The organism is Hymenobacter crusticola (assembly GCF_002154225.1).
Taxonomy (GTDB): Bacteria; Bacteroidota; Bacteroidia; order Cytophagales; family Hymenobacteraceae; genus Hymenobacter; species Hymenobacter crusticola.
Window position 1 is genome coordinate 1 of record NZ_MTSE01000006.1, and the last position, 57,671, is coordinate 57,671.

A 57,671-nucleotide genomic window follows, 5' to 3' on the forward strand; every position below is an offset into this window, starting at 1 on the left:
GCATCGACGTTATCCTGACCTACCGCAGCCAACAAGCCGAAGCCGCCGCCGTGGTGGCCGACATCGAAGGCCTAGGTCGCCGCGCCGCCGCCCTACCCCTGAACGCCGCCGACATCAGCACGTTTGACGCCTTCTTTGCCCAAGTCACCACAACCCTAGCCGGTACCTTCGGCACCGACCGGTTCGACTTCCTCATCAACAACGCCGGCACCAGCCTCACCGCCCCCATTGCCGAGACCACCGAGGCGCAGTTTGATGAGATGCTGAACATTCATTTCAAAGGCGTGTATTTCCTCACCCAAAAGGCGTTGCCCTTGCTACGCGACGGCGGCCGGATTATTAATATTTCCTCCGGTACCACGCGGGTGGCTTTCGCCGGGAGCTCAGCCTACGCCAGTATGAAAGGAGCAGTGGAAGTGTTCACGCGCTACTTGGCCTTGGAGCTAGGCAGCCGCGGCATTGCGGCCAACGTGGTAGCGCCTGGGGCCGTATTCGGGGGCGGCGCCATGACGGATACGCCTGAAATCCGCACCTACGTGGCCGGTATTACGGCTCTAGGCCGCGTGGCCGAGCCCGACGACATCGGCGGCATTGTCGCCTTCCTCTGCACGGATGCCGCCCGGTGGCTCAACGGCCAGCGCCTCGAAGCAACGGGCGGAATGATGCTATAGAGTAGAGTGGGCACTTATTCAGTCCACACCTTTCCCTACAACAGACAACAAAAAAGCCCCTCGCAATTGACGAAGGGCTTTTTTGTTGTCTAATAAATGTACTCAGCTACTCTTGCAATTAGTGAGCAGCGTTCAGGTCTACTTTCTCGCCGGGCTTGGCGCGCTTGATGAGCAACACCAGCGGTAGGCATAGCAGGAAGAAGCCACCAATCATCAAGAATATTTGGGCGTAGGTAATAATCGCCGTTTGCTTCATGAGGGTACCTTCCAAGGCAGCGTATGCTTGTTGCTGGGCTTTCACCAAATCGGAGCCTTGGGCCATGAAGTTGGCAATAAAGCCTTGCAGACGCTGCTGCGTTTCAGTGCTGTAGAGCGAGATATTAGGAAGCAAGGCCACGCGGTTGTGCATGGTAGCGCGCTCCAGGTAAGTACCCACTAGGGCTACCCCAAACGAACCACCTAGCTGACGAATCATACCCGTGAGACCAGCAGCCTGACCAGCATCTTTGCCGCTAATACCCGACAACGACATGGTCGTGATAGGCAAGAACAGCAGGCTCAACCCGAAACCACGGAGCATCAGCGGCCAGAAAAAGTCGCTTTGTCCAGCCAAGGGTGTGATTTGGGTGCTCATCCAGTAGGAGAAGATGAAGAACACGGTGAAACCAACGGGCAGCATGAATTTTTGCGAGACGCCCGACTGAATCATTTTCCCTACCACCGGCATCATAAAGCCTGAGAGCAACGCGCCCGGCAGCAACAGATACCCCGTTTGCTCAGCCGAGAAGCCAAGAATACGCTGGCAGAAAATAGGGAACACAAATACTGAGGCGAACAAACCAAACCCTAGGATAAAGGACAAGAATGCCCCAATAGCTAGGTTGCGGCTCTTGCTCAGCACTCGCAAATCCACGATGGGCTGCTTGGCTGTCAGTTCCCGCCAGATGAAGCCGACCATGCCAACAAAAGTTAGGATGGTGAACCATACGATGTAAGGCTCCTCAAACCAGTCTTCCCGCTCACCTTGCTCCAGCACCAGCTGCAATGAACCCACTCCTAGGATCAATAAGAACACGCCAGCCCAATCGATTTCCAGGAACGGCCTAGGTATGGCGTTTTTGATCCGATCAGGGTCGCGAATAAACAGCGCCGTGAAGATAGAAGCGAGGATGCCAACGGGCACGTTCACGTAGAAGATCCAGGGCCAGTCGTAGTTATCCACAATAAAGCCCCCAAGGGTTGGGCCAATAGTAGGACCAATGATGACACCCATACCGAACAACGCTTGCCCAAGGGCGAGCTGATTAGGCGGAAAGGTGTCAATGAGGATAGCCTGTGAGGTAGCCATTAGGGCCCCACCGCCTACGCCTTGAATGAAGCGGAAGGCTACCAGCTCCCAGATGTCAGTGCTCTGTCCGCAGGCCATAGAAGCCAGGGTGAAGAGAATAACCGAACCTAGGTAGTAGTTCTTACGGCCAAACTGCTCGCCTAGGAAGCCCGTCATCGGAATCACGATAACGTTGGCAATGGCGTACGAGGCCACTACCCAGCTTACTTCCTGCTGCGTAGCCGAAAGGTTACCCATCATCTGGGTGAGGGCTACGTTCACGATGCTGGTATCAATCAGCTCGAGCAAGCAGCACATCACCACCGTGATGACGATAATCCATTTGGTGAATCCAGTTTCCAATGTTTTTCAGCTTAAGGCTTAGTACACAAATGCCTAGTGTAGGTGCTATCATCCATCAACACGCACCCAACACTAAGCACCGTGCATTAAACTTATTTTACTTTCACCGTAGCCGTCACGCTCATACCAGCGCGCAGCGGATGCTCGGGGTCTACTTTGTCCAGCGCAATCTTCACGGGTACGCGCTGGGTTACTTTCACGAAGTTACCGGTCGAGTTGTCGGGGGGCAGCAGAGCGAAGCGGGCACCAGTAGCGGCCGATAGCGACTCGATGTGGCCTTGGAACTCCTCGTTCGGATAAGCATCAACCTCGATGCTCACGGGCTGACCTACTTTCATGTTTTCCAGCTGTGTCTCTTTGAAGTTGGCCACCACCCATGTGCGGTTGCTAGCTACTAGGCCCATCAGTTGCTGACCAGGTGCTACTACTTGGCCGGGCTGCACGTTCTTGCGGCTCACCACTCCGTCGCCAGGGGCCACGATGGTCGTGTAGCTGAGTTGTAGCTTAGCGTTGTTGAGATCGGTCTGGCGCTGCTTTACAATGGCTTGAGCCACTGCTACTTGCTGCTGAGCCGAGGCTACCTGCTGGCTAGCTACGCGCACTTGCTGTTCGGCTGTGGCGCGCTGGGCAGTAGTAGATTCCAAGTTGGCTTGCACCGCATCGTAGTCGCTTTGCGGAATGATATCTTCTTTGCGCAGGAAGGTGCTCCGCTGCAAGTCTTTTTGCAAACGAGCCCGGTTGGCAGCACTCACGCCAATGGTAGCGCGGGCGGCGCTCACTTGCGCCTGTGCCGTCCCGATAGAGGTGCGAGCTGCTACCACGTTTGCCTGTGCTGCCGCGAGGGCTGCTTGGGCCGCATCAACGCGCTGCTGGTAATCGGCTGCGTCGAGCGTTACAAGCACTTCACCTTTTTTCACGACTTGGTTGTCGTCGACTTTCACTTGCAGCACGGGGCCACCCACGCGCGGAATGATGGGGTACACGTCGCCTTCTACTTGGGCGTCGTCCGTGTCTTCGTGCGCTTGTCCGAACTGGTAGCGCTGCCACCCAAAGTAGCCCCCTACCAGCAGAATCAGCGCGAGGATAACAAGAATGATGGGGCGCTTAGAGCGACCTTCTGGTTGCTCATCCACTTCGACTACGGGAGGCTGAGCAGCGTTTTGATTTGGCGCTACGGCCGGATCGTGTTGAACAGAGGTTGCCATATGAAAAGCTTAGAGAAAATATTCAGAGAGAAAATGAGCGAAAACACGTTTCGATAACCAACTACCAGTGCGAAGAGCTGCTAGCCTAGCTTCGTACGCCTATTCTAAAGATGTTAATTATGCTGACTGACGATACGCAGTGTCAGCAGCACAGGGTTTTACGAGTAAAGTGGCACAAGGTGCAGCGCGCACAACGGCTTCGGCGGTGCTGCCCATCAGGAAGCGAGTAAGCCCCGTTTGCCCATGTGCTCCGATAACAACCAAATCGGCGGGATGGCGCTTGGCTTCATCCACAATTTCGGTGGCGGCATCGCCCTGCAACAGGACGGTGCTTACCCGGGCGCCGGCTTCTTCGGCCGTGGCCCGGTACGTAGCCAGCTGCCGAGCTACCTCTAGGTCGCGGGCGGCCGAAGCTGTTAGGGCTTTGGGCTGCGGCTCCAGCACATGCACGAGGCGCAGCTCAGCACCAGTTGCAGCGGCTAAGGCCGTAGCATACCGTATGAGTGGCTCCGAAGCGGCCGAAAAATCAAGCGGACAAAGAACTGTGGTCAATTTCATTGAGTGACTGCGTGATAGAGTGGCTGAGTGACCATTCAGTAGCTTGCTAAGCCGTTAGGACGACTTTACCTAGCTACCCGGTCACTCCACTACTCTCTACCAGATCTGCTCGCCGGTAGCGCGCTTCAACTGGTACTGACCAATAGTGTAGTTGTAGATAGATTGCAGCCGCGACAGCCGCGCCTGGGCGAGTTGAGTTTCAGCATCCAGCACGTCGAGGTTGGTACCCACACCGTAGCGGTAGCGCGACTTCGCCCGGTTCAGGGCGTCGGTGGCTTGGTTCACCTGCACAGTGGAGTTGTCGTAGCGGGCGCTGCTCGACTGCATGTTGTTCACGGCCTGCTGCACATCGGAGCGCACCCGATTTTGCGTGTCCTGAATGCGGGCTTGCGCGGCGCGAATGTTAGCGGCAGCTTCTACGCGCTGGTTTTTGTTGCGGTTACCGTCATAGATTGGCACTGCTAGCTGCAAAGCAACCACTGAGTTGGCGCGGAATCTATCTAGCTGGGGCACGTAGCCGTTTTTGCCACCAGCCTGCGCTTGCGCACCTAGGCTAGGCAAGTTGCTCTTTTCGATCAGGCGCAACTGAGCAGTAGCCGCGGCTTCCGCATCACGGGCGGCTTTCACTTCGGGCCGATTTTCAGCTGCTTGTGTAAACATGGTGTTTACGTCAACCTGCTGCGGGTTGTAGGTGAACGCGCCGCGTACGGGCACTTCAGTATACTCGGGGCGGTGTAGCAAACGAGCTAGCTCGGCCTGCTGGTTGTGCAGCTGGTTTTGCAGATCGATACGCGTGTCTTGTGCCTGCGCAATTCGCACTTGCGTGCTGGTCACGTCAAACTGCGTACTCACGCCGCCTTGCACGCGTTTTTCCATTTCGCGCTGGTGCTGCTGCAAAGAAGCAATCTGCGATTCTTGCACCCGAATACCCTGGCGCAGGAATAAAATGGAGTAATACACCTGCACGGCTTCGTAAGCGAGGTCACGCTGACCGGTTACGACGTTATCAGCAACGGTAGTGGCAGCGGCAGTAGCGGCGCTGACAGTAGCGGCATTTTTGCCGAAGTCCAGCAACATATACTGAGCCGTGATATGCGTATCGTAGTTGTTGTTGGGAGCCAACTGAAACACCTGATCACCAAGTGGCAATTTTACCACCGGGTCGACGCGCGTATAAGTAGCTGTGCCAGTTACGTAAGGCAGGTATCCCGTGCGGCTCTGCGCAACGCGACCCTGGGCCGCATTTACTTGCTCTTGCAAGCTCAGAATGCCGGGGTTGGCTTCCAACACGGCACGAATGGTAGCATCTAACGTAAGAGAATCGGCCGGAACGGCCGTTTGAGCATGCGCTGCACCCGCCGTCAGGAAACTGAGAGCGAGTAGTGGTGCAGCAAATTGAGGTCGGAAATGCATACGAGTGTACGACTTGTTGGTGCCGACCTATAACCTAACCTTATGCCAGCCCCTGGTTTATAATTTATTTTGCTTTCAACTTCTTGATTATCAATACTAAAAAAGATTAAAAAAGTTTTAATGTTAAATAAATCGGCTGCTTTCATACTCATTTATTTCCTGTTATTTAAGGATATCCTCAATATTATTCCTTAAATAACAGGAAATTAGACCTACCACGTAGTATCTTTACTAGATAAAAGAGCACTCTTTTGCTCGGCGCTTGTTTCGTTTTTATGTCAGATACTTCTTCCGCTCCTACTGTTATGCCTAATCAAGATGAGTCGCTATTGCTTTATCTAAATGAGGCTATTGCCACTACCCGGGATAAGAATTCGTTGTTTAAGATCGTAACTGAGAAACTGCGGCTGATCTTTCCCTTCGAAACGATTGTTATTGTCACGCTCGACCCAGAAGGCCGCCACAAGCGGTTGTTCTTCCGTGATTATTTAGCTATCAACAACCTAGCTCCTAAGCTTCACAACCCTAACAAGCTTAGTCCGGTAGCTGGCACCGCCACCGAGTATTTTCTTCGCAACCCGGAGGTACACACTGTTGCCATCCAAGATGTGTTAGAGCACTACCCGGACTCTCCTTTCTGCTTGATGGTTGAGCAAGGCATCCACTACATTACCATTGCCCCTATGCGCACGGGCGGCACCCTAGCCGGTTTGTTGTGCCTAGCTTCGCGCAAACACCCTAGCTTCGGAGAAGCTGATGTAACGCTGCTTGAAAAGATCAGTAGCCTAGTCGCCGTTGCGGTTAGCAATACCATTGCGTTTGAGGAAATGGCTCGCCGCGAGCGAGAGAAGACTATTCAGCTCGCGGTCAATAATGCGCTGCTGACCATCAAGGAGCGTGAACAACTTTTTCAACGAGTAGCTAGTGAGATAAACCGGGTAGTGCCCTACGACTACTTTGGCGTGCGCATTCAGCGCCAGGGTGGGGTCCGGGAGGCGTTTGTGGAGCTGCGCAAACAGGCGGAGGGCATCTTCGAGCCACTCGACCCAAACCGCTGGAACGCCGTGCCCGATTATGCCCAGATGGAAGCGGAAGCGTTTGAACTGTTCGTAAAACCTGCCTTGTACGCGGGGGCAGATTTTGCTAACCTAGCTCAACACTACCGCTTGCTTGAGCAAATTCGGCGTCATCATGGCACTTGCTCAATCCTGACGGCGCCCCTGTGGGTTCGCGACGATCAGGCTGCCGTCCTCATTTTGTCGAGTCAGCAGGAAAGCAACTTTAGCGACGAAGACCTGGAACTGATTCTGGGCCTGGTGCCGCAAATCACGTTGGCGCTCAAAAACCTGTTTGCCTTCGAGCAGATCGAGAGCTTGCGGGCGCAACTAGAACGGGAGCGCACCTACCTGATTGATGAAATCAACACCACGGCTAACTTCGGCGAGTTTATCGGTAGCAGCCCCGCGCTACAGCCAGCCTTAACGCGCATTCAGCAAGTAGCCTCCACCGACACCACCGTGCTGGTAACGGGCGAAACGGGCACCGGCAAGGAGCTGGCGGCCCGCGCCTTGCACAACCTTTCCCCGCGGAAAGATCGTGCTTTGATCAAGCTTAACTGCGCGGCCTTGCCGGCACAGCTTATTGAAAGTGAGTTATTTGGCCATGAGAAAGGCGCTTTCACAGGAGCGGTAGACCGGCGGATCGGCAAGTTTGAGCTAGCCGACGGCGGCACTATTTTCCTGGACGAGATTGGGGAGCTGCCGCTCGACTTGCAGGCCAAGTTGCTGCGCGTGTTGCAGGAAAAGGAATTTGAGCGCATCGGTGGCCGACGCGTAATCAAGACCAATGTTCGCGTCATTGCGGCTACCAACCGCGTGCTCGAAGACGAGGTAGCCGCTGGTCATTTCCGCGCCGACCTCTACTACCGGCTCAATGTATTCCCCATCAAGCTCCCTGCCCTACGCGAGCGGCCCGAGGACATTGAGCCGCTTATCCGTTACTTCCTTGAGCGCCTCACCAAGAAGATGGCTAAGCCCGTGCGCGGCCTGCGGGAACGGGACCTGCGCGCTATGCAGCAGTACAGCTGGCCTGGCAATATCCGCGAGCTAGAGCACGTGCTAGAGCAAGCCGTTATCATTTCAACCGGGCCATTTCTAGAATTCTCGGGCTTCTCTGCCGCCGCCGCGCAGGCCTCCCCGCCTATTCCGTTGCCCGATCATGCGCCCATCAAAACGCTACGCGACCAGGAGCGCGACCATATTTTGGCGGCGCTCAAGCGCACAGGCGGGCGGGTAAGTGGCCCTAATGGCGCGGCCGTATTACTCGACATCAATGCCAAGACGCTGGAGGCCCGCATGAAAAAGCTAGGTATCCGGCGAACGGTAGGTGTAGAATAGCGCTCCGGCAGCTTATTTACAATTGCCACGCCCTACGAAGTCCTTGCGCAAGCGAATCTTTTTCAAAATAAACCCCTCACGCTAGTTACTAACAGACTCCACAGGAGCAGTATACCATTCCTCATATACTCTTTGAAAGCTAGCTTGTAGAAAGCACTATTTAGTGAACAAGTGCCAACCACATGAGGCTAGGTTTTCATTAGCTCTCCCCGGGGTACCGCAGGCCGATCTTCTCCCGGATTTGATCGAGCAGTTGCATCAGCTCCAGACTAAAACCGAGGGGCAACAGCGGGCTTTCTAGCAGACCTTGTTCCAAGCATTCCTGCACGTGCTCGGCCTCGTAGTAGTAGCCGTAGCCCTTCTTTTCGCAGTTGACGACCCTAGGTTCTTCCCCCTCGCGATAAATCGTCAGACCATCCGACGCGTGAAAACGGCCGTTGAAGTGCAGGCTAGCTTCGGAGCCGTAAATGCGGCAGGCCGTGTCGGTTTGGGCGGCTACGGTGGAGAACAAGCTAGCGGTTGCGCCATTTGCGTAGGCCAAGGACATGGCGCAATTAGTATCGACACCCGTCGGGGCGAACGTAGCTACGGCTTGCACTTCCGTCGGATTACCTAGCATGAGCTTGCTGATAAACAGCGGATACACGCCAATATCGAGCAAGCTGCCGCCTGCCAGCGCCGGGTTGTAAAGGCGGCCCTCTGGGTCGTAAGACGCCTTGAAGCCAAAGTCAGCCACGATGTGCTTTATCTCCCCTAGCTCACCGGCTTGCACAATCTTCAGCGCCTCCTTCACGGCTGGGAAGAAGCGCGTCCAGAAGGCTTCCATGAGAAACACTTTCTGCTCGCGGGCCGCGGTAATCATTTCGGCAGCTTGCTGGGCATTGAGGGCAAAGGCTTTTTCGCACAGCACGGGCACCCCGGCGCGCAGGCACAGCAGCGTATGAGCGTGGTGCTCGGAGTGGGGCGTGGCAATGTACACGGCATCTAGGTCGGGCAGCTTCAGCAACTCTTCGTAGCTGCCGCAGGCGTGCGCAGCGCCGAATTTGGCGGCAAACTCCTGGGCTTTGGCTTCGCTTCGGGAGGCGACGCCGTAGAGCCGGGCATTGGGCAGCAGCGCTAGGCTGTCGGCAAATTTGTGGGCGATTTTGCCGAGTCCGATGATGCCCCAGTTGAAGGTGCGCATAGCAGTAGCACGTGTGATGAAGCGGCAAGAAAAGCAAAAGTTAGGGTTGACCTAGCATGTATTTAGCCTATGAGCTAGTCGGGATGGGCGCTACGCCGTACAAGCTGATCAATACCGTTGTCCGGTTGGGCAATGGGTTTCTTCCACTCACCTTTCGCCCACTACCATGGCTCAGACCAGCACCCCCACCACGCCGCAACACACAGATCCGGCTACTAAGAACAAAGAAAAAGACAACGAAACGACCGTGAAGGATAAGCCCGACGGCAAGAAGAAAACTACGCAGCAGAAGTAGACTGCCCGGCGCGTAGGCGCTGGCTAGGTTGGCATCCGCTGACTTAGCCAGCGCCTTTCTTTTTGACCTGCTATCGGGCATTTTCTGGCGGCTACCTGTGTTTTAGCCGTACTTTTACCTGTAATGCTTGCTCCTTCCGACCTCACCCGCGACCATGTGCTGCGTGCCATCCGCCACATCGAGCGCGAAGGCATTCAGCTGCGCCCGAGCACGGTGTACGACTTAGTGTACAAAGGCCGGCGCTACCCGCCGCGGCCGGTGGTGCAGCTCGCTTACCGCCTAGCTACCGACCAGCCTGAGGCCACTTGGCCCCTGCCCGCTGGCGCCCCAACCAACGGCCTGCTCGAACAGCTCGATTTTACGGTGGCCGCCAAACGCCCTACGCTCGCCAACTCGCCCCTCGATGGTGATGTGGCCGCGCAGGAAGCAATGCGCGACTTGTACACGGGTCCGGCCCCGGAATCTGCTGCTAACTCTGCCAAGCAGGCCACATCCTTTACCACGGATACCACGGAGGTAGAGGAGCCGGCGCCTAGCTATGGCACTCCGCCGTCAGCAGCGCCATACGACCGGGCTACCGCTTTAGCAGAGTTATTTATCAGCGAAGAAAAGCTAGATAGTGCCTTAGCTGCGCTGCAACGTCGGCGCAATTTAATCTTGCAAGGTCCGCCCGGCACGGGAAAGACGTTTTTAGCGCGCCGGCTGGCGTGGCTGGAGCTAGGTGCTACCGACTCGTACCGTGTTGAACTGGTGCAGTTTCACCCCAGCTATAGCTACGAAGACTTCGTACAAGGCTTCCGGCCCGATGGCAAAGGCACATTCCGCCTCACGCCCGGCGTGCTGCTCGACTTCTGCCGTAAAGCCACTGCTGACCCCGAGCGGCCGTACTTTTTACTCATCGATGAAATCAACCGTGGCAACCTGAGCCGAATCTTTGGCGAGTTGCTGCTGCTCCTAGAAGCCGACAAGCGCGGCCCAGCGCATGCTGTGCGCCTGCCGTACGCAGCAGCCACCGAACCTAGGTTTTTCGTGCCCGAGAACGTGTTTGTCATTGGCACCATGAACACTGCCGACCGGTCCCTGGCACCGCTAGATTATGCCCTGCGCCGACGCTTCGCCTTCGTGGGCTTAGAGCCAGAGTTTGGGGTGCGTTTGCAGGAAGCCTTAACCGCAACGGGCGTACCCGCTATGGTTATTCAACGCCTCCTGACGCGCCTAACGGAGCTGAACTGCGCCATTGCCGACGACCCAGAGCTAGGTCCCGATTTTCAGATTGGCCACAGCTATTTCTGCCAACCACCCGCCGACCCCAATGCCGCCGAGGCGTGGCTTACCTTGATTTTAGAACAAGAAATTGCGCCGCTGTTGGATGATTATTGGCTCGATCAACCGACCAAAGCCGCGGCGCACAAGAAGCGGCTGTTAGCTGGTGCCTAATGTAGCGCAGACTTGGTAGTCCGCGCTGGGGAGACTCACACTGCCTGATCTTCCAGCATTGCCCGTTCCGCGTAGACTACAAAGCCTTCGCTATAGTGTGTCGCTCATGATTCCGATTCAAAACCTGTACTACCTACTCTGCTACGCCTGGAACCGCCTGCCGGAGCGCGACGAACTGGTCACAACCTCGCCTACCGAGTTTCACCGGCCTTTGGAGCTGCTAGCGCAGGTGCTGCTCACGGGCACGCGCCGACTCTTGCGGCAAGGGCTTCAGAATGCGTACACCGAGCGCGAAGAGGAAGTACAGGCGTTGCGCGGCCGGCTGCTGCTCACCCCTACCCTACACCGCGACTTGCTGCGCCAAGGGCGCGCCGTGTGCGCCTACGATGAGCTAGGTTCGGATTCGGCGTTCAACCGTCTGCTCCTTGGCACTGTGGAGCAGCTGATGCGCAGCCACTTACTACCGCGCACGCAACGCCACGAGCTGCGCCTGTTGCGCAACCGTTTTCCGACTAGCTTGGTGCCGGCGCCGTTTACACGCCACACGCTCCGTCACGTACGCCGCCAGCGCCTGAGTGGTCCTGAGAGCTTTCTGCTCAACATCTGTGAGCTACTGTACTACAGCGCCTTACCTGAGCCCAACGCCGATGGCCGCACCCGCTTCCGCGACTTCCGCCGCGACGAGCGCCTGATGGCGCAGCTGTTCGAAGCTTTCGTGCGCAATTTCTACCGCCACGAGCAGCGGCAGTTTCGGGTGCTATCCGAAACCATTGCCTGGCAAGCCGACGCCGAGCAGCCCACCGACATGCATCTGCTCCCCAGCATGATTACGGACACGACGCTGGAATCCGCTTCACGCAAGATCATTCTGGACACGAAATATTACGCCACCGCCCTGCGGCAGCGTTACGACCGCCAGCGTCTCATCGCCCCGCACCTCTACCAGCTCTACGCGTATCTCCAGAACCAGCCGCTAGAAGCTGATCAGCACCTCGAAGGTATCTTACTTTACCCCGCCGCCACGCAGGAGGTTGATCTACGCTACACCCTAGGTGGTCACCCGGTCCGCATCGTCACGTTGGATTTGAACCAGCCATGGCCGGGCATTGCGCGTGATTTGTTAGCGCTTATTAGGTAGCAAAGCAAAAAGAAGACCGTCATGCTGAGCTTGCCGAAGCATCTCTACTGCGTTAGTAATCAGATTACTTTGGCGGTAGAGATGCTTCGACAAGCTCAGCATGACGGTCTAGAATTTAGTAGATAATTCCGGCTAGCTAAACACGCCGAGCGAAACGATGTGATCCTTGCTGCCGTCCGTTACCCAGGAGTCGAGCTGGGCGGGGTCCTTCATCTGCTGGCCGCGCTGGCGCGGTACCACGATGTAGCCGCACTTCACATCCGGCAGGGCCGACATGTCGCTCCACAGCTTTTCAATTTGGGCGACGGGATAGATGTCTTCCTGACCGTGGCCCCAACGATACTTCACATCTTTGATCGTGACGTACGTCGGGATGCGATGCGCTACGCTGCGCACGGCTTTGGCCAGTCGGGCATCGTCGCCGGTTTGCAAATCCTCACGGGTGAGGCCGAAGAGGGCCAGCAGCGGATCGATCTGAATCCAGGTCGTCATCGAGTTATAATAACTCAAGGCTAGCTCGTCGTCTTCGCGGGGCTGGGCGAGGCCTTCCAGCAAGCGCACCCGGTCGTTTACACGGGCAAGCCCGCCGCCGCGGTCCTCAATGCGGCGCGCTATCACCTCGAAGGTCAAAACGTTGCCAGAAGCGAGGTGGTACCCTAGGGCAGCGGCGTGCACATCGGCCCCTAGGGTGTCGATGTTGTGCAGCATAATAGTTTCCACCTGCGGCTGCTCGCGGAGCAAGCGGGCGAGGGTGCCGTTGCGTAGCAGGTTCGATACCTCGTACCAGTGACCTAGAGGCGAGAAGCGCTGCGCGGCAATGTTGTCTACGTAGTCAGAGCCTTCGCCTTTGCCTTTGGCCCAGGCAATCATGCTCTGGCGGCCGGCTTCGCGCACTTTTTGCTTGTTCTCGTCGAGCGTTTCCTGGGGCATTTCTTCCCACAGGAAGCGCAAATCGCGCTCCATCGGCACGTAGCGCTGCCCAATCGAGCGGCCTTCCGACAGCAGCACCGGGCCGGTGTAGCCGTAGTTTTGGTTCGAGGCTAGCTTGTTGCGAATGGGCTCGTGCGTGAGGTAGCTCGTAGCCACAATGTGCGGAATCACCGCGTTGTATCGCTCGGCTACTTTGCGCGTTTTGGCTAGGTGAATTTCCAGGAAACTGCGGTGGCGGCCGTCGATTTCTACGAAAGGGTTCAGGGCTTTAATAACACCCGCACCCTTGGTCCAGCGGCTACCCACGCCGGCAGCGAGGCTCATCACGGCCACTTTGCCGGTTCGGATGGCGTGTTCGCCGCGCGGCGTTACGTCGGGCAGCTCGTCGAACTGCACCACGTCGCCGGGCTTCACGTCTTCAATGGTCGTTTCGGCCGACAAGCGGTTGCGCGACAAGCCGATGCGCCCTTTTTGCAACTCCTCCCGCAGGTCTTCGTGCTGCACGTAGTCGAAGCCATTTTCCTTTTTGATACGGTCGGCTTTCTCGTTTTCGGCGCCGCGGTTGCCCTGGGTGCTCGGGTCCGACACTTTGAACAAGTTGCTGACGATGGTGCGCAGCAACGGATAAGCTAGGTTATTCTGCTCGCAGTGCGTGGTGAAGAAGTCGATTTCGGCACGGCGCACGTAGGAAATCGTGGCCGGGTCTTTCTTCACCAAGTCCGACACATGAATGGCATAGTACTGCTCCGGCATCAGCGCGTCGGTGCTGGTGCGCAGGGTGCTCCAGGTGCCTTTCGGGTTGATGTTCCAGTTGTACACCACGGGCTCCACCGCAAACGGCAGCGAATCAGACAATTCCTTCTTCGTTTCGCGCAGCAGCTCCAGCACCCGCACTTTGTAGTCTTCGTAGTGCGCCGGGTTCACGAACATGCCCATACCGCCCCCCGACATACCGCCGAGCATCAGGAAGCCGTAATAATCGTCGCCGAAGCGCTGCTTGGCCCGGCGGATCAGTTCCTCGGTAAAGAAGGTCGACGCCCACGGAATGATCGTCTTGATCGGGCCTTCGAAGTTGCGGGCCGTGTTGGCACCTAGCTTTTGAATGTCGCCTTCGCGAATGGAACCTAGGATGTTGTCGAAAATCTCGTTGGTCTGCTGGCGGGCGAGGGTTTCGCGGCTGCCACGGAGCAGGTATTTCTCCGTTACCATTTCCAGGATGGGGCCCACGTTGGACGCCATGCCGCCGTGCATGAGCACCAGCGAGTTCATGATGCGCTCCTCCATTTCGGGGTGCACTTCCTCGCCCTGCAACACGCGGTGGCGCGGCAACAGCGTACCGCGGCTGATGTCAAACTCCGGGTCGCCGGGCTGCGCGAAGGTGCCCTGAATGGCCTTAATGCCCGGCCACACACCACCCGAATCTTGCCAGCCGCCGCCCGAGCCCCCGATCCACTCCCCTAGGATGGCGCGCGAGGCTACCAAGCGACGCTCGGGTTCGTCGAGGCCGCCTTCCAGGTTCTTGGTTTGCCCCGAGGCGCGCATCAGCAAGCTGATAATGGAGCCGAGCAGGTTGGTCGAAACGGCAAAGCGCGAGCCTTTCGGAATATCGTTTACCTTGGTTACCAACTCGATACCCATACCCGGCGCCACCATGCGGGCCAGGATTTCGGGCAACGATTGGTTTGTGCCTTCAAACGACGGCGGAATCAGGCCCGAGGCGATGATGCCGGCTTTTACGAGGCTCAGGTAGTCGTTGCCGAAGTTGAACAGGTCGGCTAGGTCGGTGATGTCCTTGCTAGTATTCAGGTCGATGCTCGTCACGCGCAGCACCGGCTCGGGAATGACGCGCACGTAGGCATTCAGCGGCGGCCGAATGTCTTTGTCGCGGCCGAACACCCCTAGGTCAATCGAGAGGTTGATGACGCGGGCGCCCTCCGGGTAATCCATGCCCAGGAAGAAAATATCCGACCAGCCGCTGTGCGTGAGGTCCATGCGCACGGAGGTTTGCTCGTGCAGGATAGGGTAAAACAGCGACCCATCAGGCCGCTCCAACAGCCGCGGATGGATGCGAATGGGGTGCTCGGCTTGGTGACCTACCCGGAACATCCACTGGTTGCCCTTGCTCGACCGCACGCTCTTACGCACTTGGTCGGCGAGGATCTGGAACGACAGGTGGTGGTAGCTATCGGCCAGGGCACTAAACAGCGTGGCGCTCGGTCCTTTCACATCCAGCTCGTGCAGGAAGGTGCTGATAGCGTGTTCGAAACGACGCGCCAGCAAATCCTCGAAGCCGGCATACGAGATGCGGCCCACGGCTGGCACATCCTTCGATTCTTGCAGGAAAAATCGGAAGCCCGCGTACAGGAATAGAATGGCGCGAACCTTATCGTACAAGCTAGGCGTGGTCTTGCGGAACTCGTCTAGCTCCCGCAGATTCGCCAGCAATTCCTTTGCCGCCAGCGGCTTACTGATATCGTAAAACGACCGGTCCCGCTTGGCGGGGTCAGTCGAAACGATGGTTTCTATAAAGATATTCATGAGTAAACGGGGTGTAGAGACGCAATATTTTGCGTCTCGTCGTTGAACGACCGGCGCCGGGCTATGCAGCGAAAAAACATCAGCAACGAGGAGACGCAAAATATTGCGTCTCTACATCATGCTATCAGATCAGCCTACTTCGACTTGCGGTTATTGGCCTCGGCCAACAATTCCACCATCGTGGTCAGCGTCTCGTCGTGGGCTTCACCGGCTAGGCCGAGGGCTACTTGGGCGCGCAGCAAACCTTGCCGACGGCTCAGGTCGTAGCGGTTGCCTTTCACTTCCAGGGCTAGGTATTTCTCGGTAGCGGCTAGCTCCTGCAAAGCGGGCGTGAGCAGAATGTTGGTGCCGCCCTGCTCGATGTGCTTTTGCAGAATCTCGAACACGGTGGGCGTTAGCACGTGCATGCCAAAGAAGCAGAGGTAATAACCAGCCCGCAGGCCCGGCGTCTGCAACTCCAGCTCGGCAGTGCTCAATGACGGCTTTTCAATGATCTTATCAATCTGGTAGATGCCTACTTCGCCCGCTAGGTGCTTGCCAGTGAGCGTACCGTAGCGCCCGATCTGATGCTCAATAGTTGGGTTGACAGCCGATACGGCGCACTCGGCTTGGGAAGCTAGCTCCAGCAATTGCGCGGCGCAGCGCTTGCCCGCCACATCCGACACGTAGAGGTAGTCACCGAGCAGCAGCAGGAAAGGCTCGTTGCCCACAAACTCGCGGGCGCAGTAGATGGCATGGCCATACCCTAGCGGCTCCGATTGCTCCGCGAACTGAATGCGGCTGAGCAGGTTATCAATTTTCTCGGCCTCGTCTTTGGCCCAGTCGCTGCCTTTGTACGACTTCACCAAATTGTCGCGCAAGGAGCCGAAAGCGCTCAAATACCGCTCGCCGTCGCCGGGGGCGCAGATGATGCAGATTTCCTCAATACCGCTGGCCAGTGCTTCTTCAGCAATAATCTGGATGACGGGCTTGTGCAACCCATCCACGTCAATCACGGGCAGCATGGCCTTCTGAATGGTATCGGCTACCGGGTACAACCGCTCGCCGCGAGCCGCCGCGGTAATGACTGCTTTTTTAACTTTCATGCTGCGTATTACTAACTAAGCTGTTAAGCAGGCAAACATCATCTGAGTCCGCCGCTACTATTTTGTCGTTGATGAGCTGTACAACTCAGGCGGACGGCTAGCTTTCCTAACGCTAGCCACTACCCGAGCTTATGACAAAGAAACGGCAAAAACTTAGCTCTTCTAGGCTTCTATAGGAATATGACTTTACCTTAATAGCGAAGCGTGCCCACGTGACCAGGAAAGCCGATGTTGATCAGCCAAATCTTACGCAGAGCTAGGACACGAACGCTAGGCCGGATTTGCAATCCGGCTTTCAGAGCAGCGGATTTGTAATCCGCCGGAACCGTGCTGTTGTGTTTTGGTCTGGTCGCATTAGTACCGTGTGCTCGCTTTGCGAGCAGGGGATTACAAATCCCCAACTCCTGAAGGCCGGATTGCAAATCCGGCCTAGCGGAACGATAGGCTAGTGCTCGGTTGGATTTGCAATCTGGATGAGCAGGCGAAAAACGTCATTTCGACCAGCGGGAGAAATCTCGCGTGCCATCGGTAGTTCTGCCAATTGAAGTTACCATTGCACGCGAGATTTCTCCCGCTGGTCGAAATGACGGCCTATATTGACTAAGTTCTTACTCGACGTAACTCTGATCAACTACTTCTACGGGGCTTTCTTGCACGGCCAAGGGCAGAGTGAACAGAAACAAGCTTCCCCGCTCGGGGGCACTTTCTACCCACAGTTGGCCACCTTGCGCCGTGATGAACTCACGTGATAAGCTCAGACCTAGGCCCGAGCCACCCCGCTGGCCGCCGGGGTTTGGTACTTGTGCGAAGCGTTGGAAGATGCGTTTGTGGTATTGGCTCGAAATGCCCGGTCCGTGGTCTTGCACGCTCAAGCGCACCATGTCGCCCCACTGCACTGCTTTGATAACCAGCGCTTCGCGGTGCGGCGAATAGCGAATGGCGTTGGATAGCAGGTTGATCAGCACCCACGTTGTTTTCTCTAGGTCGGCGTGCACGGTGGGTAGGCTAGGCGAAACCTGAATTTCCAGATCTAGCTCTTTGTCTTCGAGTTGGGGGCGTACCGTTTCGGTGGCGTAGCGTACTACGTCGGCTAGGGCCACGGTTTGCACGTTGAGCTTGATACCAGCGCCCGCGTCGAGGCGGGCTACGTCGAGGAGTTGGCTGACCATGCCGAGGAGGCGCTGGGTTTCGTCGCGGATGCCGCTGGCAATGCGCTGGCGCTCGGCCACGTCGGTGCGCTCGTCTTGCAACAACATCAGACTCAGGTTGATGCTCGCCAGTGGGGTTTTCAGCTCGTGCGATACGGTGGCCAGGAAGTTAGACTTCACTTGGTCGAGCTTCTTGAACTCCGAGATGTTGCGTAGCGAGAGAATATGGCCCACAAACTCGGTCTTTTCCACCGCCTCGTTGAAGGAAACGATAGGGTGCACAGTGAGGCGGTAGTACGCTTCCTCGCCGTTATAGAACAAGGTAAACACCGGCGACAACTTCGCCGGGTCGGCCTGCGGAGGCAAGTCCAAAGGCGCTAGCACACGACCTAGCAGCTCATTCTCTTTCGCTACTTCTTCCGCCAAGTGCCCCACCAGCTGCTCCGCTGATTGACCTAGCAGTTCACAAGCAACCTTATTCGCCAGCCGGATATTGCGATTCTGGTCTACTAGCAGCAGACCTTCATCTAGGCTCTGCACGATGCTTTCCATGCGGTTGCGCTCCGTTATCAGCTCGGCGCGGGTGGCGCGGCGGTCGTCCTGGGCCTGCACCAGCACGCGGTTTACGGCCTCCGCCATGCTGCCTACTTCATCGTGCTGACTGACGGCCACGCGCGTGGCGGGACCGGGGCCAGCCACATCCTCCACCTGCGCCGTGAGGCGGCGCAACGGCCGCACCAAGATGCGCGGCAGCCGCACGACCAACGTTGTCCCGAGCAAGGCACTCAGCCCCAGGAACACCAGCACCGAGCGCCGCGCCTGCGCCGCCGAGATAGTGGCCCGCTGCGTTTCAGCGTTAAAAGACTTGGTGTTTAGGCTAACTACCCGGTGCGTTTTTGCGCGGAGTTGGTGCAGCATCGCCAAGCGTTGGGCAAGCGGCGCCCGATCATCGAGCAGACGTTGGTAGTCGGCTAGGGTTTGGGTGAGCGAGTCGACCAGTTCTAGCTCGCCGGGCTCGGTGATGTTGGTGGCCTCGCGGGTCAGGGCTCGCCGGAATTGCTCCAAGGGTGCCGTTATGGTAGGCTGCGTCTCCATTTGCTCCAGCGCCAGCAGCATCTGTTGCCCGTATTCGACGGAGAAGAAGTTGCGCTGCTGCATGGCGCGCGCACCACCTTCTAGCCGCTGAATGGTGAAAAACGCGTAGCCACCTAGCCCCAGCAACAACCCTAGCATGGTGAGAATGCTCAGCCGGATTTTGGTTTTTAAAGACATGATGGACAATTCATCTTAGTCGGTTGTAGAGGCGCAATATTTTGCGTCTCCTCGTTGCTGACGTTGTTTGTGTTCCGTCGTTCCAGACCGGTCGTTCAACGAGGAGACGCAAAATATTGCGTCTCTACATCGTTCAGTATTAGCAACGAGGCGGTAGAGATGCTTCGCGGGGCTCAGCATGACGTTCTGTGGAGTAAACTACTACCTAGCTCTCAATGCTGTACTCTTGCAACTTTCGGTAGAGCGTGGTTAGACCGATACCTAGCTTTTTGGCGACTTCCGGCTTGTTGCCTTGCAGATCGAGCATGATGCGGCTGATGTGGCGGGCTTCCACGGCGCGCAGGCTGTCGTCGTCGCCATCGAGGCGGACGGGGCGGGCACGGGCGTGAAACTCGTCGGGGAGCAGGTCGGCAGTGAGGAGTTCGTTGGGGAGGGCGAGGATGGCGGCGCGTTCGAGCACGTTCTTCAGTTCGCGCACATTGCCGGGCCACTCATATTGCTGGAGTAGGCGCAGGCATTCGGGCTCGAAGCCGGGCAGACGCTTACCTAGTTTGGCCGCGAAGTATTGCAGGAAGAAGTTCGCCAGCAGCGGCACGTCGGAGGGCCTGGCTTTGAGCGGCGGCACGTCGATGGTGAACACCGAGAGGCGGTAGTACAGATCGGGGCGGAACCGGCCCTCGGCGGCTTCCTGCTTGAGGTTGCGGTTGGTGGCCGCCACGAGGCGCACGTTCACGGAGCTAGGTTTAGTGTCGCCGAGCTTGGTGAACTGTTGCAACTCTAGCACCCGCAGAAACTTCGCCTGCACGTTCAGCTCCAGCTCGCCGATTTCATCTAGGAACAGCGTGCCGCCGTTGGCTTCTTCCAGCAAGCCTTTCTTGTCGGTGAGGGCGCCGGTGAAAGCACCTTTCTTGTAGCCGAACAGCTCCGACTCCAGCAGATCCTTCGGGAAGGCGCTACAGTTTACGGCTACAAACGACTTCAGGCGCCGCTCGCTGGCTTGGTGGATGGCTTGCGCAAACAGCTCCTTGCCCGAGCCAGTGGGGCCTTCCAGCAGCACCGTCGAGTCGGTGGGGGCTACTTGCTCGCCTAGGTTCTGGGCCTTGCGCAGCGCCGCCGATTCGCCGATCATGGAGGAAAAGCTGTGGCGCTGGCCGACTTTCTTTTCCAGCTCGGTCACGCGGCGGCGCAACCTAGCTTTTTCGGCGGCCCGCTCCACCACCACCACGAGCTGCTGCTCGAAGTCACCTTTGGTCAGGTAGTCGAAGGCGCCTTGCTTCATGGCCCGCACGCCGTCGGGGATGGTGCCAAAGGCGGTCAGCAGCACAACTTCCGCGTCGGGCGCTTTGGCCTTGAACTTGGGCAGCAGATCGACGCCGTTGGCATCGGGCAGCTTCACGTCGGAGATGACGACCAGCACCTCCTCGGCGTGCTGTTGGAGCAATTCGAGGCCGCGGTAGGCGTCGGGCGCTTGTACGACCGTGTAGCCTTCCAGCTCTAGCACCCTAGCGAGCAGCTGGCGCAAGCGGGCTTCGTCGTCGATGAGGAGAAGTGTGCCGGTAGGCATATAACAAAGGAAAATAGTTGAAGCGAAGGTAACAGTCCGTTGCTGTGTAGAGACGCGACACTTCGCGTCTTGTCGTTGCTGATGTTGTTTACCTAGGTTGTTCTTGCTAGGTCGTTCAACGAGGAAACGCGAAGTGTCGCGTCTCTACACCGCTCAACGAAATAGACCTTCGCCGTTGTCGTGCTCTTTTTGCCAACGAGTAGGATTTGTTAGAATATACGCGCTGATGCGCTCTAATTCATGCTGATTGCGCACAACTCGGTCGTGAAAGCGCGCTTGCCATTCAAACTCAAGATTGTTGTGGCGCGCATAGGTAGTAACAGCCGATTTGAATCCGCGCAAGACGGACGCGAGGTTTTGGGATTGAGGTCCAAAGCGGCTGCCGTCATTCTGTGTAGGTGTACTATCCTCTGATGCTTCTTTGTCGAACAGCAGTATGCCGTGCAAATGGTCGGGCATTAACACGAAAGCATCTAGCTGAACAAACGGCGCATGTTGAGGTATGAAGTCCCAGCACTCTAGTGCTTTTCTGCCCAACATGCTAGGTTGTAAGAAAGCTGAGTCCCAATGTCCATCCGGAACTTTTATCGTTCCAAAATAAGGCTGGCGACTTTTTGTACAGATAGTTACAAAGTAGGCTCCACTTTGCCCATAGTCATAGCCGGGTAACCGCGTTGAAGCTACGCGGTACTTTTCCTGATAATGTGCATCTTCCATCATGTATACCCACTGTAGAGACGCGACACTTCGCGTCTCGCCGTTGAACGATAATCGTTAAATTTATTAGTAGGTGATAAATCAAATAGCTATCCAGAAGTAAACCCTCGCCTCAGTCGTTCAACGCCGAGACGCGAAGTGTCGCGTCTCTACATCGTTCAATCATATCATCATCTAACTCTGCCGAATCTCTTCCTTAATCTCTTCCACAAACTGCGCGAACTCTGGCTCGGCTTCCACGTTTGGGTGCCAGGCTAGGCCCATCTCGGCGAGGTTGTATTGGTGCTGCTGGTTGATGGTGGCGCCGGGCAGCAGGTTGCCGGCGGCGTCGCGTTCGTAGCCTAGCAGCCAGAGGCGGTCGGCGAGGGCGGTGGTGGTCACGATGTCGTGGGAGACGATGATAACAGTGTTGAGCTCGTCCATGGTGGTCACTTCCACAATGATCTTTTTCACCTCGTCGATCATGGCGATGTCGAGGCCGGAAAAGGGCTCGTCGAGCAGGATAAGGTGGTCGGAGCAGAGGAGCTGCTGGGCAATGGCGGCCCGTTGACGCTGGCCGCCGGAGAGGTGCGCCGGGTACTTTTTGCGGTGCGGCGTGAGGCAGAAGCGCTCTAGGTAGCTTTCCACCTGCTGGCGGGCTTCCTCGGGGTTGTACTTGCGCTCGGCGGCCACTAGCAGGTTATCGACCAGCGTGCGGTGGTTGAACAGCGGGTAGCGCTGCTGCACGAAGCCCACCGCGCCCGGCTTCACGGGTTCTTGCTCCACGCCTACTTGCACGGTGCCTTTGCTCGGGGCCACGAGGCCAGCCATAATGCGGCACAGCACCGACTTACCAATGCCTGAGCGGCCGTAGAAGCCGACCACCTGCCCTTGCTTCATGTTCGGCCGCACCACGTCGAGCACCTGGGCGCTGATGTCGCGCAGCACCAATTCGCCGCCGAAGGACATGGAGATGTTGTCGAGCGTGAGGACGGGTTCTTTGTAGAAATAGGGAGTCATGGGAGGTGAGATGGTGAAATGGTGAGGTGGTGAGTGTCGTGCAACGATTGCACCTCACCCCTAGCCCCCTCTCCGAAATGGAGAGGGGAACTAGCTTTTAGCTTTTTAGAGCTAGCCTTTTTCAGATTAGAAACCTATTTCTAGAGCTAGTTCCCCCTCTCCATTTCGGAGAGGGGGCTAGGGGGTGAGGCGCCCTCGCGTTAGCGCTACTTGGCCGCGCCCAGCCATGAGTAAGGGAAGAACACGCGGCGCAAGAGCACGAACACATAGTCTTGCAAGGCACCCGTAGCCAGAATCACCAGCTGAATGGCTACTACCCCATCGAGGTGCAGGTAGCGGTTTTGCTTGTAGAGCAGCAGGCCGATGCCACCTTCCGACTGGTACAGCGTTTCGACCAGCGTAATCATGGTCCAAATGATGGCGAAGTTTTGGCGCACGACTTCCAGCATTTCGTCGAGCTTGCCGAGCACCACCACTTCGTAGAAGGCGCGCCACTCGCTCATCCCTAGGGTGCGGGCGTGGTCCATTTCCTCTTGCGTGGTGGTCAGAATGACGCTGGTCATGCCCGTGACGAGGTACACCGTGGCGCCGAAGATGAGCACCGAAAGCTTCACTTCGTGGCCGGAGCTGACCATCAGGGCCATGAAGAACGTGAGGCCGGTGAGCGTCAGGTAGCGCATCTTGGTGGCCGCGTAGGCGATGGGCCGGAAGAAAGGCAGTGCCGTGAGGTAGGAAATCAGCAGGGCCAGCACCGTGGCAATAGCAATGGATTGCAGGGCCGTCGTCATGCTCGCCCACAGCTCCTGGATAAGACCTTGATCAGCAATCAGGCTGCCTAGGGAGCGGAACACTTCCCCTAGGTTCGGGAAGAGTTGCAGCGGATAGAACAGCCAGAGCAACAGCAGCACGAATGCCTGCGCGGCCACCATCGATAGGAATATCACTCGCCGCGGATTGGCATTAGGGGAAAACAGCTCTTTCATGAGGAGTAATTATTATCAAACTAGAACGTCATGCTGAGCTTGTCGAAGCATCTCTACCGCTTCGCCTTCACGTTAGGGTTTACCACTGCGGTAGAGATGCTTCGACTCCGCTCCGCTACGCTCAGCATGACACGCTAGCGGGTTGTTTACATCATTAGTTGCCTAGCACCACCTCCACGCGGCGGTTTTGGGCGCGGCCTTCGGGGGAGGCGTTGCTGGCGACGGGCTCGGTGGCACCGTGGGCGTACACTTGCACGCGGCCGTCGGGGAAGGCACTAGAGCTTCTTTGTTCCAGCCAATGCTCCACGGCCAGGGCGCGGTCTTCGGAGAGCTGCTGGTTGCGCTGCGGGTCACCGACGTTATCGGTGTGGCCGTGCACGGCTACTTTCAGGCGGCCAGCCACTACCAGGTCGTCGAAGAGTTGGTTGAGTTGGCGCTGCGTTTCGGGCGTGAAGGTGCTCTTGCCGGTTTCGAACTCAATGTTCCAGGCTCGCTTGCTCACGCTCTGGCGGATTTCGTCATCGGCGGCAAACTTCTGGGTTTCGGCCGGGGCAATGGCTTTGCCTTTGTATTGCTCTTGGAGCTTGCGCAGCAGATCTAGGTCGAGCATTTCATCGAGCGGCACATAGCTAGGTAGCTCTTTTGGGTACAACCGCTTCTGCACGTCGCCGAAAGTTTTGTAGACGGAAGCGTAGATGTTGGTGCCACCGTTGTCGAGGCCGAACAAGGTCAGGTTGTCGGCGAAGTTGAAGGCTTTGCTACCCCCTAGCTCCACCACTTCGCCGTTGCGGTCGGTTTCGCTCACGCCTTTGTAGTACTTGAGCCAGTAGGCGCCGGGCTTGTCTTGGTCGGCGTACACGGCGGCGGAAATGTCGGCGGCGCGTTGCAGGGCTTCGGGGTGCGATTTTACCTGGTCGCCGGCGACGGCCATGGCAGTCATGATGCCGCTAACTTCTTTCTGATGAGCGTCATACCAGCGCTTGGTTGTCACCATGATGTTAGGCATCTGGTTCGAATAGTCTTTCGTCGACACGATGTTCACGAGGCCGCCTTTCTGCTTGGCAATGTTCACGTCGCCGGGCGTCCAGGTAGCCACGCCGTCAGCCACCACATCGATGCGTACGCCGGTGTTCTTGCCGTTCACCACTTTCGTGCGCGACTCCGGTTTGCCGACGATGTACTTTTCAGCGGCGACGAGGAAGTCGCTGGCAGCCATGAAGTTCACGGCTTCGGGGTCGTAGGTCGTTTCGTCGGGGTTTACTTTTAGGCCGTTGTCGGCGCACCATTTCAGGGCAATGTTCTGGTCGCCGTCGCGCAGGTAGCAGGCAATGGTTTTACCGAGGGCCGATTTGGGGTTGTCGAGCCATTCTTTCGAGCCCATCAGCTTGTCTTCACCAAACGATTTACCGCAGCTATAAGGCAGGATTTGCAAGCTGGTACCCGCCTTTTGCAACTGCATTTGCACGGCCGAGAAAGCCGGCAAACCGTCGCCCATGATACTGACAATCAGGCCCGGCGTTTCGGGGTTGTTCTGCAAGTCGATGGCGTTTTTCACGAGGTCGGCTTGCATTTTCGATACGTCGTCTTGCCGCACAATCTGCATGTTGAGGCCGTTGGCAGCCATGCTCGACCCTTGCGTGGTGCGCGGGCCACCGTTGGCGAGCATACCGGCCATCTGTGAGTTCCAGGCCATCACTTCCCACACCACTTGCGAGCCTTTCTCAGCCGGTGTAGCGCTCGGCAGCGGGGCCAGCGGCACGGCGATGTTGGCGCGAGAGCCACCCGTAGCCGTGGGTAGTTCGATGGAGTTAAGAAGCACCGATTGGGCTTCAGCTTTTTTGAATACGGCACCGCTGGAAACCAGCTTGTTGATGCCAAAGTACAGGAGCACCGCAAGCAGGGCACCTAAGACAATTTTACCGCGAGTAGTCATTTTTGTAAAGACAAAAGGAGGTTGGTGCGCCAGTTTCGGCGCAGAATTTCAAGGATGATTTTGAGGAAGTAGAGGCTAGCTGAACTAGCTACCTAAGTCGTCCGTCATGCTGAGCTTGTCGAAGCATCTCTACCGCTTCGTTGAGCTAGCATCAGGATTACCATTGCGGTAGAGATGCTTCGACAAGCTCAGCATGACGTTCTAGGAAGTATTAGCCTATCCGATTAGGCTAGCCAGACCTAGGCTGAGGAGCGCGCTAATCAAGGAGGCTAGAATAGGCATCGTCGGTGGCTTTGCGGGTTTGGGCGGCATTAAGGGTGTTGACCGGCTTTTCCTCCATGATGGCGTTGAAGTCGCCTTTCTGGTATTTCTCCAGCAGGCGCTGGCCTTTCTCGCTCATTACGCCATTCTGGATGTCCATTTCCTTCACAAATTCCTGGCTGTAGCGCATGGCCTGCTTGATCTGACCGAGTTGCTGGGCCATGTCTTGGGCGACGTGGTCGGTGGCTAGGTCAAAGAAGTACTTCTTGTCGGGGTCGCCACGGAGGATGTTCATGGCAGCGCGCATGCCGGAGCTGGTGCGTTTCACCAGTTCGTACTCATCTTTCAAAAGGTTGACTTTGAACTTACTACCGTCGATCTGGCGCAGGGCAGCTTTCAAGATTTGGCGCATCACCAGCGTCACGTTGGCCGTGGTGGTGAGCATGGGTTGCAGGCGCTGATTGTACTCTTGCAGCTGGGCGGCGCGGGAGGCGTAGCTTTCGGCGGCGTCCTTCTCGCCTTGGCGGCCCGCGGAGCTAGCCAGCGAGAGGTACTCCTTCATCTGCTCGGTGTTGGCGTTCATCTTGCGCTTCACCAGCTCGTGGGCCCCTTCGATATGGCCGACTTCGGCGTTCATCTTGTGGGCTTCCTGCTCGGTGTTGCGGATGTAGTCTTCCATAACACCGATAGGGTCCGTATTGACGAAGATGCCCGCGGCGGTGCGGAAGATGCGCTGCCCAGCGTACCACAGCCCGGCCTTGATGCGCTTATTGGTAGCCAATAAAAACAGCACAAACAGCGCCCCTACCCCGATACCTAGCTTCACGGTATCAAACACGATGTCAACCAGATACGGCACGATCTGGCCCCAGAAGTACACGCCCGCGGCGGCCGCACCTGCCAGAAAGACCCAGCCAGCGGCTTTTTCCGGCTTCTGCCACTTGGGCAAGCCAGCATCTTGAGAAGGAGGAGAGAGTAACGTGTTCATTTTGGAAGTGTTAAGTTTTGAGTTTTAAGTGTTGAATGGTGGATGCGAGGAGCAGAGTGAGGACTGGTGCCGAGCTAGGTGTTACCAAGGCCCGCTATTCAGCTACTCATTCACTCAGTTGCTCTTGACCATAGCACCGACGGCTTGGCGGTGCGCTTTCAAGTCGGTGGTGGCGCTGGCGTTAGCTAGCTCGTAGGAGGCCAGGGCCGCAGTGGCTTTTTGGCGCTCGTCGTTGAGCTGCTGCTGGGCGGCCACGAGTTGCTGACTCTTCTCCTCTAGCTTGCGCGTGAGGTCGGCTAGGTCGGCTTGCAGTTGCTTTTCTTGTTGCAGGAGCTGCACGATAGCGCCAGGTGGTGCCTTCAGCGTTTGGGTCTCGCCAAGCTTTTCGCGGTGGCGTTCGAGCACTTTGTTGCGGTCGGCAGCTAGCTTTTGCTCAAACTGATCGGCGGAAGCTAGCAGGCTAGGCAAGTCGAGGCCGGTGATGGCGGCAAAGGCGTTGAAGGCCGTTTGGTAGAGCACCGGGCCGGCTAGGCCGCTGGCCGCCATGCTCTTCACCATTTTGGTGTAGGCCACGAAGTCTTTGCCGTCGCCGGCCAGCAGGGCGCTGATATGGTCGAGGTGGCGCTGCTCAGGCTGTGTGACCACCGGCGCTGTTCCGAAGGCCGCTGGACTAGCTGCTACCGGCGGCGTGTAAGGCGTTTGCGCCGTCGGCAGCGGCCGGGTTGGTTCGGCCTTCGCCGCGCCGTGGCCGTCGTCTTCGATGAAAAAGTCTTTCGCCGCTTTGGCGATGTTGTCCAGGATAGCCATTGGAAAGGCAGGTTGGTGATTGAGTACATGGACCTAAATCCAACACCGGTGCCGTTCCCAGAAAGTTATTTCAACAAATTATACAAGTACTTGATTTTCAGCAATATAATAAAAATATTCTTGTAGTTTTGAAGGCTTAACAGTGGTATTTTTTCCATTATGAAAATGGATTTCTTTTCAGAACAGCAAGCAAAACAGCCGGCTTGATCTGCTGACTAGCTAGCCCCAACGGGACAATCGCTTGATAGTAATCCAGCAACCCAAAAACCAAGCAAGCCCCAGCGGGGTGACACCTAACCTAGGTGTCACCCCGCTGGGGCTTGAATTTCTTTGAATGAACCAACTGCTACCAACCTGCTGCCTCACTGGGGCTAGTCACTACCGAATGACCTTTTAGCACAGATTTTCAGACAACAGCTTTATATCTCAGAATGACAGCTCCGGGCTGCTTCTACTCTTTGACAAAGCGCCGCACTACCTCTTTATCTTTTGCGTGCATACGCAGCAAATAAAGCCCGGTCACTAAGCTCCCAACACCTACTTTGCTGCCCGGCTCCAACGTCCCGCTTTGCACCGATACCCCTTCGTCATTCACCACGTCGTAGGTTAATGAATGACGTAGGTTCTTGATAGACAGCTCATCGAAAGTTGGGTTAGGATACACCTCTAGCTCCAATTCATTGAGAGCCAATAGGCTAGCTTCTTCATGCAAAGCTAGCGTTGGGTTGCCTGCCACCGTGTATACAGGCTTGCCGTTTGTAGCAGCGTTTTGTGCGTATTCGACTACCCGCGCATAGTACGTGTGCCGGGGATCTAGCCCTCTGAGAAGGACAGCATTGGTATCGCCGTTGGCCACCACAAAGGTACCATTGCCTAGGTCAGTGCCTTGGCCGAAAGTTGCATGGGCTAGGTAGTGAATGCCATCTACCGGGAGAGCATCCACGGGGCTGTCGGCTTTTAGCAGTACCAAGCGGCGAGTGCCGTTACCGTTGCGCCACTGCAGCTGCGCGCTGACCGAGTCCGGGATAGTGGTGGTAAGCTCCGTGGCATTCAACTCAGGCGCGAACAGATCGTGCTCTGGCCAATTGACGACGCCACGCACGCACGACCACCCCAATCGGTCCAGATCTTTCCAGAATTGCGGGTCGGGGCTGCTGCTGTTCAGCAAGATAGCCCAGGTGTAGCCGCTGTTCGTGCGCACTAGGTAGCTAGCCGACCCATCGAGGTAACCGGCGTGCCACCACCCATTTTGCCCGACCTGCCACCCCTTGGCGTAGCCAGAGTTTATGGTGGAAGGCTGTGCCATCGTGCTAATGGTGGCGGGCGCCAGTACATCAGGCCGGGTTGCAAACCCATCGGCGGCTAGCAGCAAGCGCACTAGGTCGCGCGCAGAAAACAGCCAGCCCCCGTGCGCACTCATTGCTTCCAGGTTGAAGCCCCCATAGGCCCGCGGCACTTTCTGGCCAGTGCCGTAACAGGACGGCATGCGGCCGGTGCTCTGATACTCGCCTTCTAACTCTTGTCGGTCGCCCAAGCGGTTGCGACCTAGCTGTGCTTCCAGTACGCCACTTGGTAGCAGTAATTGTTCGCGCACCCACTTCTCATACGCCTGATGCGTAACCACTTCCACTAGTTTGCCGAGCACCAAATAGCCAATATTCGAGTACGCGTAGTGCGTGCCGGGAGCATAATTCAACCCCTTCGTCAGCATGAAGCGCACCAGCGTTGAATCGGCCACGGGGTTTGAAGCCTTCATGGCCTCCGTTACGTGTAAGGGAAAATCGATTGGGTCGCAGCCGCCGAATCCATCGCAGCCGATGGTACGATCCCAACCAGCGGTATGCTCCAGCAGCTGTTGCACTGTGATGTCGTAGAGACGCTGATCTGTGATGGCATCGTTGTAGTAAGCGCCACGGAGGTAGCCCGCTGGCCCAAACACCTTGTGCGATAGGCTAAGCTGGCCTTGCTCCACCAACTTCATAACGGCCAGCGCCGTTACGGATTTCGACACGCTTGCCACTCGCAACAAGTGGAAAGGACGCAAAGGAGTAGTGCGAGCTAGGTCGGCGTAGCCGAAAGCTCGTTCGTACAGAAGTTTACCATTGCGCGTGATGGCGACCGAGGCACCTAGCACGTTCCAGCGCTTCACAAAGCGCTGCACAGTCGTATCGCAGGAAGCTAGCTCAGGAACCGAAATGCCCGTTTGGGCCGCTGCTTTTAAGGTAAGTAGTACAAAAAGGAGAGTAACTATTTTCTTCAAATACGGGCAATAAGCAGGCAAATCAATGCCGTAAAAAGCAGCATTGCAGCACCTTTGTACACGGAATAGTTTTAATAATAAGACCCGCAATAAACGGGTAGCAGCGCTTTATCTAATCCTGGGCGACCTGATTACTAGCACCCTGAATTATAACAAGCTACCGCTCATTACAACTTTGCACCTTATGCTAGCTCCACTAATTTAAGAAGGTAGCAAAGGAATTTCCAGCCCCTCTAGCTCATACCATATCTTTAATTGATTCAATAACTCTCAGCGCGGATACTGCTGAGTGCTCTAGCAGAAAACGGCCAGAACATACAACCTACTTATCTGCCTCGTCCAAATCCAAAAAGCGTGCCTGACAACCAAGAACTTCACCTAGCTTCGGCTTAAGTATCCAGGAAGCATTTTAACGATTACTTAGCAATACAGCGGGAATGAGGCCGGTTGAATAATAACTACCTAGCCCCTACCAACGATGGGGTTATACTGCGCAGAAGTAGCACCAGCGACCAAAGTAGGTTGCTATTTTAAGGGTAAATATTCTTGCGCAGCTGCTTCTCTTTGAATGCAGCCCTGATTTATAGGCTGCGTCTTTTGGTTTGAGTTTCCCGCATTTCTGCCTAAACTACGCTACTAATTCATTCCAAAACCTATATTCCTTTGAAAAGACGTGACTTTGTGGGTCTGACCAGCCTGGCAGCCGGCGCGTTGTTTCTGCCGAGCATTCCTGGCTTCGGGGGCAACTTGGTGGATCCAGAACGCTTGCTCGAACAGGTGGACCCAGCCGTGAAAAAGCGGCTCGCCGACGCAGCCCTGAACGCGGCCAAGTCGGCGGGGGCCAGTTACACTGATGTGCGCATCGGCCGCTACTTAAACCAAAGCGTTTTCACCCGTGAGAAGCAGGTGCAGAACATTGCTAGTGGGGAGAGCTATGGTGCAGGGGTGCGCGTCATTGCCAACGGCACCTGGGGCTTTGCCGCTACCAACGACGTGAGTGAGGCGGGGCTAGCTAAAGCGGCTCAAATGGCCGTGGCTATCGCCAAAGCCAACTCCAAGGCACAGAAAGAGCAAGTGCAGTTGGCCCCGCAGAAAGGCTTCGGCGAGGTGAGCTGGAAAACGCCGATTGTGCAGAATGCCTTTGAGGTGCCTATTGCCCAGAAAGTGGAATTGCTATTGGCCGCCAACGCCAAAGCTCTCGACAATGGAGCTAGCTTCGTGAATTCGTCGCTATTTCAAATCAACGAGCAGAAGTACTTTGCTAGCACCGACGGCTCCTACATCGACCAAGATATTCACCGCATCTGGCCAACCTTCACGGTTTCCGTTGTTGACCGGGCTACGGGTAAGTTTCGCTCGCGCGACGCGCTCAGCTCGCCCATGGGCCTCGGCTACGAATACCTCACGCCCAAAGCCCAAGATCAAGTAGCGGGCCCCGCCGGTACGGGCCTCATCGGCTACCGCAACAGCTATGATATGTTAGCTGATGCCGCCCTAGCGGCTAAACAGGCAAAAGAGAAAATCACGGCCAAGTCGGTAGTGCCGGGCAAGTACGACCTTGTGCTCGACCCCAACCACCTAGGTCTGACCATTCACGAAAGCATCGGGCACGCCCTGGAGCTCGACCGCGTGCTTGGCTATGAGGCAAACTACGCTGGCACCAGCTTCGCCACCCTCGATAAGTGGAAAACCAAGAACTTTCAGTACGGCTCGAAACTAGTAAACATCGTGGCCGATAAAACGCAGCCCGGCTCCCTCGGTGCCGTGGGCTACGACGACGAAGGCGTAAAAACTGGCCAGTGGGACCTCATCAAGAATGGTGTGCTGGTGGACTACCAGAAAATCCGTGACCAGGCGGGCATCGTGGGACAAGACCACTCGGATGGCTGCTGCTACGCCCAATCGTGGCAGGATGTGCAGTTTCAGCGCATGGCCAACGTGAGCCTACAACCCGGCACAACGAAGATGAGCGTGGACGACATGATTAAGAACGTGGACAAGGGCATCTACATTGCTGGTCGCGGCTCTTACTCTATTGACCAGCAGCGCTACAACTTCCAGTTCGGTGGCCAGACGTTCTATACCATTGAAAAAGGCAAAATCGCGGGGATGATTGAAGATGTAGCTTACCAAGCTAATACGCAGGAGTTCTGGAACAGCTGCGCCGCCATCTGCGACCAATCCGATTACCGCATGTTCGGCTCCTTCTTCGACGGCAAAGGGCAGCCGTCGCAAGTGTCGGCCGTGAGCCACGGCTCGGCCACCACGCGCTTCAACGGCGTGAACGTCATCAACACCGCCCGCAAGATTGGCTAAGCGCCCTCAGTAGTATACTCGCAAATCACCACATCAACATACATGGCAATTCTTTCCAAAGACGAAGCGCAGACCATCCTCAAAAAGGTACTTGGCTTCACCACGGCCGACGAGTGTGAGGCTACGCTCAACGGCCAAATCGGCGGCAACGTTCGCTCGGCGCGTAACACCATTTCTACGGCAGGCGCCGTCGACAACGTGTCGCTGGCCGTGGAAGCACGGTTTGGCAAACGCTCCGGCGTAGCTACCTGCAACCAGTTCGACGACGCAACGCTACGCCGCTGTGTGCAGCGCGCCGAAGAAATTGCGAAGCTAGCTCCCGAGAGTCCCGAGTATGTGCCGCTGCTCGGCCCGCAGCAATACCTAGCTGCCCCGGCTTCATTTGCGCAAAACACGGCCAACATCACGCCCGACTACCGCGCCCAGCAAACAGCCGCCAGCATGAAGCTGTGCGACACGAAAAAACTGAGCTCCGCGGGCTTCTTGGAAGACTCAGCCGGGTTCATCGCCAAGCGCAACAACAAAGGACTCGAAGCTTACCAGCAGGTCACGAATCTTTCGTACTCCGTAACGGTACGTACCCCCGAGGGTACCGGCTCGGGCTATGCCACCGCCGACTACAACGACATCAGCAAGTTCGACGCGGCGCGCCTGACGCAGATTGCGGCCGATAAAGCTACCGGCTCGGTGGCTGCCAAGGCCATGGAGCCTGGCAAGTACACCGTGATTTTGGAGCCAGCCGCGCTGGTGGCCAACACCGATGCCTCTTTATTAGGAGCGCTCATGAACGCTTTCGACGCGCGCAACGCCGACGAAGGACGCTCCTTTTTGAGCAAGAAAGGCGGCGGTAATCGCAAGGGCGAGAAGATGTTCGATGAGCGCGTAACCATCTATTCTGACCCTAGCAACGCAGAAATTCCCGACCTGACGTTCTCCGGCGACGGTCGCCCGCAGAAGAAGATGACCTGGATTGAGAAGGGCGTGGTGAAAAATCTGTACTCGTCACGTTTCTGGGCACAAAAGGCTGGTATTCCCGACATTCCGCGCCCCGGCGGCTGGATTATGGAAGGGGGCACCCAGACCACGGCAGACCTGATCAAGGGCACGGCCAAGGGCATTCTGGTCACGCGCTTGTGGTACATCCGCCCTGTTGACCCCCAAACGCTATTGTTCACGGGCCTCACGCGCGACGGTACGTTCTACATCGAGAACGGCAAGATCAAGCACCCAGTCAAGAACTTCCGCTTCAACGAGTCGCCCGTTATTATGCTCAATAACTTGGAAGCCATTGGCAAACCCGTGCGCTTGGCCGGCAACCTAGTGCCGCCCCTGAAGATCCGCGACTTCACGTTCACCAGCTTGTCAGACGCGGTGTAGTCGGTAGCGCGGAGCGTGGCTCCGCGCCCGCCGCACTTATCCATCTTTTTTCCTCTGGCATACCAAAACTCTACTCCTTTGAAAAGACGTGACTTTGTAGGACTGACCAGCCTAGCCGCTGGCGCCTTGTTTTTGCCTAGCATCCCAGGCTTCGGCATGGGTAACGCCGTTGATCCGGCGCAATTGCTGGAGCAAGTAGACCCCGCCATTAAGAAGCGCATGGCCGACGCGGCCCTGAATGCCGCTAAGTCGGCGGGGGCTAGCTATGCTGATGTGCGTATTGGCCGCTACCTCAACCAGGGCATTTTTACCCGCGAAAAGCAGGTGCAGAACATTGCCAGCACCGAAAGCTACGGCATTGGGGTGCGCGTCATTGCCAACGGCACCTGGGGCTTTGCCGCTACCAACGACGTGAGCGAAGCCGGCGCCGCCAAAGCCGCCCAAACGGCTGTCGGCATTGCCAAAGCCAACTCCAAGGTGCAGAAAGAGCAAGTGCAGTTGGCCCCGCAGAAAGGCTTCGGCGAGGTAAGCTGGAAAACGCCGATTGTACAAAACGCTTTCGAAGTACCCATTGCCCAGAAAGTAGCGCTGCTGCTGGCCGCCAACGCCAAAGCCCTCGACAACGGAGCTAGCTTCGTGAACTCGGCGCTGTTTCAGGTGAATGAGCAGAAGTACTTTGCCAGCACCGACGGCTCTTACATCGACCAGGATGTGCACCGCATTTATCCTACGTTTGGGGTGACGGTGGTCGACCGAGCTTCGGGCAAGTTCCGCTCGCGGCAGGCGCTCAGCTCGCCCATGGGCCTCGGCTACGAGTACCTCACGCCGAAGGCGGCTGATAAAGTAGCAGGTCCGGCGGGTTCCGACGTGACGGGCTATAAGATGAGCTACGACATCTTGGAAGATGCCGCCGCCGCCGCCAAACAAGCCAAAGCTAAAATCACGGCCAAGTCGGTAGTGCCGGGCAAGTACGACCTCGTGCTCGATCCACACCACCTAGGCCTGACCATCCACGAAAGCGTGGGTCACCCCCTGGAGCTCGACCGCGTGCTCGGTTATGAAGCCAATTACGCCGGTACCAGCTTCGCCACGCTCGATAAGTGGAAAAGCGGTAAATTCCAGTACGGCTCGAAAGAGGTGAACATCGTGGCCGACAAGCTGCAACCCGGCTCCCTCGGCGCGGTGGGTTACGATGACGAAGGCGTGAAAACCAAGGAATGGGACCTGATCAAGCAAGGTATTCTGGTGAACTACGAGAAGATTCGCGACCAGGCCCAAATGGTGGGCCAGAACGAATCGGATGGCTGCTGCTACTCGCAGTCGTGGCAGGACGTGCAGTTCCAGCGCATGCCCAACGTGAGCCTGCGCCCTGGTCAGGGCAAGCTTTCCGTCGATGAATTGGTGAAGGGTGTGGATAAGGGTATCTACATCGCTGGCAACGGCTCCTTCTCCATCGACCAGCAGCGCTACAACTTCCAGTTTGGCGGCCAAGTGTTTTACGCCATCGAGAAAGGCAAAATCACGGGCATGCTGGAAGACGTGGCCTACCAAGCCAACACGCAGGAGTTCTGGAACAGCTGCGCCGCCACTTGCGACGCTTCTGACTATCGCTTTGCGGGTTTCTTCAACGATGGCAAGGGTCAGCCGGCGCAGAGCTCAGCCGTGAGCCACGGCTCGGCCACCACGCGCTTCAATGGCGTGAACGTGATTAACACCGCCCGCAAGATCGGCTAGGAAGCCTAGCCAACTTATTGAAGATTTGTTGAAGTGGGGTGGAGATGCCAGATTGTGCATTTCCACCCTATTTTACTTACTTGGCAGGCCAGTTCAACCAGCGTATTAGCGGCTGGTTTTCACTACTTAACACCTACTTTCTATGCGTCGTCGCGACTTTATGGGGCTGACTGGCTTAGCCGCCGGCTCGTTGTTTTTACCCTCGCTGCCGGGTTTTGGGGGCACGCCGGTTGATGTGGGCCGCATGCTGGAGCAAATAGACGTTGCGGTGAAAAAGCGCCTCGCCGACGCCGCACTTAATGCCGCCAAATCGGCGGGGGCCAGCTACGCCGATGCGCGCGTGGGGCGCTACCTCAACCAGTATGTGTTCACGCGCGAGAAGCAGGTGCAGAACATCGTGAATACGGAAAGCTACGGCGTGGGAGTGCGCGTGCTGGTGAATGGCGCCTGGGGCTTTGCCGCCACCAACGACGTAAGCGAGGCCGCCGTAGCGCAGGCTGCCCGCGAGGCCGTATCTATTGCCAAAGCCAATGCCCGTCTGCAAAAAGAGCCCGTAAACCTAGCCCCGCAGCGTGGCTATGGTGAGGTGAGCTGGAAGACGCCCATCGAGCAGAATGCTTTTGAGGTGCCCGTGAAGCAGAAAGTAGACCTCTTGCTCGCAGTAAACGCCAAGGCCATGGAGAACGGCGCCAACTACGTCAGCTCCACGATTTTTCAGGTGAACGAGCAGAAGTACTTTGCTAGCACCGATGGCTCCTACATCGACCAGGATGTACACCGCATTTGGCCCACGTTTAACGTGACGGCCATCGATCGGGCTTCCGGCAAGTTTCGCACGCGCGACTCCCTCGGTACCTCCATGGGCCTAGGTTACGAATATCTCACGCCCCGTGCCCAAGACAAAATAGCCGGCCCCGCTGGTACAGGTGTTGTTGGCTATAAGCTGCGCTACGATATGCTCGAAGACGCTGCCCTAGCCGCCAAGCAAGCGAAAGCTAAGCTCACAGCCAAGTCGGTGGTGCCGGGCAAGTACGACCTCGTGCTCGACCCTGACCACCTAGGGCTGACCATCCACGAAAGTGTGGGCCACCCCTTGGAGCTCGACCGCGTACTCGGCTATGAAGCGAACTATGCCGGTACCAGCTTCGCTACCATGGATAAGCTAAAATCGGGCAACTTTAAATATGGTTCGCCGGTGGTGAACATCGTGGCCGACAAGCTGCAACCCGGCACGCTTGGCGCCGTGGGCTACGACGACGAAGGCGTGAAAACCGGCGAGTGGGACCTGATCAAAGGCGGCGTGCTAGTGAATTACGAGAAGATCCGCGACCAAGCACAGGTGGTGGGCCAGGACCACTCCGATGGTTGCTGCTACGCTGATTCCTGGAGCAACGTGCAGTTTCAGCGCATGCCCAACGTGAGTTTGCGGCCCAATCCCAGCAAGCTGCGCGTAGACGACATGATCAAAGACGTCGACAAAGGCATCTACATCGTGGGGGCTGGCTCTTACTCTATCGACCAGCAGCGGTATAACTTTCAGTTTGGCGGCAAGCTCTTCTTTGCTATCGAGAAAGGCAAAATTGCCGGTCAGATTGAAGACGTGGCGTACCAGTCGAACACGCAGGAGTTCTGGAACAGCTGCGCCGCTACTTGCGACGCCTCCGACTACCGCTTCCTAGGTACGTTCTTCGACGGCAAAGGCCAACCACCGCAAATTTCGGCCGTGAGCCACGGCTCGGCTACCACGCGCTTCAACGGCGTGAACGTCATCAACACCGCCCGCAAGATTGGGTAAACCTTTCGCTGTTTGCTCTTGGCTGCTGGCTGTTTGCTTTTTAAGTTGACTGTCAGAATAAAAGCTAGGGGTAAATAGCCATCAGCTACCAGCTCCTTATTCAAAAAAATATGGCAATCCTTTCGCAAGAACAAGCCCAGGCTATTCTACAGAAAGTGCTCAGCTTCAGCAAGGCCGATGAGTGCCAAGCAACGCTCACGGGCCGCACGGCGGGCAATATTCGCTACGCGCGCAACAACGTGAGCACGGCGGGCCACTCTGATAACGTGTCGCTGGCTGTGGAATCGCGGTACGGCAAGCGCTCCGGCGTCGCAACATGTAATCAGTTCGATGATGATACGTTGCGCCGTTGCGTGCAACGAGCAGAGGAAACAGCTAAGCTAGCACCTGAAGACCCGGAGTACATGCCTATGCTAGGGCCGCAGCAATACCTAACGCCCAACTCTTTCGCGGCCAAAACGGCGGGCGATACGGCCGACGCGCGCGCCCAAGCCGCCGCTGATAGCATTGACCTGTGCGTCGCCCGCAAGCTTACGGTAGCCGGCTTTCTGGAAAATAGCACCAGCTTCCGGGCCCTGCGTAACAGCAAGGGCCTACAAGCCTACCAGCCCGAAACGTTCGTCGACTTCTCCGTGACGGTACGCACCCCCGACGGCACCGGCTCGGGCTACGCGGTGGCTGACTACACGGATGTGGGCAAATTCAACGCAAAAGCTCTGACGCAGATTGCGGCTGATAAAGCTGCGGGCTCGGTGGGCGCCAAAGCCATGGAGCCTGGCAAGTACACCGTGATTTTGGAGCCGGCCGCGCTGGTATCGGACGAGGGCTTGCTCAACCGCCTCTTCTACGAGCTAGGTGCTCGCGAAGCCGACGAGGGCCGCTCGTTCCTGAGCAAGAAAGGCGGCGGCAACAAGCTAGGTCAGAAACTATTCGATGAGCGCATAACCATCTACTCGGACCCCACTAACCTAGAAGCGCCCGGCCGCGTGTTCGACGACGAAGGGCAACCCGTGAAGAAAATGACCTGGGTTGAGAAGGGCGTCCTCAAGAACCTGTACTACTCCCGCTTCTGGGCACAGAAAAGCAAGGCTACCGCTACGGCTTTCCCCAGCAACTTTATCATGAGCGGGGGCACCCAAAGCACGGCGGACCTGATCAAGGGCACGGCCAAGGGCATCCTGGTCACGCGCTTGTGGTACATCCGCGACGTCGATCCGCAGTCATTGCTCGTAACGGGCCTCACGCGCGACGGCACGTTCTACATCGAGAACGGCAAGATCAAGCACCCAGTCAAGAACTTCCGCTTCAACGAGTCGCCCGTTATCATGCTCAATAACATCGAGGCTATCGGCAAGCCCGTGCGCCTAGGCGGCAACCTAGTGCCGCCCCTGAAGATCCGCGACTTCACGTTCACTAGCCTGTCAGACGCGGTGTAAGCCCGGTCATTTTCAGAGCAACAAAAAGGCCCGTAGCATATGCTACGGGCCTTTTTGTTGCTCTGAAATTACGCGTTAGAAGGCATAGCCTAATGAGAACTCCACTACGCGGTTGTGAAGCCCGCCAAAACCTAGGGAGGTGCGCGCTTCTTGCGATTGGGTATTGTTGTCGATGTTGGTGAGGCCGTAATTGATGCGGGTTGCGATGATTAACCCATTCTTCAAATCGACCCCTAGGCCACCGCACAAGGCCACATCGCTCTTGTAGTCCTTCGTCGTTTCTACGTCAGCCGTCTGATAGGTAGTGCCACTGGAGCTCGACATGGTGTACCCCGTCTGCCCTACTTGGCGCCCCGATAGCAATAAGCCGAATTGTGGGCCAAACTGAATGTTGAATACATCACCTAGGTAGACTTTGGCTAGGATCGGCACGTTCAGATACGAGAGTTTAGTCTTGTTCACGATGTCCATCGACCCCAGCGGAACCGTGTTGTTTGACCCCTGTTGCGAGTACGTTATTTCGGGTTGCAGCGCAAAGTGATTGGAAGGCCGATAGCGCATGAAGGCGCCCAGGTGCAAACCAGCTTTGTACTCAGTGATTTGGTTGACCGTTCCATCGAGTACCGCTTGGCTCACGCCAGCCTTCACCCCAAAGCTCGTCGTTGATGCTGATCTGGAAGAATACTTGTGCCGAGCGCGTGATTGTGCTTGTGCACTGTTGGTAGTCAATACGATACCACCTAATAAAACGAAAGAGTAAAGCGCTTTCATTATGAAAACAATACGTAGTAGAATGTATAAAATCTTTCAAATATATATAAACATTAATTTTTTACCCTGCGCCTACTGATGCTCCCCACTAAAAAAAGCCCTAGGCAGACTCGCTACCTAGGGCTGAAACCAACGATGCAGCGGTGACTCAACGCGCCGCTAGCTGATAAGTAAGTGAGGCTTGCACTACCTGATTTTTGAGGGGACCCGTGTAGTTTGCGTACTGCGTGTCTTTGCCTTCGGTAATGGAGAGCAGCCCCGTATACCCACGCACGCCCAAGCCAAAGCTAGCAGGAAGGTTCACGCCGACACCAGCGACCAGACCTAGGTCTGCTCGGCGGTAGGTATCGGTAGCGTACCGGTTGTAAGTAGTTGAGTAGGAACCCAAAAAACTCCCGTAAGTATTGGTTCCCTTCTCTTTAGCGTCTAGCAGAAACCCAACTTGCGGGCCAGCTTCCAGGTAAAACCAGCCAACTGTTGCCCGGGCTATAATGGGTACATTCAGATAGCGCAGCCGTAGCCGATAGTTAGCATCATAGCCCCCGTCGGCAACGCCCGATTCTACGATATGCATGTTCATGCGCTGGTTGCTAAACTGCACCTCGGGCACCAGCGACCATCGCTCCGTGAGCTTTTTCTCGTAAAACACACCCAGCTGGTAGCCGGCCCGGCTCCGAGTATCTACCTCGTGAAATTCTTTGACTTTGGCCGAAACGGAGGCAGTGTTAGCTCCCACCCGAATGCCAAGCTGTGCGTGGACCGTGCCAGCACAAAACAGTGCGACTAACAGAACAGCAAGTTGCTTCATAGCTAAGTGTTATGAAATAGAGGATCGTTGTGTACAACGAGAGCTTACACCACCGCTCAAGGGTTGCATCGCGGCGCGACTACTTACCGAGTTGCAAGGCCACGTAGCCCTGGAACACGCGGTTTTTGAGCCGGGCGTCGTTCACGCCGCTGAGGTTATCCACGTCGTTGATGTTGTTCATCCCCGCGTTGAACCTAGCTCCCACTAGGAAGTACCCTAGCTTCAGACCAGCCCCGGCGCACAGGCTGAAGTCGCCGCGCTTGAAGTCGTTGGTAGCCGTGCGTTTCAAGTCAGCGTAGGTGCTGGTGCCGGTTTGCATGGTGCCGTCCTTCTCTGCTTTGTAGAGAAAGGAAAATTGCGGACCAGCTTCTACGAATACGGGTCCAATTCGCACCTTCGCTAGCACCGGCAAAGAGAAGTAGTTTAGCTGGTTATCAAAGTTCTCGAACTGCGTTTTCCAGCTGCTTTTGTTGAGCGAGTACAGCAGCTCGGGCTGGATGGAGAGCGGACCTAGGATGTTGGCCTCGTAGAAGATGCCCGCGTGGTAGGAAGTACTGTACTTAGTGTTGGCGTCGATGTTTTCGCCGTTCAGTACGGCTTGGTTGATACCGGCTTTTATACCGAACTGAGCTTGGGCGCTGAAAAACAGCAACAAACAAGGCAGTAGCAGGGCTAATCGTTTCATACAAATAGGGGTTAGCGTGGAAGCAAGGTTAATGCATTGCAATACGCAGAAAAACAAAATCTATTGTACGCTTTGCTTCGATCGGTACATCTTCCCGGTCAGCTACTAATCAATTTGATATTAAATGCGAGGTTTTTTTGCGAAGTAAGCTAGGTCTGAGCCACCTTAGAGGCCGTAGTTGTGTCTCTTGCCTGTTTTTCGTTCGTCTGTCGTCTTCTTTATGCCCGCTCCCTTCACCTTCGTGCGCCTTCAATACCGCTCCGGCGACTGGGATGGCGTGGATGAGCGCATGCCTACCAACCTGCTTCACTCGCTTATTCAGTACACGAAAGTGCCCGTGGCGACCAAAGAAAAAGTAGTAGCCCTCGACAGCCCCGAGCTGTTCAACTACCCATTCTGCTACCTCTCTGGGCACCGCCTAGTGCAGTTTTCGGCGCAGGAGAAGAAGAACTTCACGCAGTATGTGCGCAATGGCGGCTTCGTGTTCGTGGACGACTGCAACCACGACATCGACGGCCTATTTGCCCGCTCCTTCGAGGAGCAGATGCGCCAATGTTTCGGGGCCAGCGCCCTCAAGAAAATCCCCAAAACGCACCCCGTTTACAGCTCCTTTTTCACCTTCAAAGACGGTCCGCCGCCTACTTCCTTCGAGCTCAACGGCTGGGGCGACGACCTCGTGCACGATTACCTGAAAGGCATCGAAATCAATGGCCGTCTCGGCGTGCTCTACTCCAACAAAGACTACGGCTGCGAGTGGGACTACGACTTCCGCAACAAGCGCTTCCTGGCCGAAGACAACACCAAGTTTGGGGTAAACATCCTGATGTACGCCCTGACGGCCTAGGTCAGGAGCTGGGCAACCGCAACAGCCATTTTCTACATACCTCACCCAGTCCCACTAGTCTATGGACTACTCAGAATTGATACCCAAGTCCTATCCGCAAAGCCATCTGCCAGTTTTGGGTGCTCAACATTTCTAATGCAATCGGATCCCGAAAGTACTCAGGCTGCCTTGCTGAAGTTCGGTCAGGGCGTAGTCGAAACCAATAGCCTACTCCTAGGCCTGGGTCCAACACCATTCGATGATGCAGTGAGTCGTCCAGTGGTATTTGCCAGCCGATCAACAACTCAGCGCCGCCCTGGCTACTACTCGTGAAAATGCGTCCATTGTCGAATGTTTCGCGTCGGACTGCCCGATAGCGCAGCCGAGGCGAGACGTACAACGCGTCGTGATGCGACTGCAACAGATCGAAGAAGTAGTAGCGCGCTTGCAAAGAGCCGCCCCGCTGGCGCTGATCTGATAGTATTTTACCCCATTGCAGTTCGGCTCCTACGCTCGTTCGCTTGTTCAGGAACTGTTCCCCCGATAGCAGCAACGGCGCAGTAGTCCCGCCATTCAACGTACTGATAGGAATCCAAAAGCACGCCGCCAACATATCTACCCGAATGATACTACCAGGCTTCGAGGTCGCAGAAGAATCAGATGCTGCTGCAAAAGATTGCAGTGGCAGTAACAGCGATAAGGCTACTAGCAGACGAAAAAAGCGGGTTAAAATAAGATGATGGTTCATTCCGAAAGAAAGGAGTATCACCGTCGATTAACCAACCAAAATGCCAGCTAGTCAGACATCACATTCAGGCCAATTACCTGCGCATTTATAGATAATAAGCAGCCTTACTCAGTAAAATCAGACTTTACAATACACTGCTCGCCAGCTCAAACTCTTTCCTCATTGTGACTGAAGCTAACGTTCGTCAACTCCTCGCCAAGCTCCCGCCGCTGCGGGAGGAAATCGGAAAAATTATCGTCGGCCAGACGCAGGTGCTCGATGAAGTGTTGGTAGCCTTGCTGGCCGGTGGCCACGCGCTGCTTGAAGGGGTGCCAGGCCTAGCTAAAACGCTGCTCGTGCGCACCCTAGCTAGCGCTACCGACCTGCCCTTCCGCCGTATTCAGTTCACCCCCGACCTGATGCCCACCGACATCCTTGGCACGGAAGTGTTAGAGGAAGACCACGGCACCGGGCACCGCTCCTTCAAGTTCAACGAGGGTCCTATCTTCGCCAGCCTCGTACTCGCTGACGAAATCAACCGCACGCCGCCCAAAACTCAAGCTGCCCTGCTTGAAGCTATGCAGGAAGGCCACGTGACCTACGCCGGTCAGGAGCACGCCCTACCCAAACCCTTCTTCCTGCTTGCCACCCAGAACCCCATCGAGCAGTCGGGCACGTATCCGCTGCCGGAAGCCCAGCTCGACCGTTTTCTACTGTACATCCGCATCGGCTACCCCACCGAGCAGGAGGAGCTAGCTGTACTTAGCGGCACCACCGGTACGGCGCGCGCGGAAGTGCGCTCGGTACTCGGGGGCGAAGACATCCGGCAGCTTCAGCAGCTGGTACGTCAGGTGAGCCTCAGCCCCGAGCTGCTCAGCTTCGTAAACCGCCTCGTGCGCGCTACACGCCCGGCGACGAGCACGGTAAAATTTATTCAGGATTATGGCCGTTGGGGCGCAGGTCCGCGGGCCGGGCAGGCGCTTATTCTCTGCGCCAAAGCGAGGGCGCTGCTGCAAGGCCGGTTTGCTGCCACCCTCGACGACATCAAAACCCTGGCGCCGCCGGTACTGCGCCATCGTGTGCTGCTGAACTTCAACGCCGAAGCCGAAAACCTCACTCCTGATGATGCCGTGGCGGAGCTGCTGAAAGCTGTGCCGGTGTAGACCTAGGTACTTGAAGCTTAAAGACAAACACCCAATAACCAACCGATGCTCAATCCCGAAATTCTGCATGCGCTGCGCAACCTACCGCTGTCGGCCAAGCAAGCTGCTGAAGGCTTCTTGGCAGGGCAGCACCTGAGCCGGCGGCGGGGTGTGGGCATGGAGTTCAGCCAGTACCGTCCCTACCAGCCCGGCGACGACCTGCGCCGCCTCGACTGGCGCCTAGCCGCCCGCTCCGACCGCTACTACATCCGCGAGTCGGAAGTGGATACGAGCGTGACGGTGCACCTGCTGCTCGATGCCAGTGCCAGCATGAACCACCAGGATGATAACGGGTTGCGCAAGCTAGATTATGCCCGCCTGCTCCTGGCAGCGCTGGCTTACCTAGCTCAGAACCAGGGCGACGCGGTGGGCTTGACGATTTTGCACCCCAAAGGGCTGGAACACATTCCGCCCCGCTCGGATGCGCGCCAGCTACCTAGGTTGTTTCATGCGCTAGAAAGTGTAGCGGCGGCGGGTAGTTTTCCGAGTACCAGCACCCTAGCGCCTCTCACCGCGCGCCGGCAGCGGGCCCTGACCATTTGCGTGAGCGATTTATACGAGGAAGAAGCTGAAATTAATAGCCTGCTCACGCGGCTGCGCGTGGCCTCGGGTGAGATTCTGCTGCTGCATCTGCTGGCCCACAACGAGTTGCACTTCACGTACCGCGGCACCGTCACCTTCGAAGACCTCGAAACGGGCCAAACGCTTCAGCTTGATGCCGACCAACAACGCAAAACCTACCAGGAGGAATTGCAAGCCTGGCTGCGCGCCACCGCCCAGGAAGCTCGGCGCCAGGGCTTTGATTACCACCAACTCGACTCCGCCGAACCGTTGGACCGCGCCATGCGCGAGTTCCTGCGGAAGCGGGACTCGATGAGTAACTGAGCAGCTAGGTAACTGAGTAAAGATGTGAAAACGACAACGTTCTATTACTCAGCTGCTCTAGCGAAACTACTCCGTTATTCAATTACTCCGTTACTCTAATGGCCGCTTTTCTTCTTCAACATCCTATGGCCGGCGGGCTGGCGCTACTTGGCATCTTAGTGCCCCTGGCGATTCACTTGTGGAATCGGCGGCCGGGGCGCTTGGTGCAAGTAGGCAGCCTGCGGTGGCTGAGCACAGCCGCCAACCGCCGGATGCGCAACCTGAAGCTAGAGCAGCTGTTGCTTTTGTTGCTGCGGGCTGCCGTTGTCGCCGCTTTAGCCCTGGCCGTGGCTGATCCGGCCCGTTTGATTCCGGCGCCCCCTCGCCACGGGCAAATACTGCTAAGCCCTGATTTACTTGGGTCTAGCTCGTTGGCCGCCGTGCGCACCACCGTCGATTCGTTGCGCAAGCAAGGCTATGAGCTGCGGCAATTAGCGCCGGGGTTGCCACGCCTCTCTGGGGCAGCATGGCGGCGTTTCGACTCCCTGGCTACGGCTACCAACGTGCCCACACGCTTCGAACCTAGCCCCGACAATCTATGGGCCCGTGTGCAGCAAGCGGCCGATTCTTTGCCGGAGCGCCCACTCCACGTCTTCACCCTTGCTACGCAAAGTAGCTTCCGCGGTACCCGCCCGACGCTACCGAGCACAGTGCATTGGCAAACGGTACCCGCCGCCGATTCAGGCACTTGGGTGCAAGCGGCTTACCAGACCCCGCGGGGTGACAGCCTGCGTTTACTCCTAGGTTCCAGCAACGAAGCGGCTACTCAATTCCGGACAGTGGCTATGCGCTTGCCTTCTGCCAACGGCGAGGTGCGGGTACCCGGCCTACCACCCTTGCGCTACGAAGCTAGGTCGAATGGCCGGGCCGTATTGCAGCCAACGACGGGCCCAGCCGTGCCCGTGCAAACGGCGGCGCTGCGCTTGGCTATTTACCACGATGCTGCTCACGCCCAGGATGCCAAATACATGCAGGCTGCCCTGCGGGCGGCTAGCCTTGGTTTGCCTATCACACCCCTACTAACGGTAGCTACCACGCTTCCTGCGGCTACGCAGCAACTCGATTGGCTTTTCTGGCTGAGCGATACGCCCGTGCCTGCTGCCTGGCAACAACGCACCACCCGAGGCCTTCGCCTTTGGCAAGAAGCGGCAACGGCAGGCGTGCCTACCAATGCTACACTCGCTCAGCCGAGTACCCAACCTATTCGCTTACTCCGGCGCGACACGCTTGCCTCCTCGCCGGCAGGCCTAGAGCTCTGGCTTGATGGCCAGGGGCAGCCCGTGCTCACGCGCACATCGCAGGGACGGGGCGCTACCTACCATCTGCATACCCGCCTGCACCCCAGCTGGAGCGAGCTAGGTAGCAGCGCCGAGCTACCCACCTTGCTCTTACCCTTGCTACAGCCCGATCTGCCCACATCAGCTGCCCAACCCTACGACCGGCGTAGCTTAGCTGTTTCGCAAATTCTTTCGCTAAAGCAGGCGACAGCGGCATCGCCCCGTGCGCACTTAGTCACTCCGCCAACCTATGCTGATGTGCGGCCGTGGGTAGTGATGCTGGCAGCCCTCTTGTTTGGTTTGGAACGCTGGCTAGCCCGGCGCCGCGTCGTTTCTTCCGCATCTGCAACCGTATGAGTCCATTAGCTTCTTCTGTTGTTTCGAGCCTGGCGCCGGCGATGGCCACTCTGCGCGCGGTGTGGCGCAGCTACGCGCAGCGGCGCACGCTGGCCCTTTTGCTACCAGCAATAGGCCTAGGGGTGTTGCTAGCCATGAGTTGGCTACGCTGGCCAGCAGCACGCTGGTATGTGGTGGGAGCAAGCGCCATCGGGATTGGCTTTCTCCTGTGGAAGCTCTGGCAGATCTGGCAGCCAGACTTTTCGGACCTAGCCCGCCGCCTCGACCGCCGTTTCGCTGGTCTGGAAGACAGCACCGGCTTGCTCCTGCACGACCCATCGGCGTTGAACTTGCTCGGTCAACTCCAGCAACAGCACGTAGCCTCGCACCTAGCCGAGCTGCAAAACACCGAACGTCCTTTGCTGCCCGTAGGCTTTCGGGGACCAGCGCTGTTGGCCGGGCTAGCCTTGGTAGCGGCGCTTGGGCTAGGGTTGCTGAAACCCAAAGCTGCTACAGCGCCAGCTACCGCACCGCCCGTGGCCCTGCACTTTTCTGAGGATACGCCGAAGGGTGTCACTCCGCCGGCCGCCCCGCGCATTGTAGAAACCCGAATCTTGGTAACTCCGCCCGCCTACACACGCCGACCTACGTTTGCGGCCGCGCAGCCATCGTTTCAGTGCCCGCAGGAAAGCCAAGTGCGCTGGACGGTGCGCGTTAGCCGCCCGACGGGTGTTGCGCCCGAGCTAGAACTTGGCAAGCTCCGCTTAAAGCTCCGCCCCGTCGCTGGTCAGCCTAGCGTGTTCACGATAGAACAAACACTGCTCACATCGGCCCTGTACAGACTCCGGTTTGCCGGCCACACCTCCGATGACTACGCCATCGACGTGCAGGCCGATCAGAGCCCGGTTATCCAAATCCAAACGCCGAAGCCTTATACACTGGTTGAGTTTGGCACCAAGCCACAAGTACCTGTGCGGGTAGCCGTCCGCGACGATTATGGCCTCACACGTGCGCAGCTGGTTGCCACCGTGGCCCAAGGACAAGGAGAAGCCGTGAAGTTTAAAGAAACCAAAGCGGACCTGAGCAGCGCCCTGCACGGCCAGGAGCAGGTAACCTTGGCGCACTTGCTCAACTTACCCAAGCTAGGTCTGACCTACGGCGACGAGGTTTATTTCTACGTGCAAGCCTGGGACAACCACCGCCACCTCACCCGCTCTGATACGTACTTGGTGCAGTGGGAAGATACCACGGTGCAGGAAAGCACCACGGATATCTCCCTGGGCGTGAATGTAGTACCGGCTTACTTCCGCAGTCAGCGTCAGATTATTATTGACACAGAAAAGCTGCTGACCGAACGCAAGGGCCTAACAGCGGAGGCGTTTGCTGAACGCGGCAACAACCTAGGTTTCGATCAGAAAGTGCTGCGCTTGCGCTACGGCAAATTTTTGGGCGAAGAATTCGAGAAAAGCCTAGGGGCAACTGCTGGTCCTACCGCCGATGCCGACCACCACGAGGAAGGCAAAGAAGGAGAAGCCGGCCATGAGGAGCACGGCGAAGAAGAGCACGACCATGGCCAAACGGGTGGCCGCCCTAGCACTTCCCCGACGGCTACCACCGACGCCCTCATGGAGCCCTACATGCACCGCCACGACGACTCCGAAACGGCCGACTTTTTGGAACCTGCCGTGAAAGCCAAACTCCGCGGCGTATTGGCGCAAATGTGGGAAGCAGAGTTACGCCTGCGCACCGCCCGCCCCGCCGAAGCCCTGCCCTACGAATACCGCGCCCTGCGCCTGCTCAAGCAAGTACAGCAACAGACCCGCGCCTACGTCCGCAAGCTAGGCTACGAGCCGCCGCCCATGCCCGAGGCTACCCTGCGACTCACCGGCGACCTAGCGGGTGCCGCCGCCCCCAAAAACCAGCAGCAAGTGGCGGTTACGCCTGCCCAACCTGCCGTGCGCGATGCCTTGCGGGTGCTAGGAGCTATTCGGCAGCAGCAAACGATACCCGCCGCCGATGCGCTTCTGCTCGACCGCGCAGGTACAACTCTCGCCCAAGCAGCCGTGCAAAAACCGGGAGCCTATCTGCAAGCCTTGAGTCAGCTGCGGCAACTAGCCGCCGACGTCCGGGCGGGCAAAGCGCCTTGTACCAGCTGCCTACCCGCCATCGAGCGGGCGCTGACGGCACTGCTGCCGCCTCCCGCCCCCGCTCCCGTGCGCCCCGCCGGCCCCGACCGATTGGCCCGGCGTTATTTTCAGGAACTAAGCCGCTAAGCGTTGCCCACCAGCATGCCTCATTCGTTTCCGTTTTATCTTCTGCTTACGCTCTGTGTCGTCCTGATCATCGGGCTTGTCGTGGCAGCACTGCGCCGGGCTAATCGGCAGCACCTCGCGCTGCGCCTTGTAGCGAGCGTGCTGGCCGTGGCCGGCTTGTGGCTGACGGCTTATCCGCCTACGCATCCGGTGGCAGGCACGCGCCAAGCAGCAGTATTGCTCACCGACAATTATTCCGCCGATACACTTCAGGAGCTGTTGCGGCACCTAGGTCCGGCGACGCGCGTATGGCGCTACCGCCCTACCACTGCGACGGATACGCCTGCTTTAAGCAGCCTGCTAGCACTGCGGGAGCAATTACCGACCTTGCGTCAATTACATGTACTTGGCCAAGGGCTGCCAGTTGCCGATCTGCCGGAGCTAGGTTCGCTTGGCGTGGTGCATCACCCGGCCGCCACCAAAGCAGGCTTTCGCACCGCGCAATGGAGCCGGCAGGTGGCGTTGGGACAAACAGTAGAGGTAGAAGGCTTTTTCGAACAAGCCCCCACGGATCAGAAGCAATCTACCTGGGTTTATTTGAGCGCTGCTGGCAGCCACCGCGACTCAGTGCGGCTTCCCGCCACTCAAGGCGCTTTTCATCTCCACTACCAACCCCGGGCTGTTGGTCGGAACGTCTATGAGCTGCTTGCTCGCCGCGATGGCCAGGAGCTAGCCCGCGAACCAGTGCCCGTGGAAGTGTTACCAACCCGGCCCTTGCGGGTGCTGATGCTAGCTAGCACTCCTTCCTTTGAGTTCAGATTTCTGAAGAGCCATCTGGCTAGCCGCCAACACGTAGTTGCGTTGCGTACCGGTCTTAGCCGGGGCCTTAACCAGACGGAGTTTTTGAATCAGCCCACCCAGGACATCAGCCGCTTAACGGCTCCGGTGCTGGCCCGTTATGATGTGCTGCTAGCTGACGCCGGTAGCGTCGGGGCGCTGACAAGCGCCGAAAGCCAAGCCCTGCAAAATGCCATCCGTACCACCGGGCTAGGGTTCTTGCTGCTCGCCGACCCTTCTCCCCTACCCCGCACCTCGCCCGCCCGCACCGATTTTGCCGTGGTGGCGCGGCCTGTTAGTGTTGCGGCCCCGCAGCCCGTGCAATGGCCCGGTAGCCCTGGTAAGCTGACCACGCTCGTGCCCGCCGTGTTGCGGCCAACCCCGCTGCTGCGTCCACTTATCACTGATGCGCAACAGCATTCTGTTGTGGGAGCAGCGCGCCTGGGAGCTGGTACGGTAGTGGTTTCGGTGTTGCCGGCTACTTACAGCTGGGCATTGCAAAATGCCGCCGCGGCCTACGAGGCCTATTGGAGCCGTCTGCTTACGGCGGCGGCTCGTCCGTTGGCGCCAACGGCTCGTTGGCAAGTGCTAGATGCTTGGCCCAAGCCGAACAGCCCACTCACGTTGCGCTTAGCGGCTACCTTTCCGGCAACTCAACCCAAAGTAGTAGAGCCGGCGCAAAGCACCGTGCGCGTAGCTCTCCAACAAGATACTCGCTTGCCTGAGTGGAGTACGGCCTACTATTGGCCTACTCAAGTTGGCTGGCATCGAGTGGAAGCGGCGGGCCAAACGCCTGGTTGGTTTTACGTCTATGATCACCAAAGCTGGCAGTTGCCTGAGCTACGTAGCCGGCAACAGGCTGCAGCTATGCGGGTGACTACAACCAAGGCTAGCCTCGCCGGGACGTCAGTTAGCACGCGCGAAGCGTGGCCTAGCGTATGGTTTTTTCTTTTGTTTCTGCTTGCAGCTGGTACACTCTGGCTCGAGGAGAAACTATAATCAGCAGTTAGCGTCGAGGCTTTGTTGAGTAAGAAACTCTGGTGAACAGCCATGCGGCAAAGCAAAGTTAGCCGCGGTTCTGCCGTTGACGCTGGTATACGTTTTTCGGAATTACGCCGGCTTTTCTAATAGCGAATATCCGGGTGCCCACTGAGCATATTATCCTCGGTATCGCCAATCAGGTAATCACCTAGGGCAAAGACGTTTTTAGTTGGCTTGCTGTGGCCCGGGCGCTCGGAGGTTAGGTTGGGAGAAATACTCACAACAGGCACAGAGGCCACCGAAGTATCGGTGGTGACTGATAAAGATATGGCGGCTTGCACGGTAGAAGTAGGACGATAGAATGGGGAGTTGTACGACAGCCATATCTACAAAAAGGCCGCCACAAACCACAAACGGCAAGATTAAATTACTTTATGTATTTAATATATAAATTAACTAATATTACAAATACAAAAGAAAAGCCCGCATTCTGAGGGGAATACGGGCCTTTTGTTCGTGTGCGCCGGCATATACCGGCACATGATTACCTTTACTGAGCAGTAGTCGAACCAGTCGTACCGGTCGTGCCAGCAGTCGTTGCACCTTCCGTGGTGGTAGCACCACCTTCAGCAGGAGCAGTCATGGCGCCAGCAGCAGCCGAATCGGTAGTAGTCGTAGTAGAAGCCGAATCCGTGGTAGTAGCAGGAGCCGAAGCTTCAGTCGAAGTCGATTCAGTAGTAGTGGTAGTTTCAGCGGGCTTCGACTCGCACGAAGTTAGAACGGTAGCGAATGCGAAAGCTAGAGCAGATACCTTCAGGAGATTCTTCATCTTGATGTTAAGTTTGAAAACTTTTTGTCTGAAAAACGTCCTTCATACCGGCATTCTTAGAAGGTAACCCACAGATGAAAAATATTTTTTTGGCGGGTTACCAGACCTGCTGCAACGTATTAACAAGCAAAGCGAATGGGTAAGGGTCAACCTTCCTACACCGATGAAGAGTTTGTGACGGCTATCCGTCGCGGCGACGACCGGGCGCTAGCCCAACTCTACCGGCTACACTTGCCGATGGTTTCTCACTTTGTGCTGCAAAACAGCGGCACCGAAGACGAAGCCAAGGACGTGTACCAGGAGGGGGTAATGGTGTTCTACGAGAAAGTACGCGACGGTTCCTTGGAACTTAGCTGCCAGATCAAGACCTACCTATACGCCGTGTGCCGCCGTTTGTGGTTGAAACGCCTCGCCGAGAAAGGCCGCTTTGGTGGCCGCCTCGACGACCACGAGCCCTTCCTCGAAACCGGAGCCGAGGCCGACCTAGCCGAAGCCGAGGAGCGCGACCGGCGCTTTGCCCTGATGGGGGAAGCGCTAGAGCAGATCGGGGAACCTTGCCGTTCGCTTTTGGAAGGTTTTTACTTGCTGGATCGTTCGATGCAGCAGCTCACGGCAGATTTTGGCTATACCAACGCCGACAACGCCAAGAATCAGAAATATAAGTGCCTAGTGCGCCTGAAAAAATTATTTTTCTCTCACTACAAGGAAGAAGAATCTTACTAAAAGCGTTGCAAGGTATGCTACTGTGGGCCTCACCCACCCACTTACTACTATGATGACCGAAGCGGATTACTACGCCTTATTCGACGCTTATCAAAACGGGGAACTAGCCGGAGCCGAACGCGCCAACCTGGAGCGACGGCTTGCTGCCGACCCTAGCTTTGCCCAGCGGTATGATGATTTTGAGGAACTGACCACTACGCTTACCAGCTACGGCGAGCGGCTTGCCACGCGTAATAAGCTGAAAGCCTTCCAAGCAGCGCTTGATGCAGAGGCCGACGCGGAAACGACGGTGGAAACCGGCAACCCCAATATGCCGGTGATGCACATCTCGCCCATGGAGCGCAAGCTGCGTGAGTTCTGGAGTGCCCATCGCGCCACGATGGCAATTGCAGCCTCCGTGGCGGTGATGGCTGTGTTTGTTACCCTGCTAGGTCTGGAATGGTGGCGGGCATCGCAGAGTTCTTCCCTATACGGCTATACCGTGCTGCGGCGCGAGGTAGAGCGTATCAAGCGCAACCAGCGGGCGATGGGCCGGGCCATCAACCAGATCGACGGCAGCAAGCCAGAGGCTGCTAACCAAAGTAAATTCAGCGGTACGGGCTTTGCGCTCACCGCCGACGGCTACCTCATAACGAGTTACCACGTAATTCAGGGGGCTGACTCGCTGCTCGTGGAAAGCCGCGACCGGCAGCACTACCACGCCGAGCCTGTGTTCACCGACGTGGCCCACGACCTAGCGATTCTGCGCATTCGCGACAAAGATTTTGCGGGCTTCAGGCGGTTACCTTATTCCTTTAAACGCGGTCAATCAGACCTCGGCGAGAAGGTGTACACCCTAGGGTACCCACGCGAAGATTTGGTATTCAACGATGGCTCGCTGAGTGCCCGCTCCGGTTTCGAAGGCGACACGGCTTTCTACCAGATATCCATCCCGGTGAACCCTGGCAACAGCGGTGGCCCGTTGCTCGACGATCGGGGCAACCTGATTGGGGTCGTAAGCGGCCGGCAGATGGACGTGCAAAGTGCCGCTTTTGCGACGAAGTCGTCTTACCTGATGAAGCTCGTTGACTCACTCGCATCCGCTAGCCCAAAGGAACCTTACAACTTACCACGCACCAACCTGCTTGCCGGCACTTCGCGCCCACAGCAGATCCGAAAGCTGCAAGACTACGTGTTTGTGGTGAAGGTGTACGAGTAAGCTAGGTCTGCCTAGGTTTTGCAAAGCCCCGCCCGACAGGCGGGGCTTTTTGCGTGTATGCCCCCGCGAGTGTTCAGATAGGCTCGCAGTAAAAGGCAAAATACGGTTAAGCTTGTGGCCAAATACGCTCGCTACAGCCTCGTGGTATTTCCGGCTTTGTCTGAGCAAACGGCCAACCGCCACGTAACTTCTGCGTACACGGTTCTCAGTGGTCGGCCAGACCGATTGCTGTTTTCAATCATCTGTCAACAAGCTCCGCTATGGAAAGCCAAGTCGAACAACAGCTAGAAAAGATTTTACCCGAAGACATTGCTCGCACTTTTGAAAGCGCCTACCATGTCGTTTTCCAAGGCGACTACGACAAAGTAGATGACTTGCTCAAAAACGGCGGTACGCTGCTTAAGAAAGCGGCTCAGCGCTTCACTACTACGCAACTCATCCTAGGTATTGCAGGGCTAGCTGCCGTGGCGATAGTTGTAGCAAAAAAAGCCATTGAAGCCGCCGATGACGACTCTGCTTCGTCTGCCGCGCCAGTATCGGACAAGAAATAGTTGTATTTTCAGCTAAGCAAAACGCCTCCTGCTGTCCGCAGGAGGCGTTTTGCATTTGAAAGGATAGCAAACGCAGGCAGTAGCTCGTTGATCAGGACCTAGCCTGCCCCTGCAAAAGCTAGCTTACGCGGCGGGCTCTAAGACTGCGGCCGTATTATTGGCGGGCGAATTTATGAGCGTCGTGATGGGGTACTCCTTCATGGCCTCCGTCGCATAAGGCAGTAGCAACTCTTGGTGGCCAGCCACCGACACGCCATCGTCGAGCCAAGCTAGCTCTGCTTGGCGGTTAGGTAGGATCACCGGCATCCGATTGTGCAGACGGGCCATTAGGTCGTTCGGTTCGGTGGTGATAATCGTAAACGTAGGCACCACTTCGCCCGTAGTCCGATCGGCCCACTCATCCCATAGCCCTGCGAAAGCGAAAGGCTGTTCGTCGCGCAATAAGATTCGGTGGGGCGTTTTGGGCGCTTTTGCCTTGGGAGCGGTTTGCTGCCATTCGTAGAAGCTATCGGCCAGCACCAAGCAGCGACGACGCTGGAGCAACTGCCGAAACGAAGGCTTTTCCGGCAACGTCTCCGCGCGCGCATTAATGGGTTTCGGTGCGGTTTTTACGTCTTTCACCCAACTAGGCAACAACCCCCATTGCAACAGCTGAATACGCCCGGGTTCCATGTTGGTAATTACAGGTAAGCGTTGCGAAGGCGCCGCGTTGTACGTAGCGGGTACTGGTTCAGTGAAGGTTGCGTCGAAACGCTCTTCAATAAGCGGAGCAGGCGAGATGAACGTATAGCGGCCACACATAAACACAAGAAAAGCGGAGCGCAGCTCCGGTGAGAAAAGGTATAGTGAAATTACGCGGCAGCTCAAATAGAGTTGAGCCAACAGACCTAGCTTACTAGTTAACTACTGTTCCAGAGCATTCTACGCGAAAAAGCCGCCCCTCCACTGCGGGAAGGGCGGCTTTTCGGAAGTATTACCTATTGAGGCTAGCTTAGTTACGCACTAATGGCAGCGTTACGTTTGTGGCTCCGCCGCGTATGCGTACTACGTATGAGCCTTGGCGGAGGTCTTGCACGTCGAAGGCGTGCTCCTGGGCACCGGTCAGCTTCTGCTCGCGCACTACTCGCCCCGTGATGTCTAGTACTTGGATGGTATACTCGCCGGAGGCTAGCTCAGTCAGGTCGAGCGTGGCGCTGCCAGAGGCTGGGTTGGGGTATAAGCTTACTGATGTTTTGGCTGTTGCAAACTGCACCGTTTCCACCTTGCTATACTTGCTATCACCATCCGTATCTACTTGGCGCAGACGGTAATATATTACCCTAGCACCAAGACGAGCTACCCGCAGGTCGCGGTGGGCGTAGGCCGACGCGGTGGAGGTAGTGCCTTTGCCTTGCACCTGCCCTACCTTGCTGAAGCTTACCCCGTCTGTGGAGCGTTCTACCTCAAAGTGGTCGTTATCTTTTTCCGAAGCTGTGGCCCAGTTCAGTTGGGCATCTTCGCGGTCGGCGCGCGCGCTGAAAGAGGTAAGCTCTACGGGGAGCGGTGCGCCTATTTTCGCAACCATGCTAGCGGTGTTGTTGGCTGGCGTTGGGTCCGGCACAGCCGACGCCGAGCTAGCCTCGGTGGTGAGCGTCTGCGACAGCGTCACCGGCATAAGGAATGAAACGGAGTTCATTACTGGTGCGGCACCGTTATCCAGTGAACTGATGGCTGGGAATGTTACCTGCCCTGTCAGCGGGTTGTACGTGCCGTTGTTGGTTATTTCCTTAATTCGGCCGCGCGCCATTGCAATGGGCAATTGCATCGTGGGTTGCACATTGGTAGCAGGTAGGGCGCCGCTGTTCGATGTGGCCATGGAATAGGTCACCAACGAGTTTGTTTGCACCACCGACGGCCCACTTAGGGTGGTGGCTACGTCGGCTCCCTGCACTGTCACGCTGATGTTGGCCGGGCTAGAGGTATAGCTGGCGCCAAGAATAGACTGCATGGTGTAAGGCACCTCGACAACGCCCGCGAACGTACCGGCAGGCTTAAATGACACCTGCCCTGCATTGACGCTGAAGGTCCCTTTGCCTTGCACCGTAAGGCTGGTTTGGATGCCAGCTGTATTCGGATCTAAGTCGATAGAAGCTGGATCGATACTGCTGCCTTGTGCCTCGTCGTTGCTTAGTACATCAATCGAAATTGAATTACTGTTGTAAGTGGTCGTCGCTATGTCATTGTTGGCGTATGGCACGCGCACAATGTTCAGGTTCCGAATTTCGTGAATGTTCGTTAGGCTACCCGTCGAGCCAGCGAAACCTAGGCGTAGCCGCTCGGGAGGCGTATTCACGGTGAAGTTTTCGACGGCCGTGCGCACCTGGCTACCATGCTGAATGCGCACCGTGATTTTATACGTCTGGTTAGGAGCCGTGCCACTGGCTACCACGTCGATGAAAGCACGACGGTAGTCACCCGAACCCGGTTGAGCCCGCGTCGTAGCAACGGCCAGCGGGAACCCTAGGGCGTTAGCACCAGTGCCCGTTAGGTAAGGATAATCGGTTGTGGAGGAGCCATTACCCGCGCCCCGAATAGATACCGCGTTAGGAAAGGTGGTATTATCTGTTGTGTTGTTGTAGCCCCCTACGCGGCCTTCTGAGCCGTTGGCGTAGTTGCCGTACTCGTCGATGCCAATACCGATATAGCCCTTGGAAACGCCATCTGCGATGGGGGTGATGTTGCGCTGGGCATACCCAAGTGCGCCACCTGTAGAGCCAATGCGGAATCCTGTGCTCGGCTGATCGGCATCTACCAGAAACACGCTGAAGCCGTCGGCCCCGTTGCCACCGTACGAGAAGAACTCAAAGGAAATGGTGAAACCTGCCAACGACGAAAAACCCACCTTGTCGACCACGTAGCCTGCTTGGAATGTGGAAGCATCTGTCAAGCGTAAGTAGCCCTGCCCATTTAAGTCGTTACCGATCGTATTCGTGCCGGTCAAGCGAGCGGTTCCGCCGAATTCAAAGTTTGCGGCGGTGTTTCCTTTAAACGTCTCATTACGCGGAAAACCAGCAGGCAGCGTTTGCGCCAAGGCGGGCGTCAGTACCGCACCGCTCATCAAAGTAAATAGGCTAAAACGTAGCCGCTGTGAGCGAGAATAAGTAGATAAAAGGGTAGAAAATGTTTTCATCCAGAGGGGAAATACAGTATAAGTCATTCACTAACTTCTACTAAATAACCTACTCTGTATGCCTACAGCAATACCCGATCCTATGGATAAATTTGAATAATACCATTTTAGATAAATATTCTTTTTCCTATCAACATCGTTACTGAAATAGTTATATAAAATAATATGTCGTTTAGAATGAATTAGTTAACCCATGTCGCTACATTGGTTTTTCAAGCTCAACAACTTGCGTATTTATTAATAAATATTAATTTTATAATATATTACTAATACGTGCTTTGCTAATAGTACAATCTTCTTGCTTGTGCGTTTGCGAGAAAGAGCCCCTAGGGAAGGCTCTTGTACAGTGCGATAGGCAGGCTCTTTTACTTCGTGTTTTAGTTCAGCTTAGCTATTACCGCGAGCCGCTTATAGGCGATGGCGCTAGTCGGCGGTCACATCCTTTGTTTACCTTGCAGAGTCAAGTTTAACTCTCCTACTAGTAGCGAAGTCCACAGGGCACACCGCTCGTTGAGGCATCTCCCTCTTTTGCATTCATGAAACACCTCCTTCACCTAGGCCTGCTTACCGGCTTCTTGCTAGCGGCGGCGCCCACGCACGCTCAAAAAGTATTGACCTACACCGTCGACGTCGATCCGGCAGCGCAAGATCAATTTCAGGTGAAGCTAGCAGTGCCGAAGCTAGGAAAAGAGCAAAGCGTCTACCAGTTTGCGGCCACGGCGCCGGGCACGTACCAGGTGATGGATATTGGCCGCTTTGTGCGCAAGTTTGAAGCCTTCGATAGCAAGGGCAAGCCATTGGAGGTGAAGCACATCAGCACCAACCAGTGGCAGTTTCTCAAGCCGGAGAAAGTACGCGAGATCCGCTATACTATTGCCAAAACCTGGAATGCGCCGTTTCCGGAGCACCAAGTATACCGCATGTGCGGCTCGCAGCTCGATGCTAGCCATGCGCTGCTCAACGGCCAGTGCCTGTTTGGGTACCCGCAGGGCTGGCAAGCCAAGCCCTTGCGCGTGAAGCTGAACTACCCCAGTGGCTGGAAAGTGGGCACACCCCTCACGCAGGATGCCGAGGGCTACTACACGGCCGCCACCTACGACCGCATCGTGGATTCGCCCATCTTGCTTGGCCGGCTCACAGAATCATCAACGAAGCTAGGTGACGCGGAGGTAGCGCTGTACTGCTACTCCCAAACCGATATGATTCAGGCCCAGCCCCTACTCCAAAATATGCAGCAGATGCTGGACGCCGCGCAGAAGTTTTTGGTGCAGCTGCCAGTAAAGCGCTACACGTTCCTCTACGACTTCGAGGATCGCGACGCTGGAGCTTGGGAGCACTCCTACAGCTCAGAGTACGCCGCCCGCGAATCGCCGCTCACGCCGCAGAAAGCCGCCAGTATTACCAGTACAGCGGCCCACGAGTTCTTTCACGTGGTAACGCCGCTGAACA

The 57,671-nt window shown here is 56.7% G+C and carries 44 protein-coding genes (1 of these 44 running past the window's edge); 20 read left to right on the forward strand and 24 right to left on the reverse strand.

Annotated elements, in window-relative coordinates; genetic code table 11:
* Positions 1–2 precede the first annotated feature (2 nt).
* A complete protein-coding gene (locus BXP70_RS12975) occupies positions 3–671 on the forward strand; it encodes an SDR family NAD(P)-dependent oxidoreductase (RefSeq protein WP_086594525.1) in 669 nt (222 codons plus the stop codon).
* A 118-nt stretch (positions 672–789) separates the two neighbouring features.
* Here BXP70_RS12975 and BXP70_RS12980 read toward each other — a convergent pair whose 3' ends face one another.
* The 4 genes from BXP70_RS12980 to BXP70_RS12995 all read right to left on the reverse strand — a co-directional run bounded on the left by BXP70_RS12980 (position 790) and on the right by BXP70_RS12995 (position 5,537).
* Positions 790–2,361, reverse strand: a complete 1,572-nt coding sequence (locus tag BXP70_RS12980; RefSeq protein WP_086594526.1) for a DHA2 family efflux MFS transporter permease subunit — start codon at positions 2,359–2,361, stop codon at positions 790–792.
* A 92-nt stretch (positions 2,362–2,453) separates the two neighbouring features.
* Positions 2,454–3,566: an HlyD family secretion protein gene (locus tag BXP70_RS12985; protein WP_086594527.1), complete on the reverse strand. Its 1,113-nt coding sequence runs from the start codon at positions 3,564–3,566 to the stop codon at positions 2,454–2,456.
* 117 nt (positions 3,567–3,683) lie between these two features.
* Positions 3,684–4,124, reverse strand: coding sequence for a universal stress protein (locus BXP70_RS12990; protein ID WP_086594528.1), 441 nt, complete (start codon positions 4,122–4,124; stop codon positions 3,684–3,686).
* Between the two features lie 96 nt (positions 4,125–4,220).
* A complete protein-coding gene (locus tag BXP70_RS12995; protein WP_086594529.1) occupies positions 4,221–5,537 on the reverse strand; it encodes a TolC family protein in 1,317 nt (438 codons plus the stop codon).
* Positions 5,538–5,842: 305 nt separating this feature from the next.
* Here BXP70_RS12995 and BXP70_RS13000 point away from each other — a divergent pair, with 305 nt between their 5' ends.
* Positions 5,843–7,933, forward strand: coding sequence for a sigma-54-dependent Fis family transcriptional regulator (locus tag BXP70_RS13000; protein ID WP_179197683.1), 2,091 nt, complete (start codon positions 5,843–5,845; stop codon positions 7,931–7,933).
* Between the two features lie 199 nt (positions 7,934–8,132).
* Here the strand turns inward: BXP70_RS13000 and BXP70_RS13005 are convergent, their stop codons facing one another.
* Positions 8,133–9,116 carry a Gfo/Idh/MocA family protein gene (locus tag BXP70_RS13005; RefSeq protein WP_086594531.1) on the reverse strand — a complete coding sequence of 328 codons (984 nt, stop codon included), beginning with the start codon at positions 9,114–9,116 and terminating at the stop codon, positions 8,133–8,135.
* 166 nt (positions 9,117–9,282) lie between these two features.
* On the opposite strand from BXP70_RS13005, the gene BXP70_RS30805 reads away from it, so the two are divergent.
* The 3 genes from BXP70_RS30805 (at position 9,283) to BXP70_RS13015 (ending at position 11,986) form a co-directional block, all read left to right on the forward strand.
* Positions 9,283–9,411 (forward strand): hypothetical protein, encoded by a 129-nt coding sequence (locus BXP70_RS30805; RefSeq protein ID WP_262490756.1) that lies wholly within the window; start codon positions 9,283–9,285, stop codon positions 9,409–9,411.
* Between the two features lie 123 nt (positions 9,412–9,534).
* Positions 9,535–10,848 (forward strand): AAA family ATPase, encoded by a 1,314-nt coding sequence (locus BXP70_RS13010; protein ID WP_086594532.1) that lies wholly within the window; start codon positions 9,535–9,537, stop codon positions 10,846–10,848.
* A gap of 106 nt (positions 10,849–10,954) precedes the next feature.
* Complete coding sequence (locus BXP70_RS13015) at positions 10,955–11,986, forward strand: 5-methylcytosine restriction system specificity protein McrC (protein ID WP_086594533.1); 1,032 nt, start codon at positions 10,955–10,957, stop codon at positions 11,984–11,986.
* A 132-nt stretch (positions 11,987–12,118) separates the two neighbouring features.
* Here BXP70_RS13015 and BXP70_RS13020 read toward each other — a convergent pair whose 3' ends face one another.
* The 11 genes from BXP70_RS13020 to BXP70_RS13070 all read right to left on the reverse strand — a co-directional run bounded on the left by BXP70_RS13020 (position 12,119) and on the right by BXP70_RS13070 (position 29,471).
* On the reverse strand, positions 12,119–15,454 hold the full coding sequence (locus tag BXP70_RS13020; RefSeq protein ID WP_086594534.1) for a UTP--glucose-1-phosphate uridylyltransferase: 3,336 nt from the start codon (positions 15,452–15,454) through the stop codon (positions 12,119–12,121).
* 134 nt (positions 15,455–15,588) lie between these two features.
* A complete protein-coding gene (locus BXP70_RS13025; RefSeq protein WP_086594535.1) occupies positions 15,589–16,539 on the reverse strand; it encodes a UTP--glucose-1-phosphate uridylyltransferase in 951 nt (316 codons plus the stop codon).
* A gap of 608 nt (positions 16,540–17,147) precedes the next feature.
* Positions 17,148–18,959, reverse strand: a complete 1,812-nt coding sequence (locus BXP70_RS13030) for a sensor histidine kinase (RefSeq protein ID WP_086594536.1) — start codon at positions 18,957–18,959, stop codon at positions 17,148–17,150.
* A 205-nt stretch (positions 18,960–19,164) separates the two neighbouring features.
* On the reverse strand, positions 19,165–20,523 hold the full coding sequence (locus BXP70_RS13035; protein WP_086594537.1) for a sigma-54-dependent transcriptional regulator: 1,359 nt from the start codon (positions 20,521–20,523) through the stop codon (positions 19,165–19,167).
* A 153-nt stretch (positions 20,524–20,676) separates the two neighbouring features.
* Entirely contained in the window at positions 20,677–21,243 is a 567-nt protein-coding gene (locus BXP70_RS13040; RefSeq protein ID WP_143436485.1) for a transposase, read from the reverse strand.
* Between the two features lie 171 nt (positions 21,244–21,414).
* Entirely contained in the window at positions 21,415–22,239 is an 825-nt protein-coding gene (locus tag BXP70_RS13045) for an ATP-binding cassette domain-containing protein (RefSeq protein WP_086594539.1), read from the reverse strand.
* A 206-nt stretch (positions 22,240–22,445) separates the two neighbouring features.
* A complete protein-coding gene (locus BXP70_RS13050) occupies positions 22,446–23,222 on the reverse strand; it encodes an ABC transporter permease (RefSeq protein ID WP_143436486.1) in 777 nt (258 codons plus the stop codon).
* 154 nt (positions 23,223–23,376) lie between these two features.
* On the reverse strand, positions 23,377–25,155 hold the full coding sequence (locus tag BXP70_RS13055) for an OmpA family protein (RefSeq protein WP_086594541.1): 1,779 nt from the start codon (positions 25,153–25,155) through the stop codon (positions 23,377–23,379).
* A 256-nt stretch (positions 25,156–25,411) separates the two neighbouring features.
* A complete protein-coding gene (locus tag BXP70_RS13060) occupies positions 25,412–26,404 on the reverse strand; it encodes a PspA/IM30 family protein (protein ID WP_086594542.1) in 993 nt (330 codons plus the stop codon).
* Positions 26,405–26,518: 114 nt separating this feature from the next.
* A complete protein-coding gene (locus tag BXP70_RS13065) occupies positions 26,519–27,211 on the reverse strand; it encodes a hypothetical protein (RefSeq protein ID WP_086594543.1) in 693 nt (230 codons plus the stop codon).
* 451 nt (positions 27,212–27,662) lie between these two features.
* Positions 27,663–29,471 (reverse strand): serine hydrolase, encoded by a 1,809-nt coding sequence (locus tag BXP70_RS13070; RefSeq protein WP_179197684.1) that lies wholly within the window; start codon positions 29,469–29,471, stop codon positions 27,663–27,665.
* A 663-nt stretch (positions 29,472–30,134) separates the two neighbouring features.
* Here BXP70_RS13070 and BXP70_RS13075 point away from each other — a divergent pair.
* The 5 genes from BXP70_RS13075 to BXP70_RS13095 all read left to right on the forward strand — a co-directional run bounded on the left by BXP70_RS13075 (position 30,135) and on the right by BXP70_RS13095 (position 38,129).
* Positions 30,135–31,787 carry a TldD/PmbA family protein gene (locus BXP70_RS13075; protein WP_086594545.1) on the forward strand — a complete coding sequence of 551 codons (1,653 nt, stop codon included), beginning with the start codon at positions 30,135–30,137 and terminating at the stop codon, positions 31,785–31,787.
* 42 nt (positions 31,788–31,829) lie between these two features.
* Positions 31,830–33,164: a TldD/PmbA family protein gene (locus BXP70_RS13080; protein WP_086594546.1), complete on the forward strand. Its 1,335-nt coding sequence runs from the start codon at positions 31,830–31,832 to the stop codon at positions 33,162–33,164.
* A gap of 78 nt (positions 33,165–33,242) precedes the next feature.
* Positions 33,243–34,898 carry a TldD/PmbA family protein gene (locus BXP70_RS13085; protein WP_086594547.1) on the forward strand — a complete coding sequence of 552 codons (1,656 nt, stop codon included), beginning with the start codon at positions 33,243–33,245 and terminating at the stop codon, positions 34,896–34,898.
* Between the two features lie 142 nt (positions 34,899–35,040).
* Complete coding sequence (locus tag BXP70_RS13090; RefSeq protein WP_086594548.1) at positions 35,041–36,693, forward strand: TldD/PmbA family protein; 1,653 nt, start codon at positions 35,041–35,043, stop codon at positions 36,691–36,693.
* Positions 36,694–36,803: 110 nt separating this feature from the next.
* On the forward strand, positions 36,804–38,129 hold the full coding sequence (locus tag BXP70_RS13095) for a TldD/PmbA family protein (protein WP_086594549.1): 1,326 nt from the start codon (positions 36,804–36,806) through the stop codon (positions 38,127–38,129).
* Positions 38,130–38,204: 75 nt separating this feature from the next.
* Here the strand turns inward: BXP70_RS13095 and BXP70_RS13100 are convergent, their stop codons facing one another.
* From BXP70_RS13100 to BXP70_RS13110, 3 genes are all read right to left on the reverse strand, one after another.
* Positions 38,205–38,900, reverse strand: coding sequence for a porin family protein (locus BXP70_RS13100; protein ID WP_086594550.1), 696 nt, complete (start codon positions 38,898–38,900; stop codon positions 38,205–38,207).
* 148 nt (positions 38,901–39,048) lie between these two features.
* Entirely contained in the window at positions 39,049–39,708 is a 660-nt protein-coding gene (locus tag BXP70_RS13105; RefSeq protein WP_086594551.1) for a porin family protein, read from the reverse strand.
* Between the two features lie 79 nt (positions 39,709–39,787).
* Positions 39,788–40,393, reverse strand: coding sequence for a porin family protein (locus BXP70_RS13110; protein ID WP_086594552.1), 606 nt, complete (start codon positions 40,391–40,393; stop codon positions 39,788–39,790).
* A 220-nt stretch (positions 40,394–40,613) separates the two neighbouring features.
* Here BXP70_RS13110 and BXP70_RS13115 point away from each other — a divergent pair, with 220 nt between their 5' ends.
* Positions 40,614–41,237: a DUF4159 domain-containing protein gene (locus BXP70_RS13115; protein WP_086594553.1), complete on the forward strand. Its 624-nt coding sequence runs from the start codon at positions 40,614–40,616 to the stop codon at positions 41,235–41,237.
* 70 nt (positions 41,238–41,307) lie between these two features.
* Here BXP70_RS13115 and BXP70_RS13120 read toward each other — a convergent pair whose 3' ends face one another.
* Positions 41,308–41,964: a hypothetical protein gene (locus BXP70_RS13120; protein WP_143436487.1), complete on the reverse strand. Its 657-nt coding sequence runs from the start codon at positions 41,962–41,964 to the stop codon at positions 41,308–41,310.
* Between the two features lie 164 nt (positions 41,965–42,128).
* On the opposite strand from BXP70_RS13120, the gene BXP70_RS13125 reads away from it, so the two are divergent.
* From BXP70_RS13125 to BXP70_RS13145, 5 genes are all read left to right on the forward strand, one after another.
* On the forward strand, positions 42,129–43,106 hold the full coding sequence (locus tag BXP70_RS13125; RefSeq protein WP_086594555.1) for an AAA family ATPase: 978 nt from the start codon (positions 42,129–42,131) through the stop codon (positions 43,104–43,106).
* Between the two features lie 45 nt (positions 43,107–43,151).
* Positions 43,152–44,030: a DUF58 domain-containing protein gene (locus tag BXP70_RS13130; RefSeq protein ID WP_086594556.1), complete on the forward strand. Its 879-nt coding sequence runs from the start codon at positions 43,152–43,154 to the stop codon at positions 44,028–44,030.
* A 98-nt stretch (positions 44,031–44,128) separates the two neighbouring features.
* Positions 44,129–45,703, forward strand: coding sequence for a BatA domain-containing protein (locus BXP70_RS13135; protein ID WP_086594557.1), 1,575 nt, complete (start codon positions 44,129–44,131; stop codon positions 45,701–45,703).
* A complete protein-coding gene (locus BXP70_RS13140) occupies positions 45,700–47,955 on the forward strand; it encodes a DUF4175 domain-containing protein (protein ID WP_143436488.1) in 2,256 nt (751 codons plus the stop codon). Before BXP70_RS13135 ends, BXP70_RS13140 begins: the two co-directional genes overlap by 4 nt.
* Positions 47,956–47,970: 15 nt before the next feature.
* Entirely contained in the window at positions 47,971–49,770 is a 1,800-nt protein-coding gene (locus BXP70_RS13145) for a hypothetical protein (RefSeq protein WP_086594559.1), read from the forward strand.
* A gap of 125 nt (positions 49,771–49,895) precedes the next feature.
* On the opposite strand, the gene BXP70_RS13150 is transcribed toward BXP70_RS13145, so the two are convergent.
* The gene (locus BXP70_RS13150; protein WP_086594560.1) at positions 49,896–50,093 is read right to left on the reverse strand and encodes a hypothetical protein; all 198 of its coding nucleotides are present in this window, start codon (positions 50,091–50,093) and stop codon (positions 49,896–49,898) included.
* Between the two features lie 209 nt (positions 50,094–50,302).
* On the reverse strand, positions 50,303–50,581 hold the full coding sequence (locus BXP70_RS13155) for a hypothetical protein (RefSeq protein ID WP_086594561.1): 279 nt from the start codon (positions 50,579–50,581) through the stop codon (positions 50,303–50,305).
* A gap of 135 nt (positions 50,582–50,716) precedes the next feature.
* On the opposite strand from BXP70_RS13155, the gene BXP70_RS13160 reads away from it, so the two are divergent.
* The 3 genes from BXP70_RS13160 (at position 50,717) to BXP70_RS13170 (ending at position 53,053) form a co-directional block, all read left to right on the forward strand.
* The gene (locus BXP70_RS13160; RefSeq protein ID WP_086594562.1) at positions 50,717–51,304 is read left to right on the forward strand and encodes an RNA polymerase sigma factor; all 588 of its coding nucleotides are present in this window, start codon (positions 50,717–50,719) and stop codon (positions 51,302–51,304) included.
* A 49-nt stretch (positions 51,305–51,353) separates the two neighbouring features.
* Entirely contained in the window at positions 51,354–52,502 is a 1,149-nt protein-coding gene (locus tag BXP70_RS13165) for a S1 family peptidase (protein WP_086594563.1), read from the forward strand.
* Between the two features lie 260 nt (positions 52,503–52,762).
* The gene (locus tag BXP70_RS13170) at positions 52,763–53,053 is read left to right on the forward strand and encodes a hypothetical protein (protein WP_086594564.1); all 291 of its coding nucleotides are present in this window, start codon (positions 52,763–52,765) and stop codon (positions 53,051–53,053) included.
* A gap of 123 nt (positions 53,054–53,176) precedes the next feature.
* Here the strand turns inward: BXP70_RS13170 and BXP70_RS13175 are convergent, their stop codons facing one another.
* Both BXP70_RS13175 and BXP70_RS13180 read right to left on the reverse strand, forming a co-directional pair.
* Complete coding sequence (locus BXP70_RS13175; protein WP_086594749.1) at positions 53,177–53,854, reverse strand: SOS response-associated peptidase; 678 nt, start codon at positions 53,852–53,854, stop codon at positions 53,177–53,179.
* A gap of 190 nt (positions 53,855–54,044) precedes the next feature.
* Positions 54,045–56,150: a T9SS type A sorting domain-containing protein gene (locus BXP70_RS13180; protein WP_179197685.1), complete on the reverse strand. Its 2,106-nt coding sequence runs from the start codon at positions 56,148–56,150 to the stop codon at positions 54,045–54,047.
* 608 nt (positions 56,151–56,758) lie between these two features.
* Here BXP70_RS13180 and BXP70_RS13185 point away from each other — a divergent pair.
* Positions 56,759–57,671, forward strand: the 5' portion of a protein-coding gene (locus BXP70_RS13185; RefSeq protein WP_086594566.1) for a M61 family metallopeptidase. Its footprint extends 884 nt past the window's final position; the window shows 913 of its 1,797 coding nt (coding positions 1–913); the start codon lies at positions 56,759–56,761; its stop codon lies off the right edge, out of view.

Excerpts from the sequence above, each read along its gene's own strand:
- BXP70_RS13155 (WP_086594561.1), bottom strand. The coding sequence starts at position 50,581 with ATGAAGAATCTCCTGAAGGTATCTGCTCTAGCTTTCGCATTCGCTACC.
- BXP70_RS13010 (WP_086594532.1), top strand. The coding sequence starts at position 9,535 with ATGCTTGCTCCTTCCGACCTCACCCGCGACCATGTGCTGCGTGCCATC.
- BXP70_RS12985 (WP_086594527.1), bottom strand. The coding sequence starts at position 3,566 with ATGGCAACCTCTGTTCAACACGATCCGGCCGTAGCGCCAAATCAAAAC.
- BXP70_RS13165 (WP_086594563.1), top strand. The coding sequence starts at position 51,354 with ATGATGACCGAAGCGGATTACTACGCCTTATTCGACGCTTATCAAAAC.
- BXP70_RS13035 (WP_086594537.1), bottom strand. The coding sequence starts at position 20,523 with ATGCCTACCGGCACACTTCTCCTCATCGACGACGAAGCCCGCTTGCGC.
- BXP70_RS13130 (WP_086594556.1), top strand. The coding sequence starts at position 43,152 with ATGCTCAATCCCGAAATTCTGCATGCGCTGCGCAACCTACCGCTGTCG.
- BXP70_RS12995 (WP_086594529.1), bottom strand. The coding sequence starts at position 5,537 with ATGCATTTCCGACCTCAATTTGCTGCACCACTACTCGCTCTCAGTTTC.
- BXP70_RS13080 (WP_086594546.1), top strand. The coding sequence starts at position 31,830 with ATGGCAATTCTTTCCAAAGACGAAGCGCAGACCATCCTCAAAAAGGTA.
- BXP70_RS13065 (WP_086594543.1), bottom strand. The coding sequence starts at position 27,211 with ATGGCTATCCTGGACAACATCGCCAAAGCGGCGAAAGACTTTTTCATC.
- BXP70_RS13135 (WP_086594557.1), top strand. The coding sequence starts at position 44,129 with ATGGCCGCTTTTCTTCTTCAACATCCTATGGCCGGCGGGCTGGCGCTA.
- BXP70_RS13005 (WP_086594531.1), bottom strand. The coding sequence starts at position 9,116 with ATGCGCACCTTCAACTGGGGCATCATCGGACTCGGCAAAATCGCCCAC.
- BXP70_RS30805 (WP_262490756.1), top strand. The coding sequence starts at position 9,283 with ATGGCTCAGACCAGCACCCCCACCACGCCGCAACACACAGATCCGGCT.
- BXP70_RS13160 (WP_086594562.1), top strand. The coding sequence starts at position 50,717 with ATGGGTAAGGGTCAACCTTCCTACACCGATGAAGAGTTTGTGACGGCT.
- BXP70_RS13000 (WP_179197683.1), top strand. The coding sequence starts at position 5,843 with ATGCCTAATCAAGATGAGTCGCTATTGCTTTATCTAAATGAGGCTATT.
- BXP70_RS13055 (WP_086594541.1), bottom strand. The coding sequence starts at position 25,155 with ATGACTACTCGCGGTAAAATTGTCTTAGGTGCCCTGCTTGCGGTGCTC.
- BXP70_RS13090 (WP_086594548.1), top strand. The coding sequence starts at position 35,041 with ATGCGTCGTCGCGACTTTATGGGGCTGACTGGCTTAGCCGCCGGCTCG.
- BXP70_RS13175 (WP_086594749.1), bottom strand. The coding sequence starts at position 53,854 with ATGTGTGGCCGCTATACGTTCATCTCGCCTGCTCCGCTTATTGAAGAG.
- BXP70_RS12990 (WP_086594528.1), bottom strand. The coding sequence starts at position 4,124 with ATGAAATTGACCACAGTTCTTTGTCCGCTTGATTTTTCGGCCGCTTCG.
- BXP70_RS13140 (WP_143436488.1), top strand. The coding sequence starts at position 45,700 with ATGAGTCCATTAGCTTCTTCTGTTGTTTCGAGCCTGGCGCCGGCGATG.
- BXP70_RS13025 (WP_086594535.1), bottom strand. The coding sequence starts at position 16,539 with ATGAAAGTTAAAAAAGCAGTCATTACCGCGGCGGCTCGCGGCGAGCGG.
- BXP70_RS13100 (WP_086594550.1), bottom strand. The coding sequence starts at position 38,900 with ATGAAAGCGCTTTACTCTTTCGTTTTATTAGGTGGTATCGTATTGACT.
- BXP70_RS13120 (WP_143436487.1), bottom strand. The coding sequence starts at position 41,964 with ATGAACCATCATCTTATTTTAACCCGCTTTTTTCGTCTGCTAGTAGCC.
- BXP70_RS13110 (WP_086594552.1), bottom strand. The coding sequence starts at position 40,393 with ATGAAACGATTAGCCCTGCTACTGCCTTGTTTGTTGCTGTTTTTCAGC.
- BXP70_RS13045 (WP_086594539.1), bottom strand. The coding sequence starts at position 22,239 with ATGACTCCCTATTTCTACAAAGAACCCGTCCTCACGCTCGACAACATC.
- BXP70_RS13145 (WP_086594559.1), top strand. The coding sequence starts at position 47,971 with ATGCCTCATTCGTTTCCGTTTTATCTTCTGCTTACGCTCTGTGTCGTC.
- BXP70_RS13030 (WP_086594536.1), bottom strand. The coding sequence starts at position 18,959 with ATGTCTTTAAAAACCAAAATCCGGCTGAGCATTCTCACCATGCTAGGG.
- BXP70_RS13040 (WP_143436485.1), bottom strand. The coding sequence starts at position 21,243 with ATGATGGAAGATGCACATTATCAGGAAAAGTACCGCGTAGCTTCAACG.
- BXP70_RS13020 (WP_086594534.1), bottom strand. The coding sequence starts at position 15,454 with ATGAATATCTTTATAGAAACCATCGTTTCGACTGACCCCGCCAAGCGG.
- BXP70_RS13105 (WP_086594551.1), bottom strand. The coding sequence starts at position 39,708 with ATGAAGCAACTTGCTGTTCTGTTAGTCGCACTGTTTTGTGCTGGCACG.
- BXP70_RS13095 (WP_086594549.1), top strand. The coding sequence starts at position 36,804 with ATGGCAATCCTTTCGCAAGAACAAGCCCAGGCTATTCTACAGAAAGTG.
- BXP70_RS13115 (WP_086594553.1), top strand. The coding sequence starts at position 40,614 with ATGCCCGCTCCCTTCACCTTCGTGCGCCTTCAATACCGCTCCGGCGAC.
- BXP70_RS13015 (WP_086594533.1), top strand. The coding sequence starts at position 10,955 with ATGATTCCGATTCAAAACCTGTACTACCTACTCTGCTACGCCTGGAAC.
- BXP70_RS13050 (WP_143436486.1), bottom strand. The coding sequence starts at position 23,222 with ATGAAAGAGCTGTTTTCCCCTAATGCCAATCCGCGGCGAGTGATATTC.
- BXP70_RS13060 (WP_086594542.1), bottom strand. The coding sequence starts at position 26,404 with ATGAACACGTTACTCTCTCCTCCTTCTCAAGATGCTGGCTTGCCCAAG.
- BXP70_RS13180 (WP_179197685.1), bottom strand. The coding sequence starts at position 56,150 with ATGAGCGGTGCGGTACTGACGCCCGCCTTGGCGCAAACGCTGCCTGCT.
- BXP70_RS13170 (WP_086594564.1), top strand. The coding sequence starts at position 52,763 with ATGGAAAGCCAAGTCGAACAACAGCTAGAAAAGATTTTACCCGAAGAC.